The 57,671-nt window shown below is 71.7% G+C and carries 50 protein-coding genes and 1 pseudogene (2 of these 51 only partly in view); 29 read left to right on the top strand and 22 right to left on the bottom strand.

The window, feature by feature from the left end; translation table 11 throughout:
- Nucleotides 1-573, bottom strand: the beginning of a protein-coding gene (locus IE267_RS10415; RefSeq protein ID WP_189762921.1) for a glycoside hydrolase. 1,533 nt of this gene lie to the left of the window's left edge; the window shows 573 of its 2,106 coding nt (coding positions 1-573); it begins with the start codon at nt 571-573; its stop codon lies beyond the left edge, outside the window.
- 90 nt (nt 574-663) lie between these two features.
- Nucleotides 664-1,320 (bottom strand): PAS domain-containing protein, encoded by a 657-nt coding sequence (locus tag IE267_RS10410; protein ID WP_189763033.1) that lies wholly within the window; start codon nt 1,318-1,320, stop codon nt 664-666.
- Between the two features lie 116 nt (nt 1,321-1,436).
- Here IE267_RS10410 and IE267_RS10405 point away from each other — a divergent pair, with 116 nt between their 5' ends.
- From IE267_RS10405 to IE267_RS10355, 11 genes are all read left to right on the top strand, one after another.
- Entirely contained in the window at nt 1,437-4,592 is a 3,156-nt protein-coding gene (locus IE267_RS10405) for a cytochrome P450 (protein WP_189762920.1), read from the top strand.
- A 240-nt stretch (nt 4,593-4,832) separates the two neighbouring features.
- Complete coding sequence (locus IE267_RS10400; RefSeq protein WP_189763032.1) at nt 4,833-5,765, top strand: NADP-dependent oxidoreductase; 933 nt, start codon at nt 4,833-4,835, stop codon at nt 5,763-5,765.
- Between the two features lie 179 nt (nt 5,766-5,944).
- On the top strand, nt 5,945-7,213 hold the full coding sequence (locus tag IE267_RS10395; protein WP_189762919.1) for an EfeM/EfeO family lipoprotein: 1,269 nt from the start codon (nt 5,945-5,947) through the stop codon (nt 7,211-7,213).
- Nucleotides 7,210-8,442, top strand: a complete 1,233-nt coding sequence (gene efeB, locus IE267_RS10390) for an iron uptake transporter deferrochelatase/peroxidase subunit (RefSeq protein WP_189762918.1) — start codon at nt 7,210-7,212, stop codon at nt 8,440-8,442. Before IE267_RS10395 ends, efeB begins: the two co-directional genes overlap by 4 nt.
- A gap of 184 nt (nt 8,443-8,626) precedes the next feature.
- Nucleotides 8,627-10,522 carry a phospholipase C gene (locus IE267_RS10385; RefSeq protein WP_189762917.1) on the top strand — a complete coding sequence of 632 codons (1,896 nt, stop codon included), beginning with the start codon at nt 8,627-8,629 and terminating at the stop codon, nt 10,520-10,522.
- Nucleotides 10,523-10,687: 165 nt separating this feature from the next.
- Entirely contained in the window at nt 10,688-11,602 is a 915-nt protein-coding gene (locus IE267_RS10380; RefSeq protein ID WP_161245797.1) for a glycoside hydrolase family 25 protein, read from the top strand.
- Between the two features lie 118 nt (nt 11,603-11,720).
- Complete coding sequence (locus tag IE267_RS10375; protein ID WP_229860995.1) at nt 11,721-13,325, top strand: APC family permease; 1,605 nt, start codon at nt 11,721-11,723, stop codon at nt 13,323-13,325.
- 290 nt (nt 13,326-13,615) lie between these two features.
- A complete protein-coding gene (locus IE267_RS10370) occupies nt 13,616-15,652 on the top strand; it encodes a hypothetical protein (RefSeq protein ID WP_189762916.1) in 2,037 nt (678 codons plus the stop codon).
- Nucleotides 15,653-15,707: 55 nt separating this feature from the next.
- Complete coding sequence (locus IE267_RS10365; RefSeq protein ID WP_189762915.1) at nt 15,708-17,351, top strand: ABC transporter substrate-binding protein; 1,644 nt, start codon at nt 15,708-15,710, stop codon at nt 17,349-17,351.
- A gap of 138 nt (nt 17,352-17,489) precedes the next feature.
- Entirely contained in the window at nt 17,490-18,080 is a 591-nt protein-coding gene (locus IE267_RS10360; protein ID WP_189762914.1) for an Asp23/Gls24 family envelope stress response protein, read from the top strand.
- Nucleotides 18,081-18,113: 33 nt separating this feature from the next.
- Nucleotides 18,114-18,455, top strand: a complete 342-nt coding sequence (locus IE267_RS10355) for a YkvA family protein (protein WP_189762913.1) — start codon at nt 18,114-18,116, stop codon at nt 18,453-18,455.
- Here the strand turns inward: IE267_RS10355 and IE267_RS10350 are convergent.
- Nucleotides 18,412-19,836, bottom strand: a complete 1,425-nt coding sequence (locus tag IE267_RS10350; protein ID WP_229860930.1) for a pyridoxal-phosphate dependent enzyme — start codon at nt 19,834-19,836, stop codon at nt 18,412-18,414. The genes IE267_RS10355 and IE267_RS10350 overlap by 44 nt on opposite strands.
- Before the next feature lie 147 nt (nt 19,837-19,983).
- Between IE267_RS10350 and IE267_RS10345 the strand changes: the two genes are divergently transcribed.
- The gene (locus IE267_RS10345; RefSeq protein ID WP_189762912.1) at nt 19,984-20,910 is read left to right on the top strand and encodes a class I SAM-dependent methyltransferase; all 927 of its coding nucleotides are present in this window, start codon (nt 19,984-19,986) and stop codon (nt 20,908-20,910) included.
- A gap of 3 nt (nt 20,911-20,913) precedes the next feature.
- On the opposite strand, the gene IE267_RS10340 is transcribed toward IE267_RS10345, so the two are convergent.
- From IE267_RS10340 to IE267_RS10330, 3 genes are all read right to left on the bottom strand, one after another.
- Nucleotides 20,914-22,326 carry a hypothetical protein gene (locus tag IE267_RS10340; RefSeq protein ID WP_189763030.1) on the bottom strand — a complete coding sequence of 471 codons (1,413 nt, stop codon included), beginning with the start codon at nt 22,324-22,326 and terminating at the stop codon, nt 20,914-20,916.
- A gap of 137 nt (nt 22,327-22,463) precedes the next feature.
- Nucleotides 22,464-23,852: an amidase gene (locus IE267_RS10335; RefSeq protein WP_189762911.1), complete on the bottom strand. Its 1,389-nt coding sequence runs from the start codon at nt 23,850-23,852 to the stop codon at nt 22,464-22,466.
- A gap of 119 nt (nt 23,853-23,971) precedes the next feature.
- Nucleotides 23,972-24,958 carry a LysR family transcriptional regulator gene (locus IE267_RS10330; RefSeq protein WP_189762910.1) on the bottom strand — a complete coding sequence of 329 codons (987 nt, stop codon included), beginning with the start codon at nt 24,956-24,958 and terminating at the stop codon, nt 23,972-23,974.
- A 242-nt stretch (nt 24,959-25,200) separates the two neighbouring features.
- Between IE267_RS10330 and IE267_RS10325 the strand changes: the two genes are divergently transcribed.
- A complete protein-coding gene (locus IE267_RS10325; protein ID WP_189762909.1) occupies nt 25,201-26,457 on the top strand; it encodes an MFS transporter in 1,257 nt (418 codons plus the stop codon).
- A 63-nt stretch (nt 26,458-26,520) separates the two neighbouring features.
- Here IE267_RS10325 and IE267_RS10320 read toward each other — a convergent pair whose 3' ends face one another.
- The 3 genes from IE267_RS10320 to proP all read right to left on the bottom strand — a co-directional run bounded on the left by IE267_RS10320 (nt 26,521) and on the right by proP (nt 29,608).
- Nucleotides 26,521-26,919: a tautomerase family protein gene (locus IE267_RS10320; RefSeq protein WP_189762908.1), complete on the bottom strand. Its 399-nt coding sequence runs from the start codon at nt 26,917-26,919 to the stop codon at nt 26,521-26,523.
- A gap of 195 nt (nt 26,920-27,114) precedes the next feature.
- Nucleotides 27,115-28,038, bottom strand: coding sequence for a glutaminase (locus tag IE267_RS10315; RefSeq protein WP_161246336.1), 924 nt, complete (start codon nt 28,036-28,038; stop codon nt 27,115-27,117).
- 112 nt (nt 28,039-28,150) lie between these two features.
- Nucleotides 28,151-29,608, bottom strand: a complete 1,458-nt coding sequence (proP, locus tag IE267_RS10310) for a glycine betaine/L-proline transporter ProP (protein WP_167160585.1) — start codon at nt 29,606-29,608, stop codon at nt 28,151-28,153.
- 546 nt (nt 29,609-30,154) lie between these two features.
- Here proP and IE267_RS10305 point away from each other — a divergent pair.
- Nucleotides 30,155-31,042, top strand: coding sequence for an aminoglycoside phosphotransferase family protein (locus tag IE267_RS10305; protein WP_189763029.1), 888 nt, complete (start codon nt 30,155-30,157; stop codon nt 31,040-31,042).
- A gap of 138 nt (nt 31,043-31,180) precedes the next feature.
- Here IE267_RS10305 and IE267_RS10300 read toward each other — a convergent pair whose 3' ends face one another.
- Entirely contained in the window at nt 31,181-32,503 is a 1,323-nt protein-coding gene (locus IE267_RS10300) for an aldehyde dehydrogenase family protein (protein ID WP_167160587.1), read from the bottom strand.
- Nucleotides 32,504-32,821: 318 nt separating this feature from the next.
- On the opposite strand from IE267_RS10300, the gene IE267_RS10295 reads away from it, so the two are divergent.
- Entirely contained in the window at nt 32,822-33,085 is a 264-nt protein-coding gene (locus IE267_RS10295; protein WP_229860928.1) for a DUF5133 domain-containing protein, read from the top strand.
- Between the two features lie 105 nt (nt 33,086-33,190).
- On the opposite strand, the gene IE267_RS10290 is transcribed toward IE267_RS10295, so the two are convergent.
- Nucleotides 33,191-34,210 carry an Lrp/AsnC family transcriptional regulator gene (locus IE267_RS10290; protein ID WP_167160590.1) on the bottom strand — a complete coding sequence of 340 codons (1,020 nt, stop codon included), beginning with the start codon at nt 34,208-34,210 and terminating at the stop codon, nt 33,191-33,193.
- A 148-nt stretch (nt 34,211-34,358) separates the two neighbouring features.
- On the opposite strand from IE267_RS10290, the gene IE267_RS40275 reads away from it, so the two are divergent.
- Entirely contained in the window at nt 34,359-35,174 is an 816-nt protein-coding gene (locus IE267_RS40275) for an MFS transporter (RefSeq protein WP_308428754.1), read from the top strand.
- Complete coding sequence (locus tag IE267_RS40270; RefSeq protein WP_373304514.1) at nt 35,129-35,944, top strand: MFS transporter; 816 nt, start codon at nt 35,129-35,131, stop codon at nt 35,942-35,944. The genes IE267_RS40275 and IE267_RS40270 overlap by 46 nt, the downstream gene beginning before the upstream one ends.
- 65 nt (nt 35,945-36,009) lie before the next feature.
- On the opposite strand, the gene IE267_RS10280 is transcribed toward IE267_RS40270, so the two are convergent.
- Nucleotides 36,010-36,324, bottom strand: a complete 315-nt coding sequence (locus IE267_RS10280) for a hypothetical protein (protein ID WP_189762907.1) — start codon at nt 36,322-36,324, stop codon at nt 36,010-36,012.
- Nucleotides 36,325-36,464: 140 nt separating this feature from the next.
- Between IE267_RS10280 and IE267_RS10275 the strand changes: the two genes are divergently transcribed.
- From IE267_RS10275 to IE267_RS10265, 3 genes are all read left to right on the top strand, one after another.
- The gene (locus tag IE267_RS10275) at nt 36,465-36,662 is read left to right on the top strand and encodes a CsbD family protein (protein WP_161246828.1); all 198 of its coding nucleotides are present in this window, start codon (nt 36,465-36,467) and stop codon (nt 36,660-36,662) included.
- A 239-nt stretch (nt 36,663-36,901) separates the two neighbouring features.
- Complete coding sequence (locus IE267_RS10270; RefSeq protein ID WP_161246826.1) at nt 36,902-37,258, top strand: VOC family protein; 357 nt, start codon at nt 36,902-36,904, stop codon at nt 37,256-37,258.
- A 197-nt stretch (nt 37,259-37,455) separates the two neighbouring features.
- Entirely contained in the window at nt 37,456-39,840 is a 2,385-nt protein-coding gene (locus IE267_RS10265) for an ATP-binding cassette domain-containing protein (RefSeq protein WP_189762906.1), read from the top strand.
- 120 nt (nt 39,841-39,960) lie between these two features.
- On the opposite strand, the gene IE267_RS10260 is transcribed toward IE267_RS10265, so the two are convergent.
- A complete protein-coding gene (locus tag IE267_RS10260) occupies nt 39,961-40,125 on the bottom strand; it encodes a DUF8839 family protein (RefSeq protein ID WP_167160598.1) in 165 nt (54 codons plus the stop codon).
- Between the two features lie 66 nt (nt 40,126-40,191).
- Nucleotides 40,192-41,148, bottom strand: a complete 957-nt coding sequence (locus IE267_RS10255) for an SDR family NAD(P)-dependent oxidoreductase (RefSeq protein ID WP_189762905.1) — start codon at nt 41,146-41,148, stop codon at nt 40,192-40,194.
- Between the two features lie 271 nt (nt 41,149-41,419).
- Here IE267_RS10255 and IE267_RS10250 point away from each other — a divergent pair, with 271 nt between their 5' ends.
- Nucleotides 41,420-42,661 carry a serine hydrolase domain-containing protein gene (locus IE267_RS10250; RefSeq protein ID WP_189762904.1) on the top strand — a complete coding sequence of 414 codons (1,242 nt, stop codon included), beginning with the start codon at nt 41,420-41,422 and terminating at the stop codon, nt 42,659-42,661.
- 22 nt (nt 42,662-42,683) lie between these two features.
- Here IE267_RS10250 and IE267_RS10245 read toward each other — a convergent pair whose 3' ends face one another.
- The 3 genes from IE267_RS10245 to IE267_RS10235 form a co-directional block, all read right to left on the bottom strand.
- Entirely contained in the window at nt 42,684-43,133 is a 450-nt protein-coding gene (locus IE267_RS10245; protein ID WP_229860926.1) for a nuclear transport factor 2 family protein, read from the bottom strand.
- Between the two features lie 90 nt (nt 43,134-43,223).
- Nucleotides 43,224-44,192: an SMP-30/gluconolactonase/LRE family protein gene (locus tag IE267_RS10240; protein ID WP_189762903.1), complete on the bottom strand. Its 969-nt coding sequence runs from the start codon at nt 44,190-44,192 to the stop codon at nt 43,224-43,226.
- Nucleotides 44,193-44,347: 155 nt separating this feature from the next.
- Nucleotides 44,348-44,617 (bottom strand): GlsB/YeaQ/YmgE family stress response membrane protein, encoded by a 270-nt coding sequence (locus IE267_RS10235; protein WP_161246816.1) that lies wholly within the window; start codon nt 44,615-44,617, stop codon nt 44,348-44,350.
- A gap of 318 nt (nt 44,618-44,935) precedes the next feature.
- On the opposite strand from IE267_RS10235, the gene IE267_RS10230 reads away from it, so the two are divergent.
- Nucleotides 44,936-45,397 (top strand): Dps family protein, encoded by a 462-nt coding sequence (locus IE267_RS10230; protein WP_161246815.1) that lies wholly within the window; start codon nt 44,936-44,938, stop codon nt 45,395-45,397.
- A gap of 106 nt (nt 45,398-45,503) precedes the next feature.
- Here IE267_RS10230 and IE267_RS10225 read toward each other — a convergent pair whose 3' ends face one another.
- Nucleotides 45,504-46,346 (bottom strand): polysaccharide lyase family 7 protein, encoded by an 843-nt coding sequence (locus IE267_RS10225; protein ID WP_189762902.1) that lies wholly within the window; start codon nt 46,344-46,346, stop codon nt 45,504-45,506.
- Nucleotides 46,347-46,551: 205 nt separating this feature from the next.
- On the opposite strand from IE267_RS10225, the pseudogene IE267_RS10220 reads away from it, so the two are divergent.
- A pseudogene (locus tag IE267_RS10220) lies at nt 46,552-47,103 on the top strand (VanZ family protein); the annotation flags it as partial.
- A gap of 399 nt (nt 47,104-47,502) precedes the next feature.
- Here the strand turns inward: IE267_RS10220 and IE267_RS10215 are convergent.
- The 3 genes from IE267_RS10215 to IE267_RS10205 form a co-directional block, all read right to left on the bottom strand.
- Nucleotides 47,503-47,817: a hypothetical protein gene (locus IE267_RS10215; RefSeq protein WP_167160610.1), complete on the bottom strand. Its 315-nt coding sequence runs from the start codon at nt 47,815-47,817 to the stop codon at nt 47,503-47,505.
- Nucleotides 47,818-47,888: 71 nt separating this feature from the next.
- A complete protein-coding gene (locus IE267_RS10210; RefSeq protein ID WP_167160612.1) occupies nt 47,889-50,009 on the bottom strand; it encodes a SpoIIE family protein phosphatase in 2,121 nt (706 codons plus the stop codon).
- A gap of 159 nt (nt 50,010-50,168) precedes the next feature.
- A complete protein-coding gene (locus IE267_RS10205) occupies nt 50,169-50,495 on the bottom strand; it encodes a helix-turn-helix transcriptional regulator (RefSeq protein ID WP_167160614.1) in 327 nt (108 codons plus the stop codon).
- 246 nt (nt 50,496-50,741) lie between these two features.
- Here IE267_RS10205 and IE267_RS10200 point away from each other — a divergent pair, with 246 nt between their 5' ends.
- The 4 genes from IE267_RS10200 to IE267_RS10185 all read left to right on the top strand — a co-directional run bounded on the left by IE267_RS10200 (nt 50,742) and on the right by IE267_RS10185 (nt 54,158).
- A complete protein-coding gene (locus tag IE267_RS10200; RefSeq protein WP_189763027.1) occupies nt 50,742-51,698 on the top strand; it encodes an RNA polymerase sigma-70 factor in 957 nt (318 codons plus the stop codon).
- Entirely contained in the window at nt 51,686-52,150 is a 465-nt protein-coding gene (locus IE267_RS10195; protein WP_189762900.1) for an SRPBCC family protein, read from the top strand. Before IE267_RS10200 ends, IE267_RS10195 begins: the two co-directional genes overlap by 13 nt.
- A gap of 56 nt (nt 52,151-52,206) precedes the next feature.
- Nucleotides 52,207-52,899, top strand: a complete 693-nt coding sequence (locus IE267_RS10190) for a TetR/AcrR family transcriptional regulator (RefSeq protein WP_189762899.1) — start codon at nt 52,207-52,209, stop codon at nt 52,897-52,899.
- A 68-nt stretch (nt 52,900-52,967) separates the two neighbouring features.
- On the top strand, nt 52,968-54,158 hold the full coding sequence (locus tag IE267_RS10185) for an FAD-dependent oxidoreductase (protein ID WP_189762898.1): 1,191 nt from the start codon (nt 52,968-52,970) through the stop codon (nt 54,156-54,158).
- A gap of 90 nt (nt 54,159-54,248) precedes the next feature.
- Here IE267_RS10185 and IE267_RS10180 read toward each other — a convergent pair whose 3' ends face one another.
- Complete coding sequence (locus IE267_RS10180; RefSeq protein WP_167160622.1) at nt 54,249-56,102, bottom strand: M1 family aminopeptidase; 1,854 nt, start codon at nt 56,100-56,102, stop codon at nt 54,249-54,251.
- 296 nt (nt 56,103-56,398) lie between these two features.
- On the opposite strand from IE267_RS10180, the gene IE267_RS10175 reads away from it, so the two are divergent.
- Together IE267_RS10175 and IE267_RS10170 are read left to right on the top strand one after the other, a co-directional pair.
- Complete coding sequence (locus IE267_RS10175; RefSeq protein ID WP_189762897.1) at nt 56,399-57,343, top strand: ABC transporter ATP-binding protein; 945 nt, start codon at nt 56,399-56,401, stop codon at nt 57,341-57,343.
- A protein-coding gene (locus tag IE267_RS10170; protein WP_189762896.1) for an ABC transporter permease crosses the window boundary here: on the top strand, nt 57,340-57,671 show its start. 652 nt of this gene lie beyond the right edge of the window; only the first 332 of its 984 coding nucleotides appear in the window; its start codon is at nt 57,340-57,342; the stop codon falls past the right edge of the window. The genes IE267_RS10175 and IE267_RS10170 overlap by 4 nt, the downstream gene beginning before the upstream one ends.

Raw genomic sequence — 57,671 nt, 5'->3', positions numbered from 1 at the left:
CGGCAGGGTGAGCTGGGAGGCCATGTCCTCCTCTGAGCCCACGAGTTGAGCACGACCCGAGTTCCAGAACGGGTCGCCGACCGGCAGCGAAAGGCCCTCGCCGCGCGGGAGTTGGAGCGCCGAGGAGGCGGGATCGGAGCCCGTGACCGGCCACGCCAGGGTCGTGTCGCGGTCCGCGGTGAGGGTGACGAGGAGCCTGCCGTGCTCGACGCGCACCTGGGCCCGCAGCCCGCGCGCGGGATAGGACCACTGGGCTCCCCGCCCCGACGTGGTCACCCGGCCGGGCCGGCCGGGTGCGTCGGCCGCCGGGTCCGAGACGCGCAGGGTGCGGCCGTCGTCGGTGCGGGCGTCGATGCGCAGGGTCGCGGGGTCGATGGTGGCCGTGCCGCCGGCGACGGGCACCTCCACCCGTCCGTTCTGGACGCGGACCCCGTCCACGTGGGCGGGTCCGGCCGTCGCGGCCGGGGTGAGGCCGGCGGCCAGGGCGGTGGTGACGGCGAGTACGAGAAGGGGGCGCCGGGCGCGTCGGCGGAGGGGGCGCGCGATGGATGACTTCCCCGAGTTGGTGTCCATGGCGCAGTGATAACGAAGAGTTGTAAGAGGGCTCTAAGAAACGGGCGGGGGGCCTGAGTTCGGAGTGCGGGGGGCGGGTCCGGCTCCGGCTCACGGGTCGACGAGACCGTCGGCCGGCTCCGGCGGCCAGTGCCCGGGAGCCAGCACGCCGAGCGCGTACGCCTTCGCCACCAGGGCAGTTCGGCCCTGGACGCGCCAGCGCTGCGAGAGCCGCGCCAGGTGGTAGTTGACGCCGTCGACGGTCAGGCCGAGCGCCTTGCCGATGGTGGCCGTGGTCGCGCCGGACGCGGCGAGCGCCAGGATGCGAGCCTGCGTCACGCTCACCGTGCCGCGCGGGGAAGGCGGCGGCTCGGGCCGCTCGTCGTGCACGTACAAAAGGGCGAGCAGTACCGGCACGGGTTCGGAGACGGTCCTGATGGGGTCGATGGTGAACTCGCCCGCGCGCACGGCGCCGTCCCTGCCGCGCCAGGTCACCTCGATGCGATAGCGGGACGTACGCCCCGCCCGCAGGGCGTTCACCAGCCGCTCGATCTGGTCCTCGGCGCGCGGGGTGAACAGCTCGCGCAGCGAGCGGCCGCGCAGCCGGCCTGGCGTGGTGCCCCACTCTGCGGCCATCGCGGGGTTGGCGACGTGCACCTCGCCGTCGATCGAGCAGACCGCGATCGGCAGCGGGATGCGGTCGAGGAGATTCAGGAAGTGGTTGCGCCAGGCGCCCAGGTCCTCTTCCATCGCCTGCGCGTCGGCCATGCCGCGTGCCACCACCCTTCCTTGGCCCGTCCGCAAGTACCGGACGCGAGAAACCACTGCACAATCATGCAGTCGCCCGCCCGGGACCCGGGCACCGGGAGGGCGAGGCTTGAACCATGACGGACATGATCCTGATCCCCACGCCCGCACGCCCAGCCGCCGCCGACACCGTCCCCGTGGTGGACATCTCCGCGGGCGGTCCCACCGCGACCCCCATCCAGCAGGCCATGGACCTGACCCGCGCGCACGGGCCGGCCTTCCGGCGCCGCCTCCACGAACACCAGGTGCTCTTCGTCAGCTCGCTCGACCTGGTCACCGAGCTCGCGGACGAGACCCGGTTCGCCAAGGGCATCTCGAAGGTCCTCGACCACGTGCGGGAGTTCGCGGGCGACGGCCTGTTCACCGCCTACAACGACGAGCCGAACTGGGCCAAGGCGCACGACATCCTCATGCCCGCCTTCGCGCTCGGCTCGATGCGCACCTACCACCCGGCGATGCTGCGCGTCGCACGCCGGGTGATCGAGAGCTGGGACCGCCGGGTCGCCGAGGGCACGGCGGCGGACGTCGCCGACGACATGACGCGGATGACCCTGGACACCATCGGGCTGGCCGGCTTCGGCTTCGACTTCGACTCCTTCGGACGGGCCACCCCGCACCCCTTCGTCGAGGCGATGGTGCGCTGCCTGGAGTGGAGCATGAAGCGGATCGGGCGCGCCCCGGGCGCCGACCACACCGAGGCGGACCGGGAGTTCGAGCGCGACTCGGCCTATCTCGCCTCGGTGGTGGACGAGGTCATCGCCGCCCGCACCGAGAGCGGGGACACGTCCGTCGACGACCTGCTCGGCCTGATGCTGGGCGCCAGGCACCCGGGGGACGGCACCACCCTGGACGCGGCCAACATACGCAACCAGGTCATCACCTTCCTCATCGCCGGCCACGAGACCACATCGGGCACCCTGTCCTTCGCCCTCTACCACCTCCTGAAGGACCCCACCGCCCTTCGCCTGGTCCAGCGCGAGGCCGACGAGCTGTGGGGGGACACCCCCGACCCGGAGCCCTCCTTCGAGGACATCGGGAAGCTGCGCTTCACCCGCCAGGTGCTGAGCGAGACCCTGCGCCTGTGGCCCACGGCCGCGGCCTTCTCCCGGCAGGCCCGCGAGGACACCCTGCTCGGCGGGCGCGTCCCGCTCGCCGCCGGTGACCTCGTCACGGTGCTCACTCCGATGCTGCACCGGGACCCGGCCTGGGGCGACAACCCGGAGCTCTTCGACCCCGCGCGGTTCACCCCCGAGGCGGAGGCGGCCCGCTCGCCGCACGCCTACAAGCCCTTCGGGACCGGTGAACGGGCCTGTATCGGGCGGCAGTTCGCCCTGCACGAGGCGACCATGCTGCTCGCCCTGCTCGCGCACCGCTACCGCTTCGTCGACGCCGACGACTACCGGCTGCGGATCAAGGAGACGCTCACTCTCAAGCCGGAGGGCTTCACGCTCTCCCTGGCCCCGCGCACCCCCGCCGACCGGGCCCTGAACCGGCTCGCGTTCCCCGGCACCGCGGCCACCGGCGAGGCCGAGGCCGCCGACCGGCCCGAACTGCCCTCCCGGGTGCGCCAGGGGACCGGCCTGCTGCTCCTGCACGGCACGAACTACGGCACCTGCCGTGAATTCGCCGAGCGGCTCGCCGCCGAAGCGGCCGGTCTCGGCCTCGCCACCGAGATCGCCCCGCTGGACGCCCACGCGGGCGCGCTGCCCAAGGACCGTCCTGTCGTCATCGTCGCCGCCTCCTACAACGGACAGCCCACCGACGACGCGGCACGCTTCGTCCGCTGGATCGAGGAGGCGGAGCCCGGGACCGCCGACGGACTGCCGTTCGCGGTGCTCGGCGTGGGCGACCGGAACTGGGCCGCGACCTATCAGCGGGTGCCCACCCTCATCGACGAGCGCCTCGCGGCCCTCGGCGGCGACCGGCTGCTGCCGCGCGCGGAGGCCGATGCCTCCGGTGAACTCATGGGAACAGTAAGGGAGTTCGCGACCGCGCTGCGCGTGGAGCTGCTCGTACGGTACGGCGACCCGGAGGCCGTTGGCGCCACCACCGCGCCCGCCGGGGCCGCGTACACCGTCACCGAGATCGCCGGCGGGCCGCGCGACGCGCTCGCCGCGCGGCACGGACTCCTCGAGATGACCGTCACCGAGGCCCGCGACCTGACGGTGCCCGGCCACCCCCGGCCCAAGCGGTTCGTACGCCTGGCCCTGCCCGACGGCGTCGAGTACCGCACCGCCGACCACCTCACCGTTCTTCCCGCCAACTCCCCGGCGGTCGTCACCCGGGCCGCCGCCGCCCTCGGCGTGGACCTCGACACCGTCCTGAGCATCCACGCGCCGGGCACGACACCGGCCGCGCTGCCGGTCGACCGTCCGCTGTCCGTGCGCGAACTCCTCACCCACCACGTCGAGTTGAGTGGTCGGCCGACCCGCGACCAGGTCGCACTGCTCGCCGCGCACAACCCCTGCCCGCCCGAGCGCGCCGCCCTCGACCACCTCCCCGCCGACGACCCGCGGCCCCTGCTCGGCCTCATCGAGGACCACCCCGCGCTGCGCGGCGCCCTCGACTGGCCCACCCTCCTGGAGCTGCTGCCCCCGTTGCGGCCCCGCCAGTACTCGGTGTCCTCGTCGCCCGCCGTCGACCCGCGCCACGCCGACCTCATGGTCTCGCTCAACCCGGGCGGCACCGGCTCGGGCCATCTGCACGCGCTGCGGCCGGGCGACACCGTCCTCGCCCGGATACAGCCCTGCCGCGAGGCCTTCCGTATCGCGCCCGACGCCCCCGAACCGGTCGTCATGGTCGCGGCGGGCACCGGCCTCGCCCCCTTCAGAGGCGTCGTCGCCGACCGCCTGACGGTCTCCCAACCCGCCCCGGCCGTCCTGTACTTCGGCTGCGACGCACCGGATGCCGACTTCCTGCACGCCGACGAACTGCGCGCCGCCGAGCTGGCCGGAGCGATCTGGCTGCGCCCTGCCTTCAGCGCCCCCGCCGAAGGCGACGGCCGTTTCGTGCAGCACCGCATCGCCGAGGACGCGGACGAGCTCTGGCCGCTCCTGGAGGCGGGCGCCCGGGTGTACGTGTGCGGTGACGGCAACCGGATGGCACCCGGTGTGCGCGCGGCCTTCCGCGAGCTGTACGCACAGCGCACCGGAGCCTCGGCCGAGGAGGCCGAGACCTGGCTGAACCGGCTCACCGCCGAGGGCCGGTACGTCGAGGACGTCTACGCGGGCTGAGGCACCCATGCCCGCGGGCCCGGACAAAACCGGCACCCCGTCCCCGGGGATGCGGGCCGGGGCACCCGGGTACGCGCACCTTCCCCGGGGCGGGTGGACCGCCCGGGGGGCGCGTCGGCGCGGCGCGCACCAGAATCGTAGGAACCGGGGGGCCCGCCTCAGCGCGGGCCTTCCGCCCACCTCGACAGCGGGAGAGAGCACGCGATGCCCACCAGTTCGGCAAGCACCGGGAAGAGCACCATGAAGGCCATGACGTACTCCTCGTACGGGGACAACTCCGTCCTGAGCCTGACCGAGCAGCCCCAGCCCAAGGTGGGCCCCGGCGAGGTGGTCGTGCGGGTGCGCTGCGCGGCCGTCAACCCGGTCGACTGGAAGATCATGTCCGGCGGCCTCGACGCCATGATGGACACGGTCTTCCCGGTCGTGCCGGGCTGGGACGTGGCCGGTGTGGTGGAGCGCGTGGGCATCGACACCCCCGAGTGGAAGGAGGGCGACGAGGTCGTCGCGTACGCCCGCAAGGACTATGTGCACGGCGGCACCTTCGCCGAGTACGTCACCGTCCCCGTCCGGGCGCTGGCCCGCAGGCCCGAGTCCTTGAGCTGGGAGGAAGCGGCGGGCCTCCCGCTCGCGGGGCTCACCGCGCACCAGACCCTGACCCGGCTCGGGACCGGCAAGGGCGACACGGTGCTCGTGCACGGTGCCGCCGGTGGCGTCGGTACGTTCGGCGTACAGATCGCGAAGGCGCTGGGCGCGCGCGTCATCGGCACCGCCTCCGAGCGCAACCACGACCGGCTGCGCGAACTCGGGGCCGAACCGGTGACGTACGGCGACGGCGTCGCCGACCGCGTCCGCGCGCTGGCCCCCGACGGGGTGGACGTCGTCGTCGACTACGTGGGCGGGGTGCTCGACACCACCCGGGCGGTCCTGCGCGAGGGCGGCCGCCACGCCTCGATCGCCGACCCGTCGGTGACGGAGGCGGGCGGCCAGTGGATGTGGGTGCGCCCCGACGGCCCCGGGCTCGAAGCGCTCGCCGCGCTCGCGGACGCGGGACAGCTCAAGGTGCCCGTCGCCGAGACGTTCCCCCTGGAGCGCCTCGCGGACGCGTTCGCACTCAGCCAGGCGGGCCACACCCACGGCAAGATCGTGATCCGGGTCGGCGGGGACGCGGCGTAATCTGCGCCGTTCGGGGCCAGAACCGGTGACACGGCGGTGAGCCCAGGGGTAAATCTGGACGCGCGCCCCGTCCGGACGAGCGTCCGGGCCGGGCGCGGTGCCTAGCATGAGCGGGCCCAGCACGAGCGGTGGCCTCCTCCCGGCGCCGCTTCCCCGCCGACATCGAACGGAGCGCCGTGATGAGCGACCCCGACCGGGGGCCGGCCCAGGAGCCGGCCGAGCCCGAGGAAGGGGGCGCGGCGCGGCTCCGTACCGCCCGGCCCGCCGGCCGCCGTCGCCTCGGCGCGGCCCTGGCCGCGATCGCGGTCGCGGTGGGCGGGGGCATCTGGGCGCTCGGCCCGCCCGGCGGGGGCGGCCCGGCCGCCAAGCACCCGGCCGCCGGGGGCCCGACCGCCGTCGAGGTCTCGACCGGCTCCTGTGGCCGGGGCTGGAGCGGCGCGACGGCGGGCCCCCAGGTCTTCGCGCTGCGCAACACCTCCTCGACCGCGGCCGAGGTCGACCTCACCGACGCCGCGACCGGCGCCGTCTACGGGGAGATCGAAGGTCTCGCGCCCGGCACCACCCGTGAGCTGCGGGTCGTACTCGGCGGCGGCTCCTACGCCTTCAAATGCCTCCCGGACGACGCCGATGCCGTGACCGGCCCCACCGTGAAGGTCGCGGGTGCCCGCACCGGCGGCCCGGCCGCGGTCCCGGTCACCCAGCACGACCTCATCCCCGTGGCCCTCGCCCACCAGCGCTGGATCACGGCGAAGACGGTCGAACTCACGGACCGCACCGATGAGTTGAAGCACGCCGTGGACAGCGGCGACCTCGACGCGGCACGCTCCGCCTGGCTGCCCGCACACCTCGTCTACGAGCGGATGGGCGCCGCGTACGACGCGTTCGGCGACGCGGACACCGCCATCAACGGCTCCGGACCCGCCCCCGCGGACGCCGCATCCGCCCAGGACTTCGAGGGCTTCCACCGCGTCGAGTACGGGCTGTGGCACGGCGAGTCGGCCGCCTCGCTGCGCGACCACGCCGACCGGCTCGACCGAGCCGTGCACGCCCTGCGCGACAGCTGGCCGCAGGAACGGCTCGACCCCGCGCAACTGGGCCTGCGCGCCCACGAGATCCTGGAGGCCACCGCGCAGTCGGAGCTCACCGGCCGCACCGAATACGGCAGCGGCACGAGCCTCGCCACCGCCCGTGCCAACCTCGACGGCACCCGCGAACTCCTCACCCTGCTGCGGCCGTTGCTCGCCTCCCGCTATCCGGAGCTGCCACGCCTGGACACCTGGCTCGACCGCACCGGGCGCACCCTGGACGGCTTCGCTGCCGACGGGAAGTGGACGCCCCTGGATCGTCTCGGCCGCCAGGACCGGCAACGGCTCAACAGCGACATCGGGCAGACGGTGGAGCTCCTCGCCCCCGTGGCGACGATCTGTGACGCGCGGAGGACGACATGAGCGGGGTACGCCGCAGGGGGTTCCTGCGGGGCGCGGCCGCGGGGGCCGGTACCGCCGTCGCCGGGGCCGCCCTGTCCGGCGCCATCCCGCGCCCGGCCCGCGCGGAAGCGGTGGAGCAGGCCGCCCCGCACCTCGACTTCCACGGCGCTCACCAGGCGGGCATCCTCCAACTCCCGCAACGGGCAGCGGCGTTGGTGTCCTTCGACGTGACCGCCGCGGACCGCAGAGAGCTCACCGAGCTGCTGCGCACCCTCACGGACCGGGCCCGCTTCCTGGCCACCGGCGGCACGCCCGCCCCGCTCGGAATCACCGCGCCGCCCAGCGACTCGGGCGTCCTCGGGCCGCAGGGGCCCACCGGCGGGGTCACGGTCACGGCGGGCGTCGGCGCGTCGCTGTTCGACGAGCGGTACGGCCTCATGAGCCGCAAGCCGGCCCGGCTCGCCGCGATGCCGGCCTTCGCCGACGACGACCTCGACGCCGCCTGGTGCCACGGCGACCTGAGCGTCCAACTGTGCGCGGACAGCCCGGACGTCGTGCTGCACGCCCTGCGCGACATCGCCCGGCACACCCGGGGCGGCATGCAGGTGCGCTGGCGCATCGACGGTTACACCAGCCCGCCGAGGCCCAGTGGAACGCCCCGTAACCACATGGGGTTCAAGGACGGCACCGCCAACCCCGACACCGCCGACGCGGCCGCGATGGACCGGCTCGTCTGGGTGGGCCCGGGGGGCGCCGAGCCGGCCTGGACGGCGGGCGGCAGTTACCAGGTGGTGCGGCTCATCCGCATGCTGGTGGAGTTCTGGGACCGGGTCTCGCTCAGCGAGCAGGAGCGGATGTTCGGGCGTGCCCGCGACACCGGCGCCCCGCTGGACGGCACCGTCGAGTTCGACGTGCCGAAGTTCGCGGAGGACCCCAAGGGCGACGTGATCCCGCTGGACAGTCACATCCGGCTCGCCAATCCGCGCTCCGGGCGCGGCAGCGAGGACCAGCGCATCCTGCGGCGCGGCTACAACTACGACCGCGGCATGGACAGCAACGGCGACCTCGACATGGGGCTGATCTTCTGCTGCTACCAGCAGGACCTGGCCCGGCAGTTCGAGACCGTACAGAAACGACTGGCGGGCGAGCCGCTGGCGGACTACATCAAGCCATTCGGCGGGGGATATTTCTTCGCCCTGCCGGGTGTGCGCGACCGCACCGACTGGTTCGGCCGCGCCCTGCTCGCCTGATCTGCTCCGACCGGGCGAACTTCACCAACGGAGGGTCAAGTTTTGGCCTGATGTTCCTGACCGCTTGTTCACCATGGGGACACGGTGTCGCGGTCGCGGTGTAGTGGTCCGCGCGAAGCATCGCGTTTCGTCAAGGACATCACGAAGACGGCCGGAGCCGGAAGCGAGTGGAGGCACGGGGAGCATGGGCAGCAAAGGCAGCGATGCAGGTCCGGGACGCAGGGCCAGGCGGTGGGGGGCGTTCGCCGGAGCGGCGGCACTCGGCCTGCTGAGCGGAACGGCCCCGGCCGCGGCGGACTCCGCGGACCACTCCGGCGACCGGACGGCCACCCCGGTCAAGCACCTGGTGGTGCTCTTCCAGGAGAACGTGTCCTTCGACCACTACTTCGGCGCCTACCCGGTGGCGGCCAACACCGACGGCACGAGGTTCACCGCCGACCGGCGTACCCCGAGGGACATCGACACCCTGCGCAACGCCAGCCTGCTCACCAAGAACCCCAACCAGTACCTGCCCAAACGGCTCACCCCCGAGCAGGCCATGACCTGCGACCAGAACCACAGCTACGGGCCCGAGCAATACGCGGCCAACGGCGGCAAGGCCGACCAGTACGTCCAGAACACCGACTCCGGCAAGTGCTCAGGGAACCTGTTCGGCGAGCCCGGCCTGGTCATGGACTACTACGACGGCAACACCGTCACCGCGATGTGGAACTACGCCCAGCACTACTCGCTCGGCGACAACTCCTTCAGCAGCACCTACGGCCCCTCCACGCCGGGTGCCATCAACCTGGTCTCCGCCCAGACCCATGGCGTGATCTCCACCGACGCGGCCTCCGGCACCGAACACCCCGAGCAGACCGCCACGCCCGACCCGTACGCCGTGGTCTCGCCGGACGCCAAGGGCGTCGGCACCCTGGTCAACGACCCGGAGCCGGCCTATGACGACTGCTCGGGCAAGGACCACACCAGCACCAGCCCGCTGGCCGCGATGCGGGGCCGCAACATCGGGGACCTGCTCAACCGGCAGAAGGTGACATGGGGCTGGTTCCAGGGCGGCTTCCGGCCCAGCACCGCGTGGGACGGCGACGAGGGCCACTACGCGAAGTGCTCGGGCACCACCCACGCCAATGTGGGCGGCGCCGCGGCGATCGACTACAGCCCGCACCACGCGCCGTTCCAGTACTACGCGTCGACGTCCAACCCGCACCACCTGCCGCCGAAGAACACCGCCGAGATCGGCCACGACGGGCAGGCCAACCACAACTACGACCTCACCGACTTCGACGCCGCCCTCAAAGCCGGGAACCTCCCCGCGGTGAGCTTCCTGAAGGCACCGCAGTACCAGGACGGTCACGCCGGCTACTCCGACCCGATCGACGAACAGCACTACCTCGTCGAACAGATCAACAAGATCCAGCAGTCGCCGCAGTGGAAGGACACCGCGGTCGTCGTCGCGTACGACGACTCCGACGGCTGGTACGACCACGCCTACGCCAAGCCGCAGAACGGCTCCAAGGACACCAGGCCCGGCTCCGACGGCAGGGCCCCCGACAGCCCCGCCTGCCAGGCCGGCCCCACCGCTGCAGGCGGCTACTCCGACCGCTGCGGCCCGGGCACCCGCCAGCCGCTGCTCGTCATCTCCCCGTACAGCAAGGTCAATTCGGTCGACCACACCCGCACCGAGCAGGCGTCCATCACCCGCTTCATCGAGGACAACTGGGGCGCCGGCCGCATCGGCGACGCCTCCTTCGACGCCCGCGCCGGCTCGTTGGCCTCCGCCTTCGACTTCAAGCACCCCAACGGCAAGCAGGTCCTGCTCAACGCCGACGGATCGGTCAAGTCCGTACGGGACATTCCCCGGCACCCGGCCCCGCCCGCCGCGGGCCCGGCGGCCTCGACCACCGCGGGCGGCTCCGGGAACACCCCGGTGACCCAGACCGCCGGTGAGACCCTCGCCCGGACCGGCTCGTCCTCGGCGCTCCTCCCGGCCGGCATCGCGGCCGCCGCACTCGTCGCAGGCGGGGCGGGTGTCTCCCTGGCCCTGCACCGCCGCAGGAACCGCGCGAACGCCACCGGCTGACACCAGCACCACCCGTTGGACGAAGGGCCGCCGACATCGTCGGCGGCCCTTTGCGGCATGACCGCGGACCCGTGCATGACACGCCCGTTCGGGAGTCGGCCTGCCCCAATACGGGCAAGCAACAGGTAGGAACAGCTGGTTCCGCCGGCTCGCGGAAGGACTCCCATGGGGATCTACGGGCAGGACTGGGCGTCGTACCAGTCGTCGACACCGGACACGAGCGGCCTGTCCTTCGCCTTCGTCAAGGTCACCGAAGGCCTCTCGTACATCAACCCGAGCTGGGTGTCCCAGCGCGATCACGCCAAGGCCAACGGGCTCGTGTGGGGCGGGTACCACTACCCCAACATGGGCAACAGCGTCCAGGCCGAGGCCAATTACTTCATCAACCAGGTCAACTGGCGGCCCGGCGACATCGTGATCCTCGACTGGGAGGGCTACGACGCGGCGAACTCCCGCGTCGCGAAGTCGACCCAACGCGCCTACAAGGACGCCTGGTTGAGGTACGTCAAGGGGCGCCTGCCGCACAATCCCGTCGGCCTGTACGCCAACCTCGACTACTGGTGGAACGTCGACCAGGACGGCTACTACGCCGACTTCCTGTGGATCGCCACGGCCGGGCGCGCGGCCGGCAGCCCGGGGATCCAGGCGAACTGGCTGTTCCACCAGTACGGCGAGTCCAACGGACTCGACCGTGACTACTGCCGGCTCGGCAGCACCAGTGAACTGCGCACCTGGGCACTCTCGTTCCAGCCCCCACCGCCTCAGGAGACCGACATGCCCCAATGGATCACCGGCCGCGTCGACGCGGGCACCCAGCCCACCGTCGTCCTGCTGCCGCACGGCACCGCATGGGCCGGCTTCAACCGCCGACTGCACCTCGGCATGGACCAGATCACCGACGTCCCCGCCGTCGGATCGGTCCGCGTCGCGCTCCACAACGGCACCGGATGGCGCGACATCCAGGCCGTGCAGGTCGAAGCCGCGGGCGGCGCGGTGGACGTGGACATCACCAGCGGCGATGTGAAGCTGAGCCTGCAGACCGAGACCGCCGGCGTCACCTACGCCGTCGAGACCTGGTAGCCCCGCGCGAAACCCGCCAGGACTTGGCGCCCTCCTCGGGCGCGCACGGCGACGGGCGTGACACGCTGGGCACTCTTGTGTCCCGAGTCATGCAAGGAGGCGGGTGCGCGTGCGGCCGATCAAGGCGGGGGAGGACCCCGAGGTCCTGACGGTGCTCGGCGAGGAGCGGCGGCTCCGCAAGGAGCTCGGCTTCTGGAGCCTGACCGCGATCGGGTTCTCGAACATCCTCGGCTCGGGCTGGCTGTTCGCCGCCATGTTCGCCGCCCAGACCGCGGGCCCTGCGGCACTCCTGTCCTGGGTCGGGGCCGGCGTGCTGTGCGCACTGGTGGCCCTGGTGATGGTGGAACTCGGAGCCACCCGTCCCGAAGGCGGCGGCACCGTGCGCTGGCCGCTCTACGCCAGCGGGCGCCTGGTCGGCACCGTCGTCGGATGGTCGGTGCTGCTCTCCGTCGGTGGCACCGCGGCGGAGATCAGCGCCATCATGCAGTACGCCGCGCACTACCTGCCCGGCCTCTACGCCCACGGCCGCCTCACCGGCTCGGGCCTCGCCGTCGCGACCGGTCTGAGCGTGCTCCTGACCGCGCTCAACTGGTTCGCGGTGCGCGCCTTCGCGCGCCTGAACAACCTGGTGTCCGTGTTCAAGGTCCTGATCCCGGTCCTCACCGTGGTCGCCCTGTTCCTCTCCGGCACGCACTCCGGCCGCCTCACCGACCACGGCGGCTTCGCCCCGTACGGCTATGTCGCCTGTCTGACCGCGCTCGCCGGGGGCGGGATCGTGTACTCCGTCAACGGCTTCCAGGCCCCCCTCGACTTCTCGGGCGAGGCCCGCAACCCCCGGCGTACCGTGCCGCTCGCGGTGCTCACCGGCATCGGCCTCGCGGTGCTCGTGTACCTCGGCCTGCAGCTCGCCTTCCTGTTCACCGTGCCCGACTCGCTCCTCGGCCACGGCTGGCAGGGCGTGAACTTCGACTCGCCCTTCGGTCAGCTCGCCCTCGTGCTCAACCTGCACTGGCTCGCCACCCTGCTGTACGCGGACGCGGTGGTCTCACCCGGCGGCTCGGCCTACGTCGGCGTGGCCATCGACGCCCGGCACACCTACGCCCTGGCCAAGAACGGGCTGCTGCCCCGCTTCTTCATGCGGATCGATCCCCGCTCCGGCACCGCGCGCCGCGCCCTGGTGCTGAACCTCCTCGTCATCATCGTCTTCATGCTGCCGTTCGGCGGCTGGCAGGACATCGTGAGCGTGATGGGCGACATGTATCTGATCGTGTACGCCGCCTCCGCCGTCGCCGCCGCCGCGTTCCGCGCCCATGACCGGGACCGGGGGCTTCCGCCCGCGGACGGCCAGGTCCCGGGGGTGCGCTGGATCGCGCCCGTCAGCTTCCTGGTGGCCAGCGAGTTCGTCTACTGGTCGGGCTGGCACCACCTGAGGCTCGCACTGCCCCTGGTGCTCGCGGGTGTCCCCCTGTTCCTGATGCTGCGTCGGGAGGCCGAAGGCCGTTCCACGCGCATCGAGTTGAGCCACGGAGCCTGGCTCGTCTTCCACCTGGCCGCCCTGACCCTGCTGTCCTGGCTCGGCACCTTCGGCGGCTCGGGCCGCCTGCCCGCCCCCTACGACTCCGTGGTGGTGGGAGCCCTGGCGCTGGGCGTCTTCGGCTGGGCGGTCCGCTCGGGCACGGCCCACCTCAGGACGGCCCCGGTCACCTCCCTTCCGGCGGACTGAGCCCACAACCGGGCCCCACGGCAAGGGAGATGAGCCACTCCGCTTCCCGAATCCACTCAACTGCCCCACACCCGCTCATCCGGCGTCCCGATGTGGTGGAACACCCGTCGCAACCTGTCCCTCCGGTGTTACCTTCCGTGTCAATCGATGCCGAAGGTGCGCCTTTGGCATGTCGGTTCCGGGGGGCGGTGAGTGCGGTGGGGGATCTTGATGCGGCAGAGGGCGCGGATGCGTTCCTGCGGCACATGTTGTGGCGGTATCCAGGTCAACGGCAGCCGATCGTGGCGCTGTTGGGGCCCCGGCAGTCGGGCAAGACCGACCTGTTGCAGGCCGTGTCGCGGGCGTGCGGCGGCACCGTGATCCACGCGGGCCTCGACTTCGAGGAGCAGCCGGTCGACCCGGTCTCCGCCGCGGCGCTCGCCGCGTTCCAGATGATGCGCGGCTGGGACAACCTGCGGCGCGGCCCGGTGTTCCACCGCTTCGGTCTCGGGCTGCTCGCCCTCAACGAGAACCTGGACGCCGATCGGGGCCGGGCCACCGTACAGATCCGCGAACTGATCCAGCAGTACGTCCGCAGCACCCGGGGCGGCAGGATCGCCATCAATCTGGAGGGCGCCGCGGTCGGCGCCATGGACGTCGTCACCCAGGGCGCGTTGAGCCCCCTGGTGTCGGGGCCCGCCCGCGAAGTGGTCTCCGCCGTACGCGACCAGGCCAAGCCCGTCATCGGCTCGCTGTTCCAGAGCGCCGCCCGCTGGGGCGTACGGGATGCGCTGCGCTGGCACATCAACGTCCCCGAGGCCGAGTCCGCCCGCTCCATCGACGCGCTGATCCGGCTGAGTTCCAGCTCCCGGTCCGCCGCCGTCGGCCCCCTGATGGCGGCGTTCCTCGCCGACGTCAAGGACCAGGCCGAGCGGCATCCCCCCATACGCTCCGCCTGCTCGTGCGTGCTGCCCGCCCACGGCGCCCGGCGCGACCGGCACGACCACGCGTGGGTGCTCCTGGTGGACGGGGCGCAGACCCCGTCCGGCCGTCGCTTCCTGACCGAACTCGCCGGCGCCCGCGCCCGCAACCAGCTGTCCGACGTGGACGGCACGGGCGCGGCCGACCCGCTCCTCGTCCTGTCCGCCTGCGCGCAATGGCAGTCCGAGTGGACGTCCTGGTGGTGTGAGCCCTGGCGCTCGACCCCGCTGGCCGGCACGCCCCAGCGCCGCGTCCCGGTGCTCTCCCGGGCCACCCGGACCCTGTGGGCCGGTGAGAACGACGCGGCCGTCGGCGTCGAGCGCGCCCCCGCGGCCGCCTGGTGGTACCCGGTGTGGCTCGACCCGATGACCGAGGAGCAGGTCGGCTACTCGATGGACCGCTCCGACCCGTCCCCGGCCCGTCCGCTGCCCGCATCGGTCGTCCACCGGCTGACCGGGGGCCACCGGGGCGCGGTCTCCGCCGTCCTGGAGGAACCGTTCGGCGTCCACCCGGGGCCGCACGGCCCCGCCGTCTCCCTGCTTGACCCGGCCGACGAGGAGGGCACGCCCCTGTGGTCGTACGCCCTGGAGACCAGCCTGCCCGAAGGGCTGCCCGTCCCCGGCACCACCTGGAGCACCACCCCCGCGGTCGTCCTCGCGGCCGCCTACCTCGCCGACGTCCGTACCGCGCAGGACCCCCGCCTCCCGGCGGACTCCGCGGAACTCCCGCGCAGCCTTGAGCTGTTGCGCCGCCACCTGTGGGTGAGCACCTTCACCCACCGCCCCTCCCGCATCCACGAGATCGGCCGGGGCGACGCCGACTCACCCGCCACCCTGCACCCCTGGCTGGCCCGCTCCGCACTCACCGCCCTGAACACCGCGCGCCGCACCCAGCCCGCCGAACCCACCCTGTGGCACGAGGTGTTCGCCGACCAGTCCTTCGCGCTCGCCACCCCCTCGGCGCTCGGCGGTGACCCGGCGGCCGTGGAGCGCGGGCTCTTCCACGACCTGGCACTCGGCCGCTTCGAACCGGTCGCCGCCGCACTCGCCGACCGCTTCGACGAGGACCACCGCGCCTGGATCCGGCTGCTCGACTACCTGTCGTCGGCACCCTGCCGGCTGCTGTACGAGCAGTCGCCCCAGGAGGCCTACAGCACCTTGCTCGGCGGGGTCGAGAGCGCCGGGCGGACGGTCTTCGCGGTGGCCACCGCGAAACTCCTCGCCCTGCTGTGGCTGTACAACGACCCGCTGACCGAGCACACCCGGCGCTGGGACGGCGAGATACAGGAATGCTTCAACCGCCTCGCGCACAACTCCCGTCTGCTGGACGTCAGTCCGCTCCAGCAGGCGGCGGCCGCCTTCGCCTAGCCCCGCGGCGGGTGCGGCAAGGACGCGCCCGCCGACCGCACCGCAAGGAGTGTCCATGACACCCGCTGTAGGCAGTCCCCGCTTCGGCCGGCTGCGCCGCCACCCCGTGCTGTCGGCCCTCGCGGCGCTCGTGATCCTCGCCGGCCTCGTGTTCGGCGGCCGCTGGGGATACGGCAAGCTCTTCCCGCCCTCGCTCACCTGCGGCACCGGCCTGACCGCGACGGGAAGCCCGCTCGCCTGCGCCGGGGTGAACATCGACAGCGGCCCCTTCACCGACCACGAGCCCGCCCGCATGCGGGAGTTGGAGGGCATGGTCAAGTCGGCCAACGACACGGTGAAGGGCCCGTACACCAGCATCGTCCTGATGCTGGACCTCTCGCCCATATCCGATGTGGACACCCTCACCTACGACTCCCTCTACCCCAACATCGAAGGCGCCCTCACCGCCGTGTGGCGGGCCAACAACACCGCCGCGTACGGCAGTACGCCCGCCATCAAGCTGTACCTCGCCAACATGGGCAGCCAGTACGGCTCGTGGGAGCAGACCGTCGCCAAGCTCAAGGAGAAGGCTGCCTCCGAGCACATCTCGGCGGTCGTCGGCCTCGGCCAGTCCACCGAGCAGACCCGCCGCGCGGCCGCCGCGATCTCCGCCCAGCTGCACATCCCGGTCATCGGGTCCACGGTGACGGGCAACTCGATGAACCTGGATCCCGCCGACCCCACCGGCAAGAAGCAGATCGTCGACATGTTCCGGGTGTCCCCGACGAACTCCGACTCGGTGACCGCCGCCAACCAGTACGTATCGGGGCTGCGCCCCGCGGTGACCTCGCTCGCCGTCGTCGCGGACAGCGTCACGGGCGACGACTACACCCAGACGCTCGCCGAGGACGCCAAGGCCAAGTTCAAGGTGCCGGGCCGTACCGTGACCGTCCTGCCGTACACCTCGCCCGTCGATCTGCCCGCCGGATCGGGCCGTCAGGCCTATCTGGTCCAGCAGTTCAACCTCATGCATGCCAACCTGTGCCAGGCCGCCCCCTCCGTCGTCTACTTCGCGGGCCGGGGCCGCGACCTCGGGGCGTTCGTGGAGAACTGGGTGCAGGGCGCGCCGTGCGGGATCGCGCAGTTGCACATCCTCGCCGGTGACGACGCCTCGGAGTCCATCCGCGACAAGGCCGTCCTGAGCGGCATCGCCTCCGGTCGGGTCACCGTCGCCTACACCGCGCTCGCCAGCCCCGACGAGTGGGGCAAGGAGTGCCCGGGCTCCGACGCCAAGCACAACTACGACCAGTTCTGGTCGGCGTTCACCGGGCGCCCCGACCCCTGCACCGGGCAGCCCCTGACCGCCGACCACGACGGGCCGGCCCTCTCCTTCGATCCCGTGGACCTGGCCAGTGGCCAGGCGATGCTCACCCACGACGCGGCCGTCGCGGCGGTCAGCGCGGGGCGGCGCGACGCCGTGGGCCTGAAGAACCCGGGCCTGGAGACCGGCATCCTGCACCAGTTCTACTGTGCGCAGATGCTGCCCGGGGCCAGCGGCTGGCTGTCGTTCGGCAGCGACGGCACCCCCGCGGGCAAGCCGACCCCGGTGGTGCAGCTCGGCTCCGACGGCACGGCCAAGACCATCGCCCTGACCTGGCCGGACGGCGCCCCCAACCTCAGCCTGCCGCAGCGCGGCGGCAAGGGCGCGCCCGGCTGCTGAACCGCTCGCCCGCGGCGGCCGGCGGCTTCCGCGGGTAACTGGCCCGATATCCGCATGAACCGCCTGGAGCACGGTACCCGGAGGGAGCGACCCGGCGGCCGCCGGCCGCCACAGCACTCCCCGAGGAGGTGGCTTCGCATGACGGAGCCGATCGGCCAGACCCTGCGGAAACCCGAGTCGGACGAGTTCCGCACGGCCACCCCTGGCACGGCCGCGCCCGGCACGGCCGCGCCCGGCACGGCCGCGCCCGGCACGGCCGCGCCCGGCACGGCCGCGCCCGGTACGTTCACGTCCGGCGCGGCCGCGGACAGCACCACGCTCGAACCCGCCAGGAGCGGCGTGGGCGAGCCGCCGGCCACCCGTGGCCGGACGACCATCGCGGGCGGTGTCGTGGAGAAGATCGCGGCACTGGCCGCCCGAGAGGTGCCCGGCGTCAACGCCCTGGGCGGGGGCCTGGCCCGTACGCTCGGCGCGATGCGGCCGGGCCGCGCCTCCGTGACCCGCGGCGTGAAGGTCGAGGTCGGCGAACGCCAGACGGCCATCGACCTGGAGATCGTGGTCGAGTACGGGGTGAGCATCACCGAGGTCGCCGCCGAGATCCGGCTCAATGTCATCGGGGCGGTGGAACGGATGACGGAACTGGAGGTCGTCGAGGTCAACATCGCCGTCAGCGATGTGCACCTCCCGGACGAGAGCGCGTCCGAGGTCCCCGAGAGCCGGCTTCAGTAGCATCGCCGCCACAGAGCGACGGAAGGCGGCTCGATGAGCACCGAAATGAAGGTCGGCCTGGTCCTCGCGGCCCTCGCGCTCCTGGCGACCGCCGTGGTGACGGTCGTTCTGACCATTCGCCTGATCAAGGCCCGCAAGCTCCTCCAGGACGCCGGAATCCCGCTGACCCACAAGGCGGCCTGGTGGGGCGCGCTCCTCTATGTCGTCAGCCCCGTCGACCTCCTCCCGGATCCGATCTACCTGGACGACATCGGCGTGCTCCTGCTCGCCCTGCGCACCCTGCACATGGCAGCGGCGCGGGCCTCGCAGGGCGAGCTCGGTGTGGGCAAACTCAGTGGTCGGTGGGCAGCAGAGCGCGCAGGCCGGCTGAAGTGATCAGGGCCTCGGCGCAGCCGTCGCGCAGAACGACCGCCGTGTCCCGGAGATGCCGGGTCAGTGTGCCGAGGGCCTCCTCGGCCGGCTCGCCGTAGCCGAATTGGGCGAGCGGCGCGTCGAGGTGGTCCGCCAACGGGTCGTCCGGCGCCGCGACGCCGTCCCGAAGGTCGGCTTCGAGTCCGGCCAGGGTCACCGATCCGGTGAGTTCGGGCGCGGTGGGCCGCCGGTCCGGGCCCGCAGGGCAGGGACCGGCCGGCAGCACGGATTCGACCCCGGCGAGCTTCCTCGCCCGCAGCACGTCGAGGGCGTCGCCGACCGGGGTGCGGATGTTGAGATAGGGCAGCGCCGGGGCGACGCCGCCCTCGGGAGCGGCGTCGGCGACCCGGGGGCCGCTCGCGTCGCCGTCGAGGAAGCCGAGGCGCAGCATCCAGGTGTCGTTGAAGTACTTGGTCAGGTACTGCCGTCCCGAGTCCGGAAGGATCACGACGACGACGGCGTCCGCCCCCGCCCCGGCGGCCACCTGATGGGCCGCGGCCAGTGCGGTGCCGGACGAACCGCCCGCCAACAGGCCCTGATCGCGGGCGAGTTGGCGTACGGTGTGCAGTGCCTGCCGGTCGGCGACGGGCACGATCCGGTCGACGACATCGGGGTGGTAGGACCTGGGCCACACGTCCTGCTCGGTGTCCGGGTGCAGGAAGTGACCGGCTGCCTCGATGAAGTAGGGACGTCCGTCGCCCCCGCCGTACACGGAGGAGGCGGGGTCCGCGCCGATCACCTGGACGCCCCCTTCGCTGACCTCCTTGAGGTAGCGGCCGGCCCCGCTGATGGTGCCTCCCGTCCCGATGCAGGACACCAGGTGGGTGACGCGCCCGCGGGTCTGCTGCCAGATCTCGGGACCGGTGGTCAGGTAGTGGGCCTCGGGGTTGGCCGCGTTGTCGTACTGATTCGCGAGCCAGCCTCCGGGCGTCGAATCCGCGAGGTGGGCCGCGAAGCTCATCGGGTGGTCGGGGTGCTGGCGCGGCAGGCCGCCCGGCTTGACGACCACCTCGGCGCCGAAGGCCCGCAGGGTGTTCACCTTCTCCTCGCTGACCCGGTCCGTCACCACCACGAGGGAGCGGTATCCCTTCTGGGCCGCCACCAGGGCAAGACCGATGCCGGTGTTGCCGGACGTGGCCTCGACGACGGTCCCGCCGGGCGGCAGCAGCCCGTCCTTCTCCGCCTGCTCGACCATGCGCAGACCGATGCGGTCCTTGGCGCTGCCCCCGATGCTCAGATACTCCAGCTTCGCGTAGACGGTGGCGGCACCCTCGGTGCGCAGCCGCACCAGCGGGGTGCCGCCGATGAGCCCGAGCGCGGATTCGTAAACGTCCATGGCGTCCATCACGGCACCCTAGCCAACGGCCAGGCGCAGCAAACGCCGTACCCGGGTGTCGAGTTGGGGTGAAGGGAGGCCCGGGAGTGCGCCCGGCGTCCCGGAATCAGCAACGAAAGTTGCCGTGGGCCGCCCGGCGGGCGCAGGCTCGTCCGCATGAGCGCACACAACGATTCCGGACATGCACAAGACCAGGCACAAGACCACGCACACGCCCACGGCCACCAGCACGGGGACCTCGACTGGGAGGTCATGGCCGCCCATCTCGTGAACAGCGGCGAACTCCAGCTCCCGGTCCTGCGCCGGACGGCGGGCCGCCTGAGCGAACTGCTCGGCCCGGAGCGGGAGGTCCGACGGGTCCTCGACATCGGCAGCGGTCCGGGCGTGATGACCTGTGTGCTGGCCGAGACCTTCCCGGCCGCCGAGACGGTCGCGGTGGACGGCGCCGCCGCACTGCTCACCCACACCCGGGACCGCGCCGAGCGGCTCGGCGTGGGCGAGCGCGTCGCCGTCCGGCACGCCGAACTCCCCGACGGCCTGGACGGCGCGCTCGGCACGGCCGATCTGATCTGGAGCAGCAAGGCCGTGCACCACATCGGCGATCAGCAGGGCGTCCTCGACGCGCTCGCCGGGGCGCTGAACCCCGGCGGGATGCTCGCGGTGGCGGAGGGCGGCCTGCCGATGCGCTTCCTTCCGCGTGACATCGGCACCGGGCGCCCCGGACTGCAGGCGAGGCTCGACGCCGCCCAGGAGTACTGGTTCGAGATCATGCGGTCCGAACTGCCCGGCAGCACCGCGGTGGTCGAGGACTGGCCCGCGATGTTCGGCCGCGCCGGGCTCACCGGGATCGCGAGCTTCACCCTGCTCCTGGATCTGCCGGCGCCCTTGGACGAGGCTGCCCGCACCTTCCTGCACGCCCAGCTGACCCGCCTGAGGGAGATGATGAGCGAGTCCCTGGACGAGGCCGACATCAAGACCCTCGACCTGCTGCTCGACGCCGACGCGCCCGAGGGCATCCTGCGCCGGACCGATGCCTTCCTGCTCTCCGCCACCACGGTCCACACGGGCGTACGCCCCGTGTAGCGGTCACACCGCGCTCTGCCCCTTCGCGAGGGCCCACTCGCGGTGGAGCGCGCCCAGCGGAATGCGGTGCTCGATGACCGGTGTGCCGAACAGGGACAGGTGGAAGTCGAGCCGGCCGGCCAGGTCGAAGCCGCCGTACACCGCCCAGGAGGCGTGCGCGGAGGACTTCCCGTCACTGGAGGCGACGGCCTTGGCGTCTCCCGCGCCGCGCAGATAAGGGGCCACGTCCGCGGTGACGCCGAGGGCGCCGTACAGGCCGACGGACGCCTCCGCGCCGAGCGCGCCCTTGACGGTCCCGGCCGCCGAGACGCTCGCGTTCACCGGGGTGCTGTGCACGTCCGACGTGCTGACCGGGGCCCAGCCCTTGGCCGTCGCGTAGCTGCCGCCCACCCGGAAGTCGCCCTTGACGTCCTGCTGGACGTCGAGGGTGGCGTGGCCGTCGGCCGCCACCTGCACGTAACAGGTCAGGTCGAGGTTGACGACGACGGGCACCGGGCCCACCTGGATGACGGGGGCGCTGTGCAGCTTGGCGAAGGGGATGCGCTGGGGCGCGCCCGTGCTCGCGGCCGCACGGCCCTTGAGCGCCCACCGCGACGACCAGTCCCCGCTCATGCCGAGGAAGGCCGAACTCGGTCCGGGCCCGCCGTCCTTGCTTCCGCCGTACGCGAACTCCACCTGCGGGGTGAGCTGGAGGAAGCCGGAGACCGACGCCGCGGCCGAGGCGGGGGCGTCCTTGGCGGTGTTCACCCCGGCGTTCACATCGAGGCGCAGACTGCCGAGGGGCAGCTTCGCGCCCTGCGGCCCGAAGCGCGCGCCCTGACTCCTGGCCCACGAGAAGGTGACGCCCTTCATCAGGGGCACCACGCTGACCGACGCGGGGTCGACCGGCACCTTGCCTTCGGCCCTGTCGTCCTTGAGGACGGACGCGAGGGTGGCGGGGGCGGTCTTCACCTCGGTGCCCTCCTCGCTCCTGCCCACGACTTCGGTGACCTTCGCGAGCAGGCCGTCGGGCGCGCCGGGCGCGGGCGCGCTGGCGATGACGTCGCCCACCGCGACGGGCTTGTCTGCGGGCTTGCCCGGCGCGGGGGAGTGGCTGGGCTTGGCGCTGTGGCCGGGCGGGGCGGCGGATATGACGGCGCGTCCGCTCGCCCTGTCGTACGAGGCGACCTTCAGCGCGGATTTCTCCGGCCGGCCCTTGCCGCTGTGGGCCCGGGCCAGCGGCGTGGGCGCGATCGACCCCTGCGGGGCGGCGGCATCCACTTCGAGCCGCTGATCCCCGCCGGTCGCCTTCGACGCGGGGGTGGTGGCGCCTCCCGGCCCGGCCGCCACGGGGGCGGCGGGCGCCGAGCACCCGGTGCCGGCCAGCGCGAGCGCGGTGAGGCCGGGAAGCAGGAGGCGTCTGGTGAGCATGCGCACGGAGGTGTGACCTTCAGGTTGGGGGGTGGCCATTACCGACAGGTAACGTGAAGATGATCATGCCACGCCCGTGCGGCCGTGGTCACCTTCGCATTCCGTCAACTCCCTTGACCTGTGCGTCTGTTGAAGCTTCACCTTCAGGGGGCGCTCGTCGTCTCTCCGGATGCGGTGCGCCGCCAGGGGTGCAGCTCCTCCAACTGAGCCGCCAGGTCCAGGAGTTGATGCTCGGAGCCGGGCCGTCCCACGAGCTGGACCGACCCGGGCAGCCCCGAAGGCAGTGAGCCGAACGGCATCGCGAGCGCCGGGCGGCCCGAGAGGTTCCACGGCGGAGTCATCGGCGAGCAGGCGGTGTTGACCAGCATGTTGGTCACCCAGCCGCGCTCGTGCCAGGCCTCGGCCGCCGGTCCCGGGCGGGCGAGGGCCGGGGTGAGCAGCACGTCGTACTCCTCGAAGAACGGCTTGAGGCGTTCGTTCAGCGCGGCCCGGTGGTCGGTACGCAGCATGCCGAGCCGCTCGGCCAGCCGCCCTGCCCGGACGTGGTGCCGGGTACGCGGAGCGAGCAGGTGCGGATCGAGGCCTTCGGCTTCCTGCGCGACCCCTCCGGTCCAGCGGGCGAGGACGGCCGTTCCGAAGGACAGCGGGTAGGGCGGATGGGCGGTCGCCACGTGGTGGCCCGCGCCCGAGAGGGTGCGGGCGGCCCGGCGGGCGAGCGCCGCACAGGCGGCGCCGACGCGGACGCCCAGGATCGGACTGCGGGTGGAGAAGGCGATGTTGAGCCTCCGCGGGGCGTCCGGCTCACCGCGGGACGCACCGTTTGAGCCGTCCGGCCCGACGGGCTCATCGGCGAGCACCGAGAACATCAGCCGGGCGTCCGCGGCGGTCGTCGCCAGCGGGCCGTGCTCCGACATCCCGAACCAGCCGCCGTGGAGATCGAAGGGGATGCGCCCGGTGCCCGGCTTGAGGCCGATGAGGCCGCAGTGCGCGGCGGGGATGCGCAGGGAGCCCATGCCGTCGTTGCCGAGCGCGATGGGTACGAGGCCGGCCGCCACCGCGGCGGCGCTGCCCCCGGAGGAGCCGCCCGCCGTGCGCGTCGGGTCCCACGGGTTGCGGGCCGTGCCGTGCACCCCGTCCGTCGTGCCGAAGACGCACAGCTCGGGCACGTGGGTGAGCCCCACCACGATCGCGCCGGCCGCCCGCAGCCGGGCCACGGTGACATGGTCGGCGGCGGCCGGAGCCGTGGAGGTGGCCGCGGAACCGTTGCGGGTGCTCTCGCCGCGTACCGGCAGGTTGTCCTTGACGGCCACCGGCACGCCCGCGAGCGGCAGTCGGTCCAGATCCGTACGGTCGCCGACCGCGTCCGCCTCAGCGAGCGCGGCGGTGGCGCGCACCACGCGGAACGCCCCGATGCGGTCGTTCGCTTCGGCGATGCGGGCCAGATGGCGGGCGACGACCTCTCGGGGCGTCACCTCCTTGCGGCGCACCGCCTCGGCTATCTCGACGGCGGTCCGGCCTGCCCACTGCGTCACGGTGGCTCCTCGTCTGCTGGTGTGGTCACGAAGACCGAGGAGGCCACTGTGTACGGTCGTACGCCTCCTGTCGATACCGCGATCTTCAGGGCGGCCCGTTCGGCACCGGCCGGGTTCCGTCAGGTCCGGTGGAACGACTCGCCGTCCGCGCCGAAGCGTTGCGCCGGTGTCCTCATGCGCACCCAACTGGGCGACCAGGAAGATGAGTTGCTCTGCTCCGCGGGGAAGGCGGAGGCGAGGTGGCCGCGCAGTGCCGCGAGTGCGGGATGCGGGTTGTCGCTGCGCCAGATCAAGGAGTGCGGATAGACCGGTGTCGGATCGACGAGGGGAATGCGCCGCAGGCCCTGGTCGGCCGGCCAGGCGAACCGGGTCTGCTCGCCGACGAGGGTCGCCAGCACGGCGGAGCCGGCGATGGTGTCGAGGAGCGGCTCGGTACCGAAATCGGGGCCGGTCGCCTCGATGGTGAGGCCGAAGGCCACCGCGAGCGCGTCGTAGTACGCGGCCCATTCGGTCCCCGCGACGAGGCCGGGCATCCAGATCCGGTGCCCGACGAGCTCGGCGGGGCTGACCGCGCGGGCGTGGGCGAGGGCGTGGCCCGGGCCGGTCAGCAGCTGTACGGGCTCGTCGTGCACCCGGGCGGTCGTGATCCCGTCGGGCAGTTCCCGCTCGGTCACGGTGACCGCGCGGAACGACGCGTCGATCGTGCCGGAGCGTACGGCGGCGAAGGCCGCGTCCGCGTCGAAGAGCGTGACCACGTCGAGCTCGGTCCCGGGGTGTGCACGGTGGAAGCCGCGCAGCAGATCGGCGGGTGCGAGGCGGCGGCCGATCACGTCGACGCGCAGCGCACGGTGGCCGGGCCGGACCGAAGCTGCCGCCCGCTCCTCGGCCTGGAGCAGTGCGCGGGCATGCGGCAGGAAGGCCTGGCCGTCGATGGTCGGCCGGGCGCCGGATGCGGTCCGGGTCAAAAGCCGCACCCCGAGCTCCTTCTCCAGCGTGGCGACGCGTTTGGAGACGGCCTGCTGGCTGATCGCGAGATCGGTGGCGGCCTTCTGGAACTGCCCCGCGTCCGCGACGGCGACATAGGTGCGTACGGCGTTGAGATCCACGGCGGGCGATCCTAGGGCATCCCCGCGGGGCCGGGCCGGGTGCGTCGGCCGGCTGCCCGGCACGGGCGGGCGGTTCCGCCGGGTACGCCTGGTGCACAATGCCTGGTTGTGGCTTTCCGCCGGACCGGTTGTTTGACCTGCCTCTGTGCCGATCGCTTGGATCTCACGAGCCGACGTGGGGTTGTTCCACAGGGCCGGTTCCGCACGGCGGTTCCGCAGGGCGGGTGAGAGGTGTACTGGGCATGGCGGGCAGGAGGCGGTCGCTGGGGCGGCAGTTCGGATGGCTGTGGGCCGCGTACGGCGTGAGCACGGTCGGCACGATGCTGGCGTTCGACGCGTTTCCGCTGATCGCCATCCTGGTCCTGCACGCCGGACCGGCAGCGGTGTCGGCGCTCGCCGCCGCCGGGCTCGCGGTCGGGACGGTGCTCGCGGTCCCGCTCGGCCCGTGGGTCGAGTTCCGCGCCAAGCGGCCGGTGATGGTCACCATGGACCTGATCCGGTTCGCCGCCGTCCTCAGCATCCCGGCGGCTTTCGCACTCGGTCTGCTCGGCTTCGCCCAGCTCCTCGTCGTCTCCGTGGTCGTCGGCGTGGCCGACATCGCTTTCAGGGCTGCCAGCGGGGCCCACCTCAAGTCGCTCGTCGCGCCCGAGGACCTGCTCATCGCGAACGGACGGTTCGAGTCCACCTCCTGGACCGCCACCATGATCGGACCACCGCTCGGCGGATTCGCCATCGGTGCCTTCGGTCCCGTGACCACCGTGACGGCCGACGCGGTCAGCTATCTGCTCTCGGCGCTGGGAATCCGGGCGATCGGCAGCAAGGAGGCGCCGCCGCCCGCGCGGAGCGGGACGTCCGCGCGGCTGCGGCGCGGCGAACTGCTCGAAGGCTGGCGGCACATCCTCACGCACCCCTCGCTGCGCCCCCTGCTCTTCAACACGATCCTGGTCAACGGCCTGATCATGACGACCGCCCCGCTGCTCGCCACGCTCATGCTCGGCTCCCTCGGCTTCGCGCCCTGGCAGTACGGCCTGGCGTTCGGAGCCCCGTGCATCGGCGGCCTCATCGGCTCACGCCTCGCGCGCCGGCTCGTCGTCCGGTTCGGGCAGCGCAGGGTTCTGCTGGCCTCCGGGGCGCTGCGCGCGTGCTGGGTGCCGTGGCTGGCGCTCGTCGGGCCCGGTGCCGGCGGCCTCGTACTCGTCGTCACGGTCGAGCTCGGGCTGATCACCAGCTGCGGAATCTTCAACCCGGTGTTCGCCACCTACCGGCTTGAGCAGACCGGCACCGACCGTGTGGCCCGCATGCTGTCGGCGTGGACGGTCACCAGCAAGGCGACCATCGCGCTCCTGACGGCGCTCGGAGGCGTGCTGGCCGGCCTGACCGGCCCGCGCACCGCGATCGTCGTCGCCGGAGTCCTCATGCTGGCCACCCCGCTCCTGCTGCCCCGAGCAGCCCGCACACCGGTCCCCGAGCCGGCCCCGGCAGCGGCGGGCAGTGGCTGAGCACGCCCCGGCGGGGGCACCGGGGACGCCGACGGACCCCGGGCCCGCCGTGCGCCGGACCGGCTACGGCGTTTCGGGTGCGGGCGCGTACTGTGCCACGCCTTCGCCGAGCGACCAGTCGATCGACTCGTTCTCGGTGAGCGTGACGAAGACATTGCGCGGCTCGGTACCGGCGTACGCGTGGGCCAGTTCGGCGATCCGCCGGTAGAGCACCCGCTTCTGGCCCGGCGTGCGTCCGGCGCGCAGGGTGATCGCCACGAACACGATGCCGTGGTCCCGGCGTACGCCGAGGTAGTCGTCGTAGCGCAGGGTGCTGTGCGTGCCGTCGTGACCGACCAGCACCTGGAACCGGTCGTCGGGCGGGATGCCGATCGCCTCGACCAGGGCGTCGTGCACCGCGCGGCCGAGCGCGTCGAGCCGCTCGCTGTCGGCGCCCAGCGCGTCTATCCGGACAAACGGCATGTCGGTTCCCCTCTGCGGTGGTCCGGCTGCGGGGCCGAGGTGCGGCGGGCCGCGCCGGGCTATGGCTCGTACATACTAGTAGGTACAGAAAGGGGGTGACGAGTCGGGAGTTCGACCTGGTGTGAGGTGTTGCCCCAACTCGCATGCAGCGCGGGGGAGTTGACGGTCGGTGAGGGTGGCGGGCCTGGGAGTTCGTCAGAAGACGGAGAGCCCGGTCAGGGTCGTGAAGCGGTCCAGGGCGGCGACCCCCGCCACCGAGTTGCCCCGTTCGTCGAGGCCGGGGCTCCAGACGCAGAGGGTGCAGCGGCCGGGCACCACGGCGATGATGCCGCCGCCGACACCGCTCTTTCCGGGCAGGCCCACGCGGTGGGCGAAGTCGCCCGCCGCGTCGTAGGTCCCGCAGGTCAGCATGACCGCGTTGATCTGCTTGGCCCGGCTGCGCGAGAGCAGGGACGAACCGTCGGCCAGTATCCCGTGCCGTGCCAGGAAACCGGAGGCTCGCGCGAGGTCCGCACAGGACGCCTCCAGGGCGCACTGGCGGATGTACTGGTCGAGGAGCTCGGGGACCGGCGTGGAGATGTTGCCGTACGAGGCCATGAAGTGGGCGAGCGCGGCGTTGCGGTCGCTGTGGGCGGCCTCGGATGCGACGACCTGCTCGTCGTAGCCGAGGCGCGGATTGCCGGACTCGGCGCGCAGGAAGGTGCGCAGGGTGCCGGCCGCGTCGCCGGTCAGGGACTGGAGACGGTCGGTCACGACTAGGGCACCGGCGTTGATGAACGGGTTGCGCGGGATGCCGGCCTCGTACTCCAGCTGCACCAGGGAGTTGAACGGGTTGCCGGAGGGCTCACGGCCGACGTGCTCCCACAGCTCCTCGCCCTCCCGCGCGAGACACAGCGCGAGGGTGAAGACCTTGGTGATGGACTGCGTGGAGAAGGGGTGCTGCCAGTCGCCGACCCCGTACACCGTGCCGTCGAGCTCGGCGACGGCCATCCCGAAGCGCCGGGGGTCGACCGAGGCGAGTACGGGGATGTAGTCCGCCGGGCGGCCTCGGCCCGGGGTGGCCGCGATCTCGGTGGCGATGCGGTCCAGGACCGGCTGGAAGGACGAGGACACGCTCAACTTGCTCCGGATTTCTGCGGCACTGCACGACTGGCTCACCCTACGACAGAGGCCGCACCCCGTCGCGCAGGCGATCAGCGGGGTGCGGCACTCTCTGCGGTCGCGCAGGTCGTCAGGCGCGCGAGGCGGCGACGAGTTCCGCCGCCTCCTCGGCCGTGGCGACCGAGGGCGGGGAGCCCTCAAGCGGCTTGCGGGCCGTCTCGGTCATGGCGATCGCGGCCACCAGGCCGACGAGCCCGGCCAGCATGGTGTAGAACGCCGGCATCAGGTCGTTGCCCGTGGCCCCGATCAGACCCTGGACCACCAGCGGGGTCGTACCGCCGAACAGGGACACCGAGATGTTGAACCCGATGGAGAGCGAGCCGTAGCGGATCGCCGTCGGGAAGAGGGCGGGCAGCGCCGAGGACATGGTGCCCATGTAGCAGACCAGGGCGAGGCCCAGGGCGAGCAGTCCGGTGAACACCGCGATGGTGCTGCCCGTCTTGATCAGCAGGAAGCTGGGGACCGCGAGCACGATGAAGCCGATGGACCCGCCGATCAGGACCGGCTTGCGGCCGACCCGGTCGGAGAGGCGGCCGACCGAATTGATGATCGCCATCAGCACGATCATCACGATCACGATGGACATCAGGCCGGTCGTCTCGTTGAAGCCCTGCGTCGAGAGGTACGTCGGCATGTACGAGAGCAGCATGTAGTCGGTGATGTTGAACGCCGCCACCAGCGCCAGGCACAGCAGCATCGCGCGGCCGTTGCCGAAGAGGATGCGCTTGAGCGGCAGCTTCTCGCGCTCCCGGTCGGACGAGCCGCTCTCTTCCAGCTTCTTGAAGGCAGGCGACTCGTCGAGCTTCAGCCGGAGGTAGAGGCCGACGAGGCCGAGGGGACCCGCCACCAGGAACGGGATGCGCCAGCCCCACTGCTGCATGGCGTCGTCGCTGAGGAACACGGTGAGGGCGGTCACGAGGGAGGCGGCCACGGTGTAGCCGATGAGCGTGCCGAACTCCAGGAAGGAGCCCCAGAACCCGCGCCGCTTGTCCGGCGCGTACTCCGCGATGAACGTGGCCGCGCCACCGTACTCGCCGCCGGTCGAGAAGCCCTGGACCATGCGGCACAGGATCAGCAGTACCGGCGCCCAGATGCCGATGGTCGCGTAGCTGGGGATCAGGCCGATCGACAGAGTCGCCGCGGCCATCATGATCATGGTGAGGGCGAGGATCTTCTTCCGGCCGACGCGGTCGCCGAGCGGCCCGAAGAACATGCCGCCGAGCGGCCGGACCAGGAAGGCGGCGGCGAACGTCGCGAGCGACGCGATGACCTGCATGGTGTCACCGGCACCGGAGAAGAAGACCTTGCCGATGACGACGGCGAGATAGGAGTAGACGCCGAAGTCGAACCACTCCATGGCGTTGCCGAGCGCCGTGGCCTTGACCGCGCGCTTGACCGCGGCCTCGTCCGTCACGGTGATGTCAGAGCGGCGCAGCGCCGGGTTCCGCCTGCGGTGGACCGCCCGGAACAGGGAACGGTGCCGGGTGACTGCCTCGGGCTCTGGCTGGTGATCCTCGGTGCTCAGCACGCAACGTCTCTCTCGCTCGACTACAGAAGGGTGCGCCCTACATGGAACTCTCTCCGGGCGGCGCGATCACACGGTGAAAGTCCTTGATCGCCGGACCAAAGCCCGCACTGACGACAGGGCTTTGGTCCTCAACGGGACATAAAGGACTCGTGTGAGGTGGGGGAGGGAGGTGGGGGTTATTCCGAAGGCTCAGCCGTCGACGACATCCTTGGCGGCGCTCTCGGCGTGGCCGTGTGTCCGCGAGGCCCGCTCGTCGCTCGTCATGGGTTGCCTCCACCTGCGGTCGATCATGTTTTCCGACACCAGTACGCCTGGCCGCTTCTGCGGATCTCAAACCAAAGGAGCCCGAAAGGCGTCTCTGACCTGGCGGTTTCGCGGACCGTCAGCCGGGGAGCCGGAGTTCGTAGCGCTGCGCAGGTCGGGTCGGGCCGAGCTGTGGTGAACGCCTTGGGAAGGGGCGCGGTCGGGGGCTGCTCGGTGGCACCGAAACGGGTTGACTGCCCAGGGCGCATGACGATGGGATGGCGCCTCGTGAGCACCGAGCCGATGCACCCCGATCAGTACGCCCTGGACGACGACCTGGTACGGCGGTTGATCGCCGGGCAGTTCCCGCGGTGGGCCGGGCTCGCGGTGGAGCGGTTCGCGTCCGGGGGAACGGTCAACGCCATGTACCGCCTCGGCGACGCCATGGTCGTGCGGCTTCCGCTGGTGGCGGGCGGGATCGGGGACGTGCTGAGCGAGCGCGAGTGGCTGCCTCGCCTCGCGCCCCTGCTGCCTGTCGCCATCCCCGAGGTGCTCGGCGCGGGGGAGCCCGCGGAGGGCTACCCCGCGCCGTGGTCGGTGTACCGGTGGCGGGTGGGCGAGACCCCGGAGGCGGGGGCGCTGCGGGACCCCGTCGGGCTGGCGCGTGACCTGGCCGGGTTCGTCGAGGCGATGTGGCGTGTCACGCTGCCCGCGGCCCCAACGGCCCATCGTGGAGGGCCACTTGAATCTCTCGACGAGGAAACCCGCAGGGCCGTCGCGCTGCTGCGTGACATCCCGCAGGAGGGTGTCGACTGCGATGCCGCCGAGGCGGTGTGGCAGGACGGGCTGCGGGCTCCGGGCGCGGCGGGCCCGCAGGTGTGGCTGCACGCCGACCTCATGCCGGGCAACCTCCTGGTGGACGGCGGCCGGCTGGCCTCGGTGATCGACTTCGGCTGTGCGGGCGCGGGCGATCCGGCCTGCGACCTCTTCCCCGCCTGGAACCTGCTCCCGCCCGTCGGGAGGCGGGCCTTCCGCGAGGCGCTCGGCGTTGACGACCCGACGTGGCGCCGGGGCCGCGCCCGGACGCTCTCGCAGGCGCTGATCGCGCTGCCGTACTACCGCGGCACGAACCCGGCGATGGCGCGGAACGCCCGTCATGTGATCCGCGAGGTGCTGGGGGAGCATGCCTGAAGGGTCAACCACCTTGTACGGCACGGTGGTTGACCCTTCGGTTGGCCCTTCAGGTGGGCCAGGCGTCGAGGTTGCCCCGGATCAGCCGAGGGGGCCGGGGCCGGGGCGAGAGCCCGTCGGATCGGCTGAGCGGCCGGATCAGCCGAGGGGCTTGCTCAGTACGGCCTTGCGGTGGCTGAACGTCTCGATCGAGTAGCGGCCGTGGTAGCTGCCCATCCCGCTCTCACCCACCCCGCCGAACGGCAGGTCGGAGACGGTCAGGTGGGCCAGCGGCAGGCCGAACCCGAGGCCTCCGGAGGACGTCTCGGCGGCCAGCCGCTCGCGGGTGTGGTCCGACTCCGTGAAGGCGTACAGGGCGAGGGGCTTGTCGCGGTCGTTGATGAACGCGATGGCCTCGTCCAGGTCCGCCACGGTGACGACGGGCAGGATCGGACCGAAGATCTCCTCCTGCATGACCGGCGCCTTGGGGTCGACGTCGGCGAGGACGGTCGGCGCGATGTACTTGGTGGCCCGGTCGGTGTGGCCGCCGGTCACCGTACGGCCGGAGCCGAGCAGCGAGCCGAGCCGGTCGAAGTGGCGCTCGTTGACGATGCGGCCGAACTCGCGCGAGCTCTGCGGATCGGCGCCGAACACCGCCTCGACGGCGCGGGCGAACTCGGGCTCCAGGGCACGGGCGGTCTCCGGGTCGGTCAGGACGTAGTCCGGTGCGACGCAGGTCTGCCCGGCGTTGAGGAACTTGCCGCGTACGAGACGGTCCGCGACGACGGACAGGTCGGCGCCGCGGTCGACGAACGCCGGTGACTTGCCGCCCAGTTCGAGGGTGACCGGGGTGAGGTGCTCGGCGGCGGCGCGCATCACGATGCGGCCGACCGTGCCGTTGCCCGTGTAGAAGATGTGGTCGAAACGCTCCGCCAGAAGGGCGGTGGTCTCGGGTACGGCACCTTCGACGACGGCGACCGCGTCGGTGTCGAGGTGGCGCGGCAGCAGACGGGCCAGGGCGGCCGAGGTGGCGGGGGCCATCTCGCTGGGCTTGACGACCACGGCGTTGCCCGAGGCCAGCGCGCCGAGCAGCGGCGTCAGGAGCAGCTGGACCGGGTAGTTCCAGGGGGCGATGACCAGGACCACGCCCAGCGGGTCGTACTGCGTCCGGGCCGTCGCGTCCGCGCCGAGGTGGGCCGGAACGGGGGCGGGCTCCGGGCGCAGCCAGTCGGCGAGGTGCTCCAGGGTGTGGTCGATCTCGCGGATCGTGAAGTCGATCTCGGTACGGAAGGCCTCGGTGGAGCTCTTGCCGAGGTCGGCGTGGAGGGCTTCCGCCAGGTCCGCACCATGGGTGGTGAGCATCTCGCGCAGGCGGCGCAGCTGGGCGGTGCGCCACTCGACGGGCTGGGTGCGGCCGGAGCGGAAGGTGGCGCGCAGCCGCGCGACGGTCTCGGCGGGCTGCTCGGTGCTGTGGTCGTTCACGGTGCCTCGCTGTCAGTGCCGGCCCGACCGGCTGTGCGCCGGCAGGTCGATCCGAATCGGTCGATGTATATGCCAACCATTGGGATCGCTCATTAAATTCCGGACCCGGAGAAACTACCGTGCGTGACCTTGTCGATACGGATGGGGTCATCCCAGTGGCCGGCCTTCACCCCGGTTGCGCAGCGTGATGCTTCGGGGTGCGGATGGTGAGGTGGGGGGCGACGATGAGAGGCGCTTCAGAGCCGGGTCGCGCACGCATGGCGACCGCGGGCACCCGGAGGGGCGTCGATGCCGCCATGCCCCCACGTCCTTCGTCCGATGCCGGAGCACACGATGCTGCTGCCCCACTGTCATGTCGTCCATGAACTCCTGGCCCTGCTGCGCAGCAGGGAACGCAGGGTCGCCCGCGCGCCGCGGGATTCCGGTGCGCTCCAGGCCCGGGACGACGCGGCGTACACGCTGTGTGTACTGATGGGGGAGCGTTCGATGGCCGCCGCCGTGGAAGCGGCCGAACGCTACCTCGTGCGCTGCCGCCGCGCGATGCTGCCCGGCGTCGGGGTCGCCCCGGACCGGGCGCGCTGACGAACGAGGACGGTCCCGGCGCCGGCTGCCCCGTGTCGCCGCTGCTTCCGGCTCGGCACCGACGGGCTCCGGTGGCTGAGCCCCGGCCGGTTCGGATCCGGTGCTTCAGGCCCGGGTGGGGAGGTAGGGGCCGGGGCCCTTGAGGGTTCGGTGGATGGGGACGGTCGCCGTGTGGCGCAGGCCGGGCAGGGCGGCCACCGACTCGGTCAGGTAGCGGTAGAAGAGCTGCGCGGTGGCCACGTCGATGCTCGCGTAGAGGGTGGCCGTGCCCGTGACGGCGGCGGCGAACGAGACCTCCGGGTGGGCCGCGATCGCCGCTCCCGCCTCCGCGAGCCGGGACGGGTCGATCTCCAGCCACAGGGCCGCACGGAACTTCCGGTGCAGCACGCCCGGGTGGTACTCGACGTCGAAGTAGAGGACCCCGGCGGCACGGAGTTCCGTGATGCGGCGGCGCACGGTGGACAAGGAGAGCCCGGTTGCGGCCGCCAGCTCCGCCGGTGCGGCCCGGCCGTCCCTGGCCAGCAGGTCGAGCAGCCGGCGGTCGCTCTCGTCGAGCATCACCGGCGGGGTGTCGGCCGTGGCCTGCTGCGGCTGGACGGACGGGGTGAGCTGCTCGACCTGCTCGGCCGTCAGCGGCCCGCTCTTGTTGATGGTGCTGAGGTCCTGGCCGAAGAAGACGTGCAGCAGGCAGTGCGCCGAGACGTCCACCACCTGCGGTGTGCGCGGCAGTTTCTGCAGGAGCAGGGACTCCTCGGTCCCCGGGCCGCGCGTGCGTACGGAACAGGAGATCTCGGTACCGCCCGAGCTGAGGTTGACCCAGCTGGTGTCCGGGCGCCGGGCGAGGACCTCCCCGATGGAGGCCGCGGCGTCCGGGGTGCAGCGCACACGCACGATCCATGGGGAGTCGCCCACGCGCTGCGGATCGGTCAGTCCGAGAACCCGGAGCTTGCCGGCGGACTGCAGCCGCGACCACCGCCGCGCGGCCGTCTGGTCGGACACCCCGAGGGCGTCGGCGATCTCCCGGAACGAGGCCCGTCCGTTGATCTGCAATGCGTGCGCGAGGGCCAGTTCCTCCTCGGACAGTTCACGATCCGCACGGCTCGATGTGTCGAGATACGTCTTCATGAAGCCCATGATGTCGGATCTGCTCAGACCGAGCGTACTGGCTCATGAAAACCGGCCGAGCCGTTCAACACTCCTTCCCGGGGCCCGCGCCGACCGTAGGCGCCTTCCGGGCCCCGCCGACACACTCGATCCGATCGGAGAACCTGACATGCGCAAGTGGTGGCCCCTCACGGCGGTCTGCCTTGGCGCCTTCATCCTGCTGGTGGACGTGACCATCGTGAACGTGGCACTCCCCAGCATGGCTGACGACCTCGACGCCTCCTTCTCCTCACTGCAGTGGGTGATCGACGGCTACGCGCTGGCCCTGGCCGCCCTGCTCCTGGCCTCGGGCTCCCTCGCGGACCGCTTCGGCCACCGGCGCTTCTACGTCTACGGTCTGGCGGTCTTCGCCGCGGCCTCACTCGTATGCGGCCTGGCCCCCAACGCGGGCGTGCTGATCGCCGCCCGGGTGGTGCAGGGCGTCGGCGGCGCGGCCATGTTCGCCACCACGCCCGCCCTTCTGCTCGGCTCCTACCAGGGCCGGGACCGGGGCACCGCCTTCGGCGTGTGGGGCGCGGCCAACGGCGCGGCGGCCGCCGCGGGGCCGCTGCTCGGCGGCCTGCTCACCGAACACATCAGCTGGCCCACGATCTTCTGGGTCAACCTGCCCATCGCCGCCGTCGCCATCGCCCTGACGCTGCGCGTGGTGCGCCCAGACAGCCCCCGTGCCTCTTCCGGCCACGGCGCACGGTCCCGCATCGACCTGCCCGGCGCCGCCGCCTTCACCATCGCCGCGGGCAGCCTGACGTACGGGCTCATCCGTGGCGGCGAGTCCGGCTGGACGGACACCGTGACCCTCGCGACGTTCGCCGTCACCGCGCTCGCGCTGCTCGCGTTCGTGTGGTCGAGCACCGCACCGCGCGGCGGGGCGGCTCCCCGATGCTGGACCTGGCGCTGCTGCGCCGCCCCTCGTTCGCGGGCCTGATGAGCGGCGCGCTGCTGCTCCAGGGCAGCGCCTTCGGCTGCCTGGTCCTGCTCTCGCTGTGGCTGCAGTCCGTGGTGGGCCTCAGTCCGGTCGGCGCGGGCCTGGCCCTGACCCCGCTGGCCGCGGCGTCCTTCGTGGTGGCCGTCTTCGCCGGCCGCCACATCCAGCGCCTCGCCCCCCGGCTGCCGATCGGCGGCGGCCTGCTGCTCGTCGCGGCGGGCATGCTGTTGCTGCGTACGGGGATGACGGCCGACGCCGGACGCACCTCCCTCATAGGGGGGCTGGTGGTCACCGGCATCGGTGTCGGCCTGGCCACGCCGATGCTGGTCTCGGCGGCCACCTCCACCGTGCCGCCCCAGCGGGCGGGCATGGCGGGCGGCGCCGTCAACACCTTCCGGCAACTCGGGATGACCCTCGCCATCGCCGTGCTCGGGGCGGTCTTCACCGGACGGACGACATCCGCACTCGCCGGGTCCGGCACGGTGCCGGACGCCGGCAAGGGCGCGGACGCGCTCGCCGCCGGTCAGGCGCAGCGCCTCGTGGAAGCCGCCCCCGGCGGGCACCACGACGCGGCCCAGCACCTGGTCCATCAGGCCTTCGCCACCGGGCTCGACCGGGTCTTCCTCTGCTCGGCGGCAGCGGCGGCCCTCGGCGGCCTGATCGTCCTGGCATTCGTACGGCCGTCGAACCGGGCCACCCCCGGCGCCCACGGCGGCGGCCCGTCGCAGGCGCCGCAGCCGCGGAAGGAATCCGTCGCGTCGGGGGTGTGACCGGCCGGGGCCGAAGCCGGACGGCGGCGGATCGGGACGGTGCGACGCCCAACTGGGCGGCTGGATCAGGGAGTTCGGGGCCCCACGAACACGATGACGGAGGCGACCTGCTCCCGCTTGGCGTGGGTCTCCGCCCCGCCGAGTCCGTAGTGGGTCTCCACCCGCTGGACGACGAGGGGGTGCCCCGTGATCCACAGCGTGACGGCCTGTCCGACGCCGGGAATGGGCAACGGGCCCTCGAACATGGCGAGTTCGACCGCCTCGGCGCCCTCGGTCCGATGGACGAAGGTCATGATCTGGCGCGTGCGCGCGAAGTCCTGCTCGAAGTCGACCTTGTCGCGGGCGGCGAGGGTGGCGGTGATGGCGTCGGGAAGGCTCATGACGCCATCATCCCGCGCCGCCGACCGGGCCCTCGCCGCCAGGGGGTGCACTGTGCCGACTGGGGGACACTCGCCGGGCGACATGTCCGTATCTGTCCTAGGTTGGTGTCGTCAGTGATCCCGATCAGTAGGAGTTCGCCATGGGCGACAACAGCGCCATGGACAAGATCAAGGGCAAGGCCAAGGAAGCCGCGGGCAAGGCCACCGGCAACGACCGCATGGCCGCCGAGGGCAAGACCGACCAGGCCAAGGGCAAGGCCAAGGACGCGATGCGGAACATGAAGGAGCGCGGCGAGGGAGTCAGGGACTCACTGACCGACAAGCGCGACGACTCCTGAGCCGTTGCACCCGATGCCCCCGGCCGTTCTCGGCCGGGGGCATCGCCGTGCGCCCGGGCCGCGCGGCTCGGCCACCACACGTCGCCCGACCCCGTGCGGAGCAGGCCGAGTCAACCGGTCAGGAATGGAGAAGCGCGGGCCGCGGGCCGGAGCTAGCGTGATCAGCACCTCGGTCGCCCGGGCCCCGCCCGGCACCGGGCACCAACGGACGACCCCCGCCCAAGACTCCAGGAGTGACCATGACCAACGGCTCCACCACCCAGGGAATCAAGACCGTGCTGCACCCCGTGACCGACCTCGCGGCGGCCAAGGCGGTCTACACCGCGCTGCTCGGCGTCTCGCCGACGAGCGATGAGCCCTACTACGTCGGCTACGAGGCCGAGGGCCAGCAGATCGGCCTGGTGCCCGGCGGCGCGGGCCAGGGCATGACCTCGCCGGTGGCGTACTGGCACGTGCCGGACATCGAGGCGAAGCTCGCCGAGGTGACCGCCGCGGGTGCCAAGGTCAAGGACCCCGCGAACGATGTGGGCGGCGGCCGTCTCGTAGCCACGTTCACCGACCCCGACGGCAACGTCCTCGGGCTGATCCAGGGCTGACCGGGGCACATCGCGCCGGCCGGGCGGGCCCCGTCACGCCCAGGCCGGCCCCGCGCCTGACACCGGGCGGCGGAGCATTGCCGCGGCAGCGCCGACGAAGTAGAACCGTACGTACTGCTCGCAGGCGGGCAGGTCTCATCAGGTGACAGCGGCAGGCCCCGAGGCGGGCCCGCCAGGGGACGGAGAACGCGATCAGCATGGCCAAGAGGACGGACACGCAGCCGCCCGCGCCGCACGCTGCCGACAGCCACGACATGATCCGTGTGCACGGGGCACGTGTGAACAACCTGAAGGACGTCAGCATCGAGATCCCCAAGCGCCGCCTCACGGTGTTCACGGGTGTCTCCGGCTCGGGCAAGAGCTCGCTGGTGTTCAACACGATCGCCGCGGAGTCGCAGCGCCTGATCAACGAGACGTACAGCGCCTTCGTGCAGGGCTTCATGCCGGTCCTCGGGCGCCCGGAAGTCGACGTCCTCGACGGACTCACCACCGCGATCACCGTGGACCAGCAGCGGATGGGCGGCGACCCGCGCTCCACCGTCGGCACCGCCACCGACGTCAACGCCATGCTGCGCATCCTGTTCAGCAGGCTCGGCAAGCCGCACATCGGCTCGCCCAAGGCGTTCTCCTTCAACGTTGCCTCCATCAGCGGGGCCGGCGTGGTCACCGTGCGGCGCGCCGGGCAGGAGGTCAAGGAGCGGCGCAGCTTCAGCATCACCGGCGGGATGTGTCCGCGCTGCGAGGGCCGGGGCTCGGTCACCGACATCGACCTGACGCAGCTCTACGACGACAGCAAGTCCCTCAACGAGGGCGCCTTCACCATCCCCGGCTACACCGGCGGCGGCTGGAACTCCCGCCTCTACATCGAGTCGGGCTTCTTCGACCCGGACAAGCCGATCCGCAAGTTCACCAAGAAGGAACTCCAGGACCTGCTCCACCGCGAGCCGACCCGCATGAAGATCGCGGGCATCAACATGACGTACGAGGGGCTGATCCCGCGCGTCCAGAAGTCGATGCTCTCCAAGGACACCGACTCGATGCAGCCGCACATCCGGGCCTTCGTGGAGCGCGCGGTCACCTTCACCACCTGCCCCGACTGCGACGGCACCCGGCTCAGTGAGGGTGCGCGCTCCTCGAAGATCAAGCGGAAGAACATCGCCGACCTGTGCGCCATGGAGATCAGGGACCTGGCCGATTGGGTCCGCGCCCTGAAGGAGCCGTCGGTGGCGCCGCTCCTGGCGACGCTCCTGGAAACCCTCGACTCGTTCGTGGAGATCGGCCTGGGCTACCTCTCGCTCGACCGTCCTTCGGGCACGCTGTCGGGCGGTGAGGCCCAGCGCGTCAAGATGATCCGCCACCTCGGTTCCTCACTCACCGATGTCACCTACGTCTTCGACGAACCCACTATCGGGCTGCACCCGCACGACATCCAGCGCATGAACGACCTGCTCCTGAGGCTGCGCGACAAGGGCAACACCGTGCTCGTCGTCGAGCACAAGCCGGAGACGATCGTCGTCGCCGATCACGTCGTGGACCTCGGCCCGGGCGCGGGAGCGGGCGGCGGCACGATCTGTTTCGAGGGCACCGTCGAGGAGTTGCGGGCCGGCGACACCATCACCGGCCGCCACCTCGACGACCGGGCCGGGGTCAAGGACGAGGTGCGCAAGCCCACCGGCACGCTGAAGATCCGCGGCGCGAAGGCACACAACCTGCGCAACGTCGACGTCGACATCCCGCTCGGGGTCCTCACCGTGGTCACCGGTGTCGCCGGCTCCGGCAAGAGCTCGCTCGTGCACGGTTCGATCCCGGCGGGCGAAGGCGTCGTATCGGTCGACCAGGGTGCCATCCGGGGTTCGCGGCGCAGCAACCCGGCCACCTACACGGGCCTGCTCGAACCGATCCGCAAGGCGTTCGCCAAGGCCAACGACGTCAAGCCCGCCCTGTTCAGCGCCAATTCGGAGGGCGCCTGTCCCACCTGCAACGGCGCGGGCGTCGTCTACACCGACCTCGCGATGATGGCGGGGGTCGCCACCACCTGTGAGGAATGCGACGGAAAGCGGTTCGAGGCCTCCGTACTCGACTACCACTTCGGGGGCCGTGACATCAGCGAGGTGCTCGCGATGTCGGTGACCGACGCGGTGGAGTTCTTCGGCTCGGGCGAGGCGGCGACACCCGCCGCCCACCGCATCCTCACCCGCCTCGACGACGTGGGCCTCGGCTACCTCAGCCTCGGCCAGCCCCTCACCACGCTGTCCGGCGGCGAGCGCCAGCGGCTGAAGCTCGCCACGCACATGGGGGAGAAGGGCGGCGTGTACGTCCTCGACGAGCCGACCGCCGGCCTGCACCTCGCCGACGTCGAGCAGCTCCTCGGCCTGCTCGACCGGCTCGTGGACTCCGGCAAGTCGGTCATCGTCGTGGAGCATCACCAAGCGGTGATGGCCCACGCGGACTGGATCATCGACCTGGGCCCCGGGGCCGGCCACGACGGCGGCCGCATCGTCTTCGAGGGCACCCCCTCGGACCTGATCGCCTCCCGAGCCACCCTGACGGGCGAACACCTCGCGAAGTACGTCGCCGGCTGAGGGGGCGCGGTACGTCACCTGCCGCTCCGGCGGAACGCCTCAAGTGCCGTACGGCGAAGGCGAGTTGTACCGCCGGAGATCTCCTCGCCGAACCCCCTGGACGATGACCCGGGGGTACGGTCAGGCGGCTTCCTCGTGGCGCTGCTCGACCACGAGGAACATGTCGCTGTCGAGGTCCATGACCACCGTGGCCGCGCGGCCACGGCGCCTCAACTGAGCCGCGAGCTCCTCGGCCGGCCATGAGCCGCGCGGACCGCCTGCGGGAAAACGCCCGAGTACCGACATGGCAGCAGCCTCCCCTTCGAACCAACGTCTGTGAGGTGCTCTTGCCCGCGATTCTCATGAGCATGCTCATGCGGTACGCCAGAAATCCGGATCGATGTCGATCAACTCGCAGCTCCTGTACCAGAGTTGGGCTGCCGTCGCTGTGTCGGACAGGTGACTCCAGACGGACTCGCGGTGCGGCCGGCCGCGCAGGCCGAAGACCCGCGGCCCCCACAACTCGCCACTGCCGACCCGGGGATCGAGCACGGCCCGTACCGCCGGCCACGCACCTGCGTGCTTGCCCTGGAGCACGAGAGCCGCGGGCCCGCCCCGCAACCGCTCGGCCGGGGTCCGCTCGTGTACGGGCGGTCGCGCGGGGGTGAGTGAGTCGAGCGCGCCGCCGGGGTGCACCACCACGCTGGCCACCGAGCTGCCCAACGCCCCCAGACGCCGGGCGAGTTCGAGTCCGACACACATCTGGGCCAGCTTCGACCGGCCGTAGGCCCGCTTCGGACGGTAGTCCTCGCGGGACTGGAGGTCGGCCAGGTCGAGCCGCTCGGTCTTCGCCGCGAAGCTGCCCACGGTCACGACGCGGGCGGCGGGGGCCGCCATGAGCAGCGGGGCGAGCCACCGGGTCAGTGCGAGGTGCCCGAGGTGGTTGGTGCCGAACATCAACTCGTGGCCGTCCTTGGTGGTGAGCCGGGGCGGGTCGTCCAGCGCCACCCCCGCGTTGTGGACGACCGCATCGAGGCGGCTCAGGTCCAGCGCTCGCACCGAGTGTTCCAGGGAGGACAGGTCGGCGAGGTCGAGCCGCACATGTCGCACCGACGCCCCCGGGACCCTGGCGCGGATCGATCCGGCGGCCGTCTCGGCCTTCACCGGGTCGCGGCTGCCGAGAATCACCGTGGCGCCGGTTCCCGCTAGTTGCTCGGCGACGAAGTAACCGATGCCCGCGTTGCCGCCGGTGACCAGAACGCTGGTGCCCTCGGCGGGCGGCAGCCGGTGGACGTCCCACGGTTCGTGCCGGGGTGCGGTGGGTTTCATGGGTGCTCCTCGCGTACGGTGCGCGGCTTGCGGGGGGACCGGCCCACCGAGCCGCGGTGACACCCCGAACCTCCCAGGCGGGACCGACAACTCACCGACAAGCCACCTACGGGAGTCGTGCCCCCACCTGCGAAACGCCGGGCGGCCGCCGTTGCCCGGGCGGCATCCCGGCACCTGTGTACGATCGCGCCGCTCGGGTGGGGGCCTGCATCGAGGGACAGTGAGGACCGCGCCAGTGACGAGGACCGCAGCAGGCACGAGGATCGCAGCAGTGCCGCGGACGAGGCTCGCCCGTTCGCTGACCACGCTCGTCACCGCCGCGGCGCTGGTGGCCGGGAGTGCGCTGGGCGCCACCGGCGCGCAGGCGCGGCCCCGGCCCGACGAGGGCGGCCTGCGCGCCGCTCTGCTGCGTGTCACGGCCGCGGGAGCGCCGGGTGCGTTCGCCGTGATCCGCGACCACGACCACCCCGGTCTCGACCGGTCGCTCGCCGTCGGCCAGTCCGATCTGGACGGCACCCGGATGAGGACGGACGCGCGGTTCAGGGTCGGCAGCAACACCAAGATGTTCACCGCGGTCATCGTGCTGCGCCTCGCCGAGCGGGGCCTGCTCGACCTCGACCGGCCTCTGCGCGGCTATCTCCCGGCCGGCACCCTCCCGGCCGGCTGGCCGGTCACCGCGCGTCAGCTCCTGGCACACCGTGCGGGGATGTACGACCACGTCAACGACCTCCTGGAGCAGAGCGGCGAGGAAACGACGGCGGCCTTCGAAGCACGCATCCGCAACACCGTCTACGCGCCCCGCGACCTGGTGGCCCGCTCGGTGCGGCACGGGCTGCAGTACACGCCGGGAAGCGCCTACGCGTACTCGAACACCGGCTTCGTGCTGCTGGCCCTGGCGGCCGAACACGTCACCGGCCGCCCGTACGCCGAGCTTCTGCGCGAGGGGATCACCGGGCCGCTGGGACTGCGCCGGACGTCGTTCACCGTGCCGGCCAAGCGGATCGCGGGCCGCCACATCACCGGCTACCTGACCAACGACGATCCCCGCAGGCCGCTCCTCGACTCGACCGAGCAGACGGCGTCCTGGATCTGGAGCGCGGGAGCCGTCGTGTCCTCCGCCGGTGACATGGACCGCTTCCTGACGGCGCTGCTCGCCGGGAGCGCCGGCGGACTCGTCTCGGACGACTCCTTGCGCCAGATGACACGGGCGCTGCCCACGGGTGTGACGGGGATCGGATACGGGCTCGGCCTGCGGCGGATCACCCTCGGCTGCGGCACGGTGTTCGGTCACGGCGGAATCGTCCAGGGCTACCAGTCGCAGGCCTTCGCCACACCGAACGGCCACCGTACGGTCGTCGTCTTCGCCAACGCGTCCAACAACGGTGCCGTCACACAGGGGCTGATGGACGTCCTCGACCCCGCCTTCTGCGGCGGCTCCCACGCGTCCGGCCCGGGCCACGCACGCGTCGGCGCAGCCCACACCGTTCCGGCCGTCGAGGACTCGCGCGTCTGATCCGCACCGAGCCGGTAACGGGCTACGCGTCGTCCCAGGCCATCGAGCTCATCCGCCAGCCGGCAGGCGTACGCACGAACTGGGTGGTCTTGCGCCCGGTGCCCTCGAACCACTTCCCGTCGCGGAAGCCGGACTTGGCGTACTCGCTGAAGCGGTGCGCGACCGAGCCGTAGACCTCGGTCCGCTCGTGGACCTCCCATTCGGAGAAGTCCGTCAGGGTGCCGTCGGTGAGCATCTCCTGCCGGGGTGCGATGAACGCGTCGAGGTCGTGGACGACGGGCCGGGGACCGGAGTTGTTGATGATCATCCCTTGCGGGACGAACACCTCGCGGACGGCGGCGAGGTCAGGCCGAGCGCCGTCGGTATTGGTGAACGCCCCGAGGAAGGCACGCATCAACTGATCGATCTCGGCTTTGACATCGGGCACGTCTGGCACGTCGGGCACGTCAGGCACGTCGGAAACGTCGGTCACGGGTACGCCTTCCACGGATGGGCCGCCTCGCTCGGATGGACCGGACACGGGCTGTCCGCGCACGGCCTGCGGGTGATTGTCCAACGCGGGCTACGGCCGGCGTCCGGCGGGATCTGCTCCGGCCGGGATCTCGTAGATCCTTCCGTCCACGCCGGACCGGTAGAGCTTGCCCGCGGAGAAGCCGTGGTCGCCGTGTCCATAGGTGATCTGGGTGGAGAGGTACATCCCGGACTGCACGGCACACAGCGATCCGCCCTCGGCACGCCAGATCTGGCCCGCCGCGTGCGTGGCGATCAGGGGACGTCCCCGGCTGTCCAGGGTGAGGCCGTCGGGAAGGCCGAGGATGTCGGCCGGGCCGGTGGTGATCCAGCGTCGGGGATGCGCCGGGTCGTCGGCGGGGATGCTGTACAGGGCCGGGGCGACGGTGGTCTGCACGACGTAGACCTGGGTGCCGTCGGGCGAGACGGCTATGCCGTTGGGCATCAGCACGTGGGCCCACGCGGGGTCCACCCGGCCGTCGGGTGTGACCCGGCCGATGTTCCGGCCGCCCACGGTGGTGGTGTACACGGTGCCGTCGGGGGCGAGAGCGACGCCGTCGATGCCGCCGAGCCCCGAGGCATACGTGCTGACCGTGCCGGAGTCGGGGTCCACCAGGAGGAGCTTCGACACCGGGAGGACGTCACCGGTGAGCGAGTGGCCGAGGTCGTTGCCCGTGCCGACGAGCAGTTGACCGTCCGGACGGACGACGATGCCCCCGTTGGCGCCGATGTTCCCGGTGAGCGGGACGGGGTCGGTGCCGGGGGCGTCGATGCGGTAGACCCGGCCGCTGAAGTACGCGGTCACGAACATTCTGCCCCGCTCGTCGACGGCGATCGACTCGGCCCAGTCGGGCACGTGTGCCACCTGCACCGGCGATGCCGTCGGGGAGGTCTCGCACGCGGGGGCCGCGTGGGCGGTGGCGGGGGTGAGCAGGGCCGCGGCGGCGGCCAGTGCGGTCGTGAGCAGGACGCTGCGGCGAGAGCCTCGTATCGCGGTGCGGGGTGTGGTCGTCGGCCTCATCAATTCCCTTCCCTGCCTGGGCTGTTGGGCAACACTGCGACTCCGGGATCTTCCGGCTCGTAGATTGTGCGTCAACAGGAGGCAGGGGGCGGGGAGTTCGGCCGATTTACCGGTCCTCGACCGGTGTGTGCGTCGTCACTGCTGTCCGCGGGCGCTCAGTTGCGGCTGCGGTTGCCGATGATGAGGCGGTAGAGGATCAGCACGATGACCGAACCGACGATGGCGGCGATCCAGGTGGAGAGGTGGAAGAAGCCGTTGATGGAGTGGACGTGGAAGATGACCTTCCCGAGCCAACCGCCGAGGAGGCCGCCGACGATGCCGATGAGCATGGTGATGAGGCAGCCGCCCGGGTCCCTGCCGGGCATGAGTGCCTTGGCGATGGCGCCCGCGATCAGACCGATCAGGATCCAGGCAATGATGCTCATGGTGTGGTCCGTCCCAACGTCGATGTGACCGCACCCGGACGGGCGCGGTGCTGGAGGTGAGCTGTTCCGAGTGGCCGAGGGCCTCGCAAGGAAGAGTGCCCAGGCCGGGAATCGCTATGCCATGCGCATCGGCCATTGGAGGTGCGCGGGACTCCGGATCCCGGGCGTCCGGGCCGCCGGAAACCGGGTGTCCGGGGCGCCTGGTCCGTCCGGGTTTGATCTGCGCTGCGCGAGGAACGCGGTCTACCGAGATCGACGGCCGTCGGTCGACGGGGATCGCCGGAGGGAGAAGCGGTGTCTGATGTGAAGGGGTCTGGCGTGAGGGGTTCCTTGTCCGACGCGGATCTGAAGGTGGTCGGACCGGCCCTCAAGGGGGCGCTCGTCGACCTCGTGGATCTGTCGCTCGTGGCCAAGCAGGTGCACTGGAACGTGATCGGCCCGCGTTTCCGTTCCGTCCACCTCCAGCTCGACGACGTGGTGGCCACGGCCCGCCAGCACTCGGACACCGTGGCCGAACGCGCCTCGGCGCTCGGCGTGAACCCGGACGGGCGGGCCGCCACGCTCGCCGGGGCCAGCGCGATCGGCACGGTGCCGGACGGCTGGATCAAGGACACGGAAGCCGTTCAGGTGCTGGTCACCGCGCTCGGCAGGATCATCGAGCGGATGCGCGAGCGGATCACCGAAACGGCGGAGCCGGATCCGGTCAGCCAGGACCTGCTCATCACCGTGACGGGCGAGCTGGAGAAGCACGCCTGGATGTTCCAGGCGGAGAACAGCTAGCCGGGGAACAGCCGGCCGACGGGCCGCGCGGTCCGGGGCGGGCCCGGACCGGCACGGCCGGCGATTCACCTGGATGAACGGTTCACATGACTGGACGGCCGCACAGTCAGCTGTGTGAGACGCCGAGGCCGTAGAAGGCGACGCGCGCGCCCTTGGTGGTGCTGCTGGAGGACGACTGGTTGTACGAGCCCGCCTTGAAGTACTGGCGGTAGCCGTCGAAGGAGGACGGGATCGCGTAGTGGGTCGTGCTCCCGTTGACCGTCAGATCGACGGTGTGACCTCCCGAGACGGCGATCGTGTAGCTCCACGTCTTGCCGACCGCCACATGGCCCACCGTGTGCGTCGTCTGGCCGCCCGAGGGCGAGTTCTCCGTGCCGAGGACGATGTCGCCGGAGGCGCGGTAGTACAGCTCCACCAGCGGTTTGGTGGACGAGCCGCCGGTGCCGAGGTGGATCTGTCCGACGCAGACGTTGGACGTCACCGACACCACGCGCAGCGTCGCGTCGAGCCTGTGCGAGCCGCTCAACGACCAGTTCGCGGGGCTGCCGTCGCGGTTCATCTCGCGAAGCTCGGAACGGGCGTAGTTGGAGTTCGGCGTGGTCACGCCCTTCTCCGGGGCCCAGAAGGTCATCGCGCCGTCGCGGGTGTCCGTGTAGAAGTACGAGTCCTGGAAGCCGTTCGCGCCCTGGAGGCGGGACGAGGGAATGGTGGTCGGTGAACCGGGGGAGCCCACCGGCTCCTGCAGCTCCCACACCGACAGGTCGAAGTTGCCTCCGGGGGCGACCGACGTGCTCGCGGCCGGGCCGAGGGTGCCGGCGGCGCTGCTTCTCTGCACCGCAACGCCTGTGTCGGCGCGGGGGGTTGAGGATGCGGGGACCGCGAAGGCGAGACTGCTGACGACGGCGAGGGCGGCGGTGCCGAGGGGGAGGAGCAGAGGGCGTATGCGCATGAGGGACCCTTTCGTGGGGGGTGAGGGTTACTCCGTGCCTGGTGCCTGGTGCGGGGCCGTTGCGAGACGGCGCGCTCCATAGCTCAAGTTCCGTATGCTGAACGACATGCCTGGATGTGAACGGGGAAACCGTAGAACCCCGGCGTGTGCGCGTCAATAGATCCGCGCTCCGCCGTTGCGCGAACTCTGCGGTGGGCGGCCCGTGTTGAGAGCCGCGCCGCCTTTGACTGCGGCCGGAGCCGAGGGCGTGCGCCCATGCGCAGCGGGTACTGGGGATGGCATGGCATCAGAACCCCGGCTTCAACGCCGTTCCTGGGCAGCGGTGGCGGCCCGCGTGGCCGTGCTGATCGTCGGATTCGTCTGCATGGTGGCCTTTGCGGTGGTGCTGGCCAAGGCCACCCTGGTTCCCTCGCCGGCGTCCGTGCGATTCACGCACACCAATCTGCACCCCGGCAGTTCCATCCGCGCCTACCTGGCTCAGCCCGACTGGCGGGACGCGGTGAAGCAGGTCGGCGGCAACGTGGTGCTGGGCATGCCGTTCGGCGTGCTGCTGCCCGTGCTGTTCCCGAGGACGCGCGGGCTCGTGCGGGTGGTCCTCGTGACCGCCTTCGTGATGCTCACCGTCGAGGTGGCTCAGGGACTGCTCGTCACGGGACGCGCCTTCGACATCGACGACGTCATCCTCAACTCGACCGGCGCCTTTGCCGGTTACCTGCTGCTCGGCCGCAGGCTCGGCCGCGCCCTGCACCCCCGGCGCCACCACTGGTGGCAGCGCCGCCCGGCCGAGGCGGGCGTTCCCGAGGGCCGGCCGGTGGAAGCCGCGGACGCTTCCTCCCCGGATGCCGGCGACCTGCCCGCCACCTCGAAGCCGCGCCTGCCCGCGATCCTGAGGGCGGTGCGCAAGCCGGTCCGGTGAGCTGATCCCGTCGCCCCGTCGCCCCGTCGCCCCGTCGCGGGGGGCGGGGCGCGCAGGGTCCCTCCTGAACCTCGTGGAACCTCGAAACAACACGGCCTGCTTGCACGGCAGCGCCCGGGGTGTCCGAACCTTCTTCGCGAACTCCCTTACAGCCGAAGGGAGTTGGAGGAGGTCGGCCACGCCCGGGCGCTGCCGTCGTCAGTCGTTCGGTGTTCGCGTGGTGCTCGCGCGCCACGGGGTCTATTCGGTGATTCCCGTGATGGTCGCGTCGCCCAGCGGCGCCTGGTCCTGCGAGTAGCCCGCCGTCCGCAGCGCGGCGGAGACCGTCTGGCGGGCCTGCTGTTCGGCGGCCTTGGTGTCGTCGGCCTCCACCTCCAGGCGGATGCTGAACGCCGAGGACCCGCTGTAGAAGGTGAGCATCTCCAGATGCTCGGCCTCGCCCAGCTGGGTGCCCCGCGGATCGGCCGGGCGCAGGGCGTTCTCGAGGGTCTTGATGGTCGCCTCGGTGCGCTCCGCGAGGAGGGTGCCGGGGATCGTTACGACGTAGGTGGTCATAGAGCTACCGGGTGCCCCGTGGGCCCGGTTCGTACACCCCGCGCTGCGGCGAACGGGGTGCCCGGGCGTGATTACCGGCCGTCCTCCCGGGTCGCGCGGGCGCCGTCGGCCGCCCGTCTGGACGGGGTCACCTGGGCGATCAGCAGGGCGATGTCGTCGTGCCGCTGCGGGGGCGGCAGCGCGGCCAGAAGCCGGTCGCAGGTCGCCTCCAGGGGCAGCCGGTGATGGGTCAGGGAGTCGAGCAGGGCACGCAGCCGGTCGTCGATGGGCTGGTCCCGGGTCTCCACGAGCCCGTCCGTGTACAGCACGAGCCGGTCGCCGGGCGCGCAGTCGACGGTGGTCGCCCGGAACGGCACGCCGCCCACGCCGAGCGGCGCCCCGGTGGGCAGTTGGAGGAAGCGGGGGGCGCGGCCCGGACGGTCCCAGATGGGCGGCAGATGCCCCGCGAGCGCGATGCGGCAGGTCGTCCGGTGCGGATCGTAGACCGCGTACACACAGGTCGCCGTGGTTTCGTCCAGCTCGGCGGTGATGCGGTCGAGGTGGCGCAGTACGTCGGCCGGGTCGAGGTCGAGCCCGGCAAGCGTGCGGGTCGCGGTGCGCAACTGCCCCATCGTCGCCGCTGCGTTGATGCCGTGGCCCATCACGTCGCCCACGACCAGGGCGGTCTTGTCGCCGGCCACCGGGATGGCGTCGAACCAGTCGCCGCCGGCCTCTCCGATCGCGGCGGCCGGCTGGTAGCGATAGGCGACGTCGAGGCCGGTGGGCTGGGGCGGCTGGCGGGGGAGCAGGTGCTGTTGGAGGGCGAGGGCGGCGTGGCGCTGCTGCTGGAACCAGCGCGCGTTGTCGATGCAGACGGCGGCCCTGGTGGCGAGTTCGAGGGCCAGGACGGCGTCGTCGTGCGTGAAGGGCTGCGGGTTCCTGGCCCGTTTGAGGTCGAGCGCGCCGAGTACCTCGCCGCGTGCGATCAGCGGGACCGCGAGATAGGAGTGCAGGCCCGCGCGGGCGAGGAGGGCGGCCGCCGCGTCGTCGCGGGCGATGTTCGCCAGGTCGCCGGGTCCGACATGGCTGACCAGCACCGGTCGGGCGGTCGTCACACAGCGCGTGACAAGACGCTCCGCGTTGTACTTGGCGATGTTGCCCGGGGGGTCGGCCGCCTGGAGGGCGTCGGTGGGATAGGCGGCCGCGACGGCCAGCGCCCTGATGGCCACGGGCCCGGCCGAGGGGTCCTCGGCGGCGCCCCGGCTGTCCAGGACGGAGTCGAGGAGGTCGACGGCCGCGATGTCCGCGAGGTCGGTCACCACGAGGTCCGCGAGTTCGTGGGCGGTCCGGTTCAGGTCGAGGGTGGTGCCGATGCGTACCGACGCACGGGCGATCAGGTCGAGGCGCCGTCGTGCCTCGGCGGCCTCGTTCGCCGCGTGGTACTGCTCGCTGACGTCGACGATCGACGTCGCGACGCCGAGGATGCGCCCGGCCGGGTCCTCCAGGCGGTAGTACGACACGTTCCAGGCGTGCTCGGTGAGGTCGCCGGGTGTGCGGCCGATGGCCGTCTGGTCGAGGAGGGGCACGCCGGTCTCCAGGACCCGGCGCATCGTGTCCTCGATGTGCTCGTGGTCCAGGAACGGCAGGGCGTCGCGCACCGTACGCCCGATGTGCTCCGCCGGGGTGACGCCGTTGATGCGGGCCAGCGTCGGGTTGACCAGGACGTAACGCAGTTCCGTGTCGAGGACGGCGAGGCCGATCGGAGACTGCGACACGAGCCGCACCGACAGGGCGAGGTCGCGCTCCACGGCACGCAGCGTGGGCTCGTCGGTGGCGATCCCCAGGGCGTAGAAGCCGCCGTGCTCGTCCTGGAGCCGCATGTTGCGGAACTCCACCATCCGCGTGCGGCCGTCCTTGTGCCGGATGGGGAAGACGCCGGCCCAGGCACCGCCGCCGCTCATCACCCGGGCGAACAGGTCGAGAACCTGCGACCGGTGTTCCTCGGCGACCAGGAGCTTCGCGGCGGAGTGGCCGAGGGCCTCCTGCGCGTCCCAGCCGAACAGCTCGTGGGCCTGCGGGCTCCACAGGGTGATCCGCCCGGCCTCGTCGAGGACGATGGCGGCGACACCCAGCACGTCGAGGAGGCCGCCCGGCTCGGACGCGGCGACGCGCACGGGGCCCAGCCGCTCCTCGAACACCTCGGATGCGTCCATCGTCGGCCCTTCGTCAGCCTGTCCGGTGCCTCACTCCTGTCTCAGCGCCTTCCCCATCTTCTCCCCGCCCGGCGCGATCGGCAGACCAGACGCCGCAAGAGATGCAGGTGAGCACGGTGAGTCACCTGGGTGCGCGGTGCCCGGTCCGGTACCCCGCGATCAGCGGTGCGGCTGCTTCCCGCGCTGCTCGTCGTGCTGGGCGAGGACACCGAGGAGGGTGGCGACGGTCAGTCCCGCCTCGGCCGGGTGCCGCAGCGGAATACCGGCCTCGATCCGGTAGGTATTCGAGCGTCCGTGCCGGGTGTGGGAGAGGTATCCGGCCTCCTCCAGATCCGCGATGATCCGCTGAACGGCCCGCTCGGTGAGCCTGCAGTGCGCGGCGATGTCGCGTATGCGGGTCTGGGGGTCGTCGGCGATCGCGGCCAGCACCCGGGCGTGGTTGGTGAGGAACGTCCAGCCGGCGTGTGGTTCAGGTACGGCACCCATTTCTTCAGGGTAGGTCGTGATATTCGCGCAAACAATCAGGAGAAACACATTTCACGTAATCCGCGTCGGGCGTGCTCCGACCCCACATGACCGGCACATCGGTGTGGGTGGGTCCTCGTTGTGAAGCACATCACTCCGGCAGCCTGTCACGCTTCGGCGGGCCCGGGTGTCTCGATGGGCATACAGGGCCCGGTGGGGCTGTGCCGACCGTGGGAGGGCGCGGACGTGGAGAAGGGGCCGGACGGGATGCCGGGGACTTCGGGTGGATTCGGTGAGGGGGCGGCCGCGGGCCAGGGGACTGCCATCGAGGAGGATGCCTTCTCCGAGCACCGTGCGCTGCTGTTCACCATCGCCTACGAGATGCTGGGCAGCGTCGCCGACGCCGAGGACGTGCTGCAGGAGAGCTATCTGCGCTGGAGCGCGGTCGACGCGGCGGGGGTCGGGCATCCGCGCGCCTATCTGGTGCGCGTAGTGACCCGCCAGGCCCTCAACCATCTGCGTACCGTCAAGGCCCGCCGCGAGGAGTACGTCGGCACCTGGCTGCCCGAGCCGATCCGTACCGGACCCGCGGTGAGTGAGGACGTGGTCCTGGCCGAGTCGGTGTCGATGGCCCTGATGCTCGTCCTGGAGACGCTGAACCCCACCGAGCGCGCGGTGTTCGTGCTGCACGACGTGTTCGGCTACCCCCATGGCGAGATCGCCGCCTCGGTGGGCAAATCGGAAGTGACGGTCCGTCAAATCGCCCATCGGGCAAGGCGGCACGTCCACGCGCGGCGCCGCCGCTTCGAGCCCGACTCCGCGGCCAGCCGCGAGATCGTCCAGCGCTTCCTGCGCGCGACGTCGACGGGCGAGATCCAGACGCTGATGGACCTGATGGCACCCGACGTCGTCCAGATGTCGGACGGCGGCGGGAAGGCCTCCGCGGCGCGCCGTCCGGTCGTCGGCAGCGCCGACGTCGCGCGCTTCGTCCTGGGCGTGGCGCGTACCAGCATCACCGAGGCGACCGAGATCGAGTCCGCCACCTACAACGGCATGCCCGCGGCACGGTTCCTGGCCGACGGCGAACTCGACTGGCTGGTCGTCTTCGAGATCCGTGGCGGACTCATCACCGGCCTGTACGCCCTGCGCAACCCGGACAAGCTCCACCGTGCGGACACGGTCCGCCCACTCGACCGAGGAGGTCATCAGCCGTGGAAACCATGACCAGCGAGCGCGTCATCGCGGCCCCCATCGACGACGTCTTCACCTGGCTCACGACCACCACCAACTACACCCGCTCACCGTTGGTGCTGCGTTGCCGCCTGGCCCGCCGGGGCGACTCGGCGCCGTACGGGGTGGGCGCGGTGCGCAGCCACCTCTGGATGATCGGCTGGCTCAGGGAGCGGATCACGCGCTACGAGGCCCCGTACACCACGGAGTACGTGGTGGAGCGCAGTGTGCCGCCGTCCCGGCACGAGTTCGGCGGCATGACCTTCAGCGAGGTCGACGGCGGAACCCTGGTGCGCTGGACGACCCGTGCCGAGATGAAGCTGCCCCTGCTCGGCCCGGTGCTGACCCGCGTTCTCGTGCGGCCGATGATCGTCCGCTCCTTCGGCAGCATCCTCGACGCGGCCGACACCGCTCTCGCTCACCGACCCCACCGGAAGAGCTCCTGAGCGAACATGTTCGCTCCGAACTTGTTCGTAACGAACATGTTCGTTACCTTGGTGTCGTGACTTCGCAGCCCTCCAGCCCCCGCAGCCGCCGCGAGCGGCCCGCCAAGTCCGCGCTCACCCACGCGGGCATCGTCTCGACGGCCGTGCGGCTGATGGAATCCGAAGGGCTGCAGCGCGTCACCATGCGGCGCCTGGCCCAGGAGCTCGACACCGGCCCCGCCTCGCTGTACGTGTACGTGGCCAACACCGCCGAGCTGCACGCAGCCATCCTGGAGGCACTGCTCGGCGCGGTGGACCTCGCCCCGGTCGACGCGGGCGGGGACTGGCGGGAGCGGTTGCTCAGGGTGCTCGGCTCGTACGTCGAGGTGCTGTTCGCCCATCCCGGCCTGGCTCGCTCCGCGCTGGTCGCCCGGCCGTCAGGACCGCATTACCTGGCGCTGGTCGAGGGCATCCTCGGGCTCCTCCACGACGGAGGAGTGCCGGACGCGCAGGCCGCCTGGGGGGTGGACGTGCTGCTCCAGGTCGCGACCGCGACCGCCGCCGAGCAGTCCACGCGCGCACAGTCCCCTACGGCCGACGACGAGCACGACGCGCTCACGGCGGTCCTGCGCGAGGCGCCCGCCGGCGTCTACCCGCGCATCGCCGCCCTCGGCGACGACCTCGTCTCCGGCACGCCCGAACAGCGCTTCGCCTGGATCTTCCGCGCGGTGATCAACGGCACGAAGACCACGCCGCGCGAGACCCCCTGAGGGAGCCACGGGCCCACCGGCGCAACGGCCGCACTCGGCGCACCACACAAGAAACAGAGGACCCCGGCATGAGCATTCAGCCGAACACCACCGCGAACCCGTCCGCCCCCACCGGCATCCCGCACCACGACGTCGCCATCATCGGCGCCGGGCTCGGCGGCCTCACCCTGGCCAGGGTCCTGCGGGTGAACGGAATCCACGCCGACGTCTTCGACCTCGACGCGTCGCCGGACGCCCGCACCCAGGGCGGCATGCTCGACATCCACGAGGAAACGGGCCAAGAGGCTCTGCGCGCGGCCCAGTTGCACGACGAGTTCCTCGCCAAGGTGCACCCCGGCGGTCAGTCGATGCGCGTCCTCGACAAGCACGCCCACGTCCTGCGCGAGGAGCCCGACGACGGCACCGGTGGCCGGCCGGAGATCGACCGCGGCGATCTGCGGGGGCTGCTCCTCGGATCGCTGCCGCCCGGCGCGGTGCACTGGAACACGAAGATCACCGGCGCCCGCCCGACCGGCGGGGGAGTGCACGAGGTGACGCTCGCCGACGGCAGCGTGTTCACCACCGCCCTCCTGATCGGTGCCGACGGCGCCTGGTCCCGGGTACGGCCGCTGCTGTCCGCCGCGACCCCCGCGTACACCGGGATCTCCTTCGTCGAACTCGACCTCCTGGACGCCGAGGCCCGCCACCCGGAGGCCGCGCGGCTGATCGGCGGCGGCATGTTCTTCGCCCTGGGGGACGACAAGGGATTCCTGGGCCACCGGGAGACCGACGGCAGCCTGCACCTCTACACGGCGCTCCGTGCCGACGAGGACTGGCTGTCCACCATCGACTTCACCGACACGGCCGCCGCCAGGACGGCGCTCCTGGCCCACTTCGCCGACTGGGCGCCCGCCCTGCGGCAGTTGGTCACCGACGCCGACGGCCCGCTCACCGCCCGGCCGATCCACGCCCTGCCCATCGGCCACCGCTGGGAGCGGGTGCCTGGAGTGACCCTGCTCGGTGACGCGGCGCATCTGATGTCCCCGTTCGCCGGCGAGGGAGCCAACCTCGCCATGAAGGACGGCGCCGACCTCGGGCTCGCTCTGGCCCGGCACGCCGGTGACACCGAGGCGGCCCTCGCGGCGTACGAGGAGGCACTCTTCCCGCGCAGCGAGGCGACGGCCCGCGAGTCCGCCGACGGTCTTGAGGCCATCTTCAACGCGCGGGCGCCGCAGCCGTTGCTCGACATGTTCGCCGCCTTCGACGCGGAGCGGGACTGAACCCGGCCCGCCCCCGTGACGCGGGTCCGCCGCGCGGGACGTGTGGCGGACCACTGCCCCGCGCGGCAGACCGTTGGTGCGTGACGGATCTCAGCCGTCGATGCGGTGCTGCGTCCAGAACGAGGTCAGGTCCGTGGACGTGGCCGCCTGGGCCGCCGCCTTGAACTCGGCCGTGGTCGAGACGCCGTACCAGTGCGAAGTGGCGTAGTCCTTCAGCAACTTGGCCATGACGCTGTCACCGAGCACCCGGCGCAGATCGTGCAGAGCGCACTTGCCGTAGCCGTAGACGACCGTGGAGTAGCGGGAGGAGTGCGCGTCCCAGTACGCCATCGAGTTGGTGATCTTCTCGCTCGACGAGGCCCACGAGACGCTGTTCCAGCAGTTGGTGCCGGTCTGGTTCAGGGCGAGGTCGGTGGAGTAGTCGGCGAACGCCTCGTCCAGCCAGGGGTTGTTGTACTCGTCGTCGCCGACGATGCCGTACCACCACTGGTGCCCGATCTCGTGCGTGAGCGCCGTGGTGGAGACCAGGTCGAGCACGAAGCCCGGGTATTCCATGCCGCCGAACCAGTAGTTGTTGTCGATCACCGCGTCGAGCTCACCGTACGGGTAGGCCCCGAAGCGGGCGGCGTGGGTGTCCACGGCGGACTTGGCCGTCGCCAGCATCGACTGGGCGCTGGAGGAGCTGATGCCCGAGACCGAGTAGATGTTGATCGCGGTGCCGGCCGGTGAGGTGCCGGAGATCTTGCTGAACGGCCCGGCGGCCCAGGCGAAGTCGCGGACCTTGGAGGCGGTCGCCGTGGTGATCGTGCGGCCACTGGATCCGGGGGTGTCCACCGAGGTGCCGGTGGCCGGGACCAGCAGGCCGGTGGGGTGGTCGAGGGTCACCTTGAAGTCGGCGGCCAGCGAGTAGAACGACTCCCCGTTGTTGGTGTACGGGTCCAGGTGCCAGCCCGACGCGTCACGGATCGCCAGGACGGGCAGGGCGTTGCCGATGTTGTTGAACGCCCCGTCGGCGCCGAAGCGGTCGGCACCGTCGGGGACGGTGATGCCGAGGTCGAAGCCGATGGTCGCGCTCTGGCCCTGGGGCAGCGGCGCCGGAAGGTCGATCTTGAGGGCAGTGCAGCCCACCGAGAGGGCGCCCGCGGTGCCGCCGGTGACGTTGCTGACCGTGATCGGCATGGCCGAGCAGGTGCCGTGGTAGTTGTCCCACAGCCTCAGATACACCTCGCTGAGCGCGGTGGCGGAGGCGTTGGTGAAGGTCGCGCTCTCGTGCCCGGTCCAGCCGTTGCCGCTCGCGTTGCTGGTCAGGTTGACGGTGTACGCGGGCGCGGCGGGGGTGCGGGTGGAGTCGGCGGGCGGGGTGGTGCCGCCGGAGGTGCTGAGTGCGACGTCGTCGAGGACGAAGCTGGTCTTGAGGCTGGAGTCCTCCGTGCCGGTGAAGGCGAGGGTCACGGTCTGCCCCGCGAACCCGGACACGTCCACCGACTTCTGTACGTAGCCGGTGTTCTTGTCGAGGTTCGAGTAGGTCGCGAGCGTCGTACTGCCGATCTTCGCCGTCAGCTTGTCGTACGCGGTCGACGTCGTCGTCTCGGCCGTGTCTATGTGCAGCCAGTACGTGAGGGTGGCGGTGCTGCACCCCGAGGGGATGGTCACGCTCTGGGAGAGGGTGTCGGTGTGTGTGCTGCCCACACCGTTCAGCCAGGCGAAGTGGGTGCCGCCGTGGGCGGACTCGCCGGCGCGGTTGGTGATCACACTCGTCGACGACTGGGTCCAGGGCGAAGTGCCGCTCTCGAAGTCGCCGTTGGTTACCACCTGGGTCGGAGTGCAGGCGGCGGGTGCGGCGGGCGCCGCGGCCGACGCCTGCGCGGAGGGAAGGGTGACGGCGGCCAGCGCGGCGACGGCGCAGGCGGCCGCCGCGAAAGACTTGTGGGGGGTGGATCTCACACGGAACTCCTTTGAAGCGGCCGGGATTACGGCCTGCTCGGTGGCCGTCCGACCGGCCTGGGTGCGCCGGGAGACGGCCGCGGACTGTGTGCGGCACGTGCACGTTCGCTGAGGTGAGACTTCGCATGTCTTCCTGGGGTCAGGGCGACAGCTGGGGGGAAGCTTCGCAGGTCTGACCAGACCATGCCAAGAGACCCGCCGGAGCGCCCTGCGACGGGTGGCGGCAATTGACAGGCTCGCGTCGACCAGACCATGATTCCACTAGTTGACTAGTGGAATCGGTCGGAAGGGGGAGCATGAGCGGCACGGCCACTTCGGGTGGGGATGACAGCCGGTGGGCCCTGGAGGCGCACGGTCTCGGCAAGAGGTACCGCCGGGGGTGGGCACTGCGGGAGGAGACCTTCCGGATTCCGGCCGGCCGCGTCTGCGGCCTGGTCGGCCCCAACGGAGCAGGAAAGAGCACCCTGTTGGGAATCGCGGCCCGGCTCGTCGAGCCCACGCGGGGGCAACTGCGCGTCTTCGGCCGCCCGGTCGGCGATCCGTCCGTGCGGCCCCGGTGTGCCTATCTCGGCCAGGACAAGCCCCTGTTCAAGCGCTTCACCGTGGCCGAGACCCTGCGCATGGGGCAGGAGCTCAACCCCGGCTGGGATCAGGCGGCGGCCGAACGGATCGTGCGGGAGGGGCAGTTGGCGCCGAACGCCAAGATCGGCACCCTCTCGGGCGGCCAGCGGACCCGGGTCGCCTTCGCGCTCGCCTTCGGCAAGCGCCCCGACCTCCTGCTCCTGGACGAACCTATGTCCGACCTCGACCCGCTCGCCCGGGACGAGATCGGCTCCCTGCTCATGTCGGAGGTCGCCGAACGCGGCACCACCGTCCTGATGTCGTCCCACATGCTGTCCGAGTTGGAGCACATGTGTGACTTCCTGCTCGTGGTGTCCGACGGCCGGGTCCGCATGGCCGGTGACACCGACGAACTGGTGCCCATGCACACCCTGGTCACCGGAGTGACCGCGGACGGTGGCCTGCCCGAGGCCCTGGGCACCCATACGGTGATCGATGTCCGCACCGCGGGACGGCAGTTCACCGCACTGGTCCGTCACGAAATTCCGCTCGACGGCACCTGGCAGCTCGCCGAACCCAGCCTGGAGGAGGTGCTGCTCGGCTACCTGCGCCACCCCGAGGCCCCCGCGCTGCTCTCCCCGACCGCCGTCCCCGCCCACCGAGAGGAGCACGCGGCATGAGTGTCTTCGCCCGCACCCCCGCACAGGAAGCCTCCTTCGGCGGGCGCCGCCGACTGCGCGGACTGGCCTGGCTGATGGTGCGTCAGCACCGCGCCGCCCTGATCGCCTGTGCCGCGGTGACCCTCCTCGGGGCGCTCTGGATCATCCATGAGCGCGCCACCATGCTGGACACGCTGCACGGCGCGGGCTGGCCCGCGAAGTCCAGCGAAGACCTTGACGGGGCGACGGTGCAGCGCCTCGACAATTCCTTCAACGGCTTCGCCAGGTACCTCGGCTATCTGCCCCTCGTGTTCGGCGTGTTCATCGGCGCCCCGCTCCTCTCCGCCGA

The sequence above is a fragment of the Streptomyces xanthochromogenes genome (assembly GCF_014650455.1).
GTDB classification, from domain to species: domain Bacteria; phylum Actinomycetota; class Actinomycetes; order Streptomycetales; family Streptomycetaceae; genus Streptomyces; species Streptomyces xanthochromogenes.
Note: the sequence above shows the minus strand (reverse complement) of the source record. Positions and strands in the feature narration are given on the sequence as shown.

Coding starts and splice junctions, on each gene's coding strand:
- IE267_RS10360 (WP_189762914.1), top strand. CDS start 17,490: ATGACGGAGCCGATCGGCCAGACCCTGCGGAAACCCGAGTCGGACGAG.
- IE267_RS10225 (WP_189762902.1), bottom strand. CDS start 46,346: ATGCGCATACGCCCTCTGCTCCTCCCCCTCGGCACCGCCGCCCTCGCC.
- IE267_RS10355 (WP_189762913.1), top strand. CDS start 18,114: ATGAGCACCGAAATGAAGGTCGGCCTGGTCCTCGCGGCCCTCGCGCTC.
- efeB (WP_189762918.1), top strand. CDS start 7,210: ATGAGCGGGGTACGCCGCAGGGGGTTCCTGCGGGGCGCGGCCGCGGGG.
- IE267_RS10260 (WP_167160598.1), bottom strand. CDS start 40,125: ATGTCGGTACTCGGGCGTTTTCCCGCAGGCGGTCCGCGCGGCTCATGG.
- IE267_RS10175 (WP_189762897.1), top strand. CDS start 56,399: ATGAGCGGCACGGCCACTTCGGGTGGGGATGACAGCCGGTGGGCCCTG.
- IE267_RS10270 (WP_161246826.1), top strand. CDS start 36,902: ATGACCAACGGCTCCACCACCCAGGGAATCAAGACCGTGCTGCACCCC.
- IE267_RS40270 (WP_373304514.1), top strand. CDS start 35,129: ATGCTGGACCTGGCGCTGCTGCGCCGCCCCTCGTTCGCGGGCCTGATG.
- IE267_RS10400 (WP_189763032.1), top strand. CDS start 4,833: ATGAAGGCCATGACGTACTCCTCGTACGGGGACAACTCCGTCCTGAGC.
- IE267_RS10210 (WP_167160612.1), bottom strand. CDS start 50,009: ATGGACGCATCCGAGGTGTTCGAGGAGCGGCTGGGCCCCGTGCGCGTC.
- IE267_RS10290 (WP_167160590.1), bottom strand. CDS start 34,210: ATGAAGACGTATCTCGACACATCGAGCCGTGCGGATCGTGAACTGTCC.
- IE267_RS10380 (WP_161245797.1), top strand. CDS start 10,688: ATGGGGATCTACGGGCAGGACTGGGCGTCGTACCAGTCGTCGACACCG.
- IE267_RS10240 (WP_189762903.1), bottom strand. CDS start 44,192: ATGAGGCCGACGACCACACCCCGCACCGCGATACGAGGCTCTCGCCGC.
- IE267_RS10235 (WP_161246816.1), bottom strand. CDS start 44,617: ATGAGCATCATTGCCTGGATCCTGATCGGTCTGATCGCGGGCGCCATC.
- IE267_RS10305 (WP_189763029.1), top strand. CDS start 30,155: ATGCACCCCGATCAGTACGCCCTGGACGACGACCTGGTACGGCGGTTG.
- IE267_RS10295 (WP_229860928.1), top strand. CDS start 32,822: ATGCCGGAGCACACGATGCTGCTGCCCCACTGTCATGTCGTCCATGAA.
- IE267_RS10200 (WP_189763027.1), top strand. CDS start 50,742: ATGCCGGGGACTTCGGGTGGATTCGGTGAGGGGGCGGCCGCGGGCCAG.
- IE267_RS10405 (WP_189762920.1), top strand. CDS start 1,437: ATGACGGACATGATCCTGATCCCCACGCCCGCACGCCCAGCCGCCGCC.
- IE267_RS10215 (WP_167160610.1), bottom strand. CDS start 47,817: ATGACCACCTACGTCGTAACGATCCCCGGCACCCTCCTCGCGGAGCGC.
- IE267_RS10385 (WP_189762917.1), top strand. CDS start 8,627: ATGGGCAGCAAAGGCAGCGATGCAGGTCCGGGACGCAGGGCCAGGCGG.
- IE267_RS10265 (WP_189762906.1), top strand. CDS start 37,456: ATGGCCAAGAGGACGGACACGCAGCCGCCCGCGCCGCACGCTGCCGAC.
- IE267_RS10345 (WP_189762912.1), top strand. CDS start 19,984: ATGAGCGCACACAACGATTCCGGACATGCACAAGACCAGGCACAAGAC.
- IE267_RS10325 (WP_189762909.1), top strand. CDS start 25,201: ATGGCGGGCAGGAGGCGGTCGCTGGGGCGGCAGTTCGGATGGCTGTGG.
- IE267_RS10280 (WP_189762907.1), bottom strand. CDS start 36,324: ATGAGCCTTCCCGACGCCATCACCGCCACCCTCGCCGCCCGCGACAAG.
- IE267_RS40275 (WP_308428754.1), top strand. CDS start 34,359: ATGCGCAAGTGGTGGCCCCTCACGGCGGTCTGCCTTGGCGCCTTCATC.
- IE267_RS10255 (WP_189762905.1), bottom strand. CDS start 41,148: ATGAAACCCACCGCACCCCGGCACGAACCGTGGGACGTCCACCGGCTG.
- IE267_RS10205 (WP_167160614.1), bottom strand. CDS start 50,495: ATGGGTGCCGTACCTGAACCACACGCCGGCTGGACGTTCCTCACCAAC.
- IE267_RS10410 (WP_189763033.1), bottom strand. CDS start 1,320: ATGGCCGACGCGCAGGCGATGGAAGAGGACCTGGGCGCCTGGCGCAAC.
- IE267_RS10275 (WP_161246828.1), top strand. CDS start 36,465: ATGGGCGACAACAGCGCCATGGACAAGATCAAGGGCAAGGCCAAGGAA.
- IE267_RS10395 (WP_189762919.1), top strand. CDS start 5,945: ATGAGCGACCCCGACCGGGGGCCGGCCCAGGAGCCGGCCGAGCCCGAG.
- IE267_RS10350 (WP_229860930.1), bottom strand. CDS start 19,836: ATGGACGCCATGGACGTTTACGAATCCGCGCTCGGGCTCATCGGCGGC.
- IE267_RS10185 (WP_189762898.1), top strand. CDS start 52,968: ATGAGCATTCAGCCGAACACCACCGCGAACCCGTCCGCCCCCACCGGC.
- IE267_RS10320 (WP_189762908.1), bottom strand. CDS start 26,919: ATGCCGTTTGTCCGGATAGACGCGCTGGGCGCCGACAGCGAGCGGCTC.
- IE267_RS10365 (WP_189762915.1), top strand. CDS start 15,708: ATGACACCCGCTGTAGGCAGTCCCCGCTTCGGCCGGCTGCGCCGCCAC.